Raw genomic sequence first — 57,671 nt, 5'->3', positions numbered from 1 at the left:
GCCGATCGCCGCAAACTGATCACCTCCCCGCCGGACATCCTCATCACCACTCCAGAGTCGTTGTTCCTGATGCTCACGTCGTCGGCCCGGGAGTCGCTGACCTCGGTCGACACCGTCATCGTCGACGAGGTGCACGCCGTCGCGGGAACCAAGCGGGGCACACATCTGGTGCTCTCGCTCGAACGCCTCGACGACCTGCTCGACGCCCCGGCGCAGCGCATCGGCTTGTCCGCGACGGTTCGTCCGCCGCAACTGGTCGCCGACTTCCTGTCCGGGTCGCGGCCCTGCACCGTCGTCAAGCCGCCCGCGACGAAGACTTTCGACCTCCGCGTCGACGTCCCCGTCCCCGACATGGCCAATATTCCCCCGCGCGAAGACGCCACCGATCTCGACGACGCGATGTCTCCCACCGCGGGCTCGCTGTGGCCGTACGTCGAGGAGTCGATCGTCGACGAGATCGAGGCGAATCGTTCGACGATCGTGTTCGCCAATTCCCGACGCCTCGCGGAGCGACTCACCGCCCGGCTCAACGAGATTCACGCCGAGCGGACCGGCGCCGGGAGCGAATCGAGCGGGCCGCATGTCACCGGCGCCGGGAACCAAGCGGGCGGGCCGGATGTCACCGGTATGGGCACCGCACGTCCCGCGAACGACCGCGTCCCGGGGGGTGCACCCGCCTACGTCATGGGCAGCGGATCGTCGGCCGGTGCCGACCCGGTGCTGGCCCGCGCTCACCACGGGTCGGTCAGCAAGGAGCAACGCGCTCTCATCGAAGACGACCTCAAGGCCGGTCGCCTGCGCTGCGTCGTCGCCACCAGTTCGCTCGAACTCGGCATCGACATGGGCGCCGTCGATCTCGTCATCCAGGTCGAGACGCCGCCGTCGGTCGCGAGCGGACTGCAGCGGATCGGACGCGCCGGTCACCAAGTCGGCGAAATCAGCCGCGGCACACTGTATCCCAAGCATCGCACCGACTTGATTCACGCGACCGTCGCCGTCGAACGGATGCGCGCCGGTCTCATCGAAGAACTGACCGTCCCGCAGAATCCGCTCGACGTCCTCGCCCAACAGACGATTGCGGCCGCATCGCTCGACGAGCTCGACGTCGACGACTGGTACGCGACCGTCCGACGCTGCGCGCCCTATCGCAACCTCGGACGGGCGGTCTACGAGGCGACGCTAGATCTGATCTCCGGGCGTTTCCCGTCCGACGAGTTCGCCGAACTACGCCCGCGGGTGACCTGGGACCGGACGTCGAACACGCTGACCGGTCGCCGCGGCGCCCAACGACTCGCCGTCACCTCCGGCGGCACCATTCCCGATCGCGGGCTGTTCGGCGTCTTCCTGGTCTCGGGTGAGAAATCCGCGCGGGTGGGTGAGCTCGACGAGGAGATGGTCTACGAGTCGCGGGTCGGCGACGTCTTCGCGCTCGGGGCGTCGAGTTGGCGGATCGAAGACATCACCCACGACCGCGTCCTCGTCTCGCCCGCCCCCGGTCAGCCTGGGAGGTTGCCGTTCTGGATCGGTGACACGGTGGGGCGCCCGGCCGAACTCGGCGCCGCGATCGGCAAGTTCACCGGCGTCATCGCCGATCCGGCGAAACTCGACGAGCAGGCGATCACGTTGGGACTCACCGAATTCGCCCGGGACAATCTCGCGTCGCTGGTCGGCGAACAGGGGCAGGCCACCGGGCAGGTGCCGACCGATCGCACTCTCATCGTGGAGCGCTTCCGCGACGAGCTCGGCGACTGGCGCGTCATCCTGCACTCCCCCTACGGACTCCGCGTTCACGCTCCGTGGGCCAGCGCCATCTCCCTTCGCCTGCAGCGGGAACTCGGCCTCGACGGCGCCACCACCGCCTCCGACGACGGCATCATCGTGCGCCTGCCCGACACCGACGACGACCCGCCGGGCGCATCGGTGTTCGTGATCGACGCCGACGACATCGAACAGATCGTGACCGACGCGCTCGCCAACTCGTCATTGTTCGCCTCCCGGTTTCGGGAATGCGCGTCGCGCGCGTTGCTGTTGCCCCGCCGCGATCCTTCTCGCCGCGCACCGCTGTGGCAGCAGCGCCAGCGCAGCGCGCAACTGCTGGCGGTGGCGTCGAAGTTCCCCGATTTCCCGATCATCTTGGAGACCGTTCGCGAGTGTCTCCAGGACGTCTACGACCTTCCGGCGCTCACCGACCTGCTGCGGCGCATCGGCAAGCGGCAGGTGCGGCTCGTCGAGGTCGAAACCCCCAGTGCCTCACCGTTTGCCGCTGCCATGCTGTTCGGATACGTCGGTGCGTTCATGTACGCCGATGACGCCCCGCTGGCTGAACGTCGGGCGGCGGCGCTCTCCCTCGACACCGCGTTGCTCGCGCAGTTGCTGGGGCGCTTGGACCTTCGGGAGCTGCTGGACCCGGCGGTCATCGCAGATGTCGAGGCCCGGCTGCAGCGGTTGACCGTCGAACGGCAGGCCCGCGACGCCGAGGACGTCGTCGACCTGCTGCGTTGGCTCGGCCCGCTGACAACCGAGGAGGTGGCGCAACGGTACCGAGGCGAGCTGAGCGACGCAGAGCGACCGGGGAGCGAGTCGATTGCGCAAGCCGCCGAGCGGGTCCTCGCCCAGTTGCACACCGACGGCCAACTCATCGTCGTCAACCATGCGGGTCGCACGGTGTGGGCAGCCGTCGACGACGCCGCGCGACTCCGCGACGGCCTCGGAATACCTACGCCACTCGGCATTCCGGCGGCGTACACCGAGGCGGTCGCCGACCCGCTGGGCGACCTCGTCGGCCGATATGCCCGCACGCACGGCCCGTTCACAGCCGACGCGGCGGCGTCGGCGCTCGGGACGGGCGTCGCCGTCGTGATCGACACCCTCACCAGACTGGCTGGACAGCGCAGAGTCGTCGAGGGCGAGTTCGTCGCGGATCTGCCTGCGCCACAGTGGTGTCACGCCGACGTTCTGGGGCAGATCCGGCGCGGGTCACTCGCCGCGAGCCGGGCGGAGGTGGCGCCGGTAAGTCAGGACACACTCGCCCGATTCGGTCTGGACTGGCAGCACGTCACAACGCCGTTGCGCGGCGTCGACGGAGTAGCCGCGGTGATCGATCAGCTCGCCGGGGTGGCGTTGCCGGCGTCGGCGTGGGAATCGCTGGTTCTTCCCGCTCGGATCGGCAACTACCTGCCGTCGATGCTCGACGAACTGCTAAGCGCCGGCGAGGTGGTGTGGAGCGGGCACGGCGCGATCGGCGGCGCCGACGGAATGGTCGCCTTCCACCCGGCCGACATCGTTCCGGTGACCCTCGCGCCCGCCGACGAGATCGACCTGGGGCCCGCGGTCGCACAAGTCCTCAACACTCTGACTTCGGCCGGTGCGGTACGGTTTCCGGATCTGGCGGCCGACGCCGGAACCGTCGGTGAAGCCGAAGAGGCGGTGTGGTCGCTGGTCTGGTCCGGACAGATCACCAACGACTCGTTCGCGCCGGTCCGCGAGCGGCTGCGGGCGCGGCCGGTCAAGACGCCCGGTAGCGCGGCCACTCCGAGTCACCGTTCCCGCCGTCCACCACGCTTGCGAGCGGCGCGCCTGTCGTCGAGCTATCTCGCGGGCGCATCGAGTGCGATTTCGACGCCGCCGACGATGGGTGGACGGTGGTCACTGTTGCGTCGCGACGACGTCGAGCACACCGTCGCGACGCAACTGCTGTGCGAACAGTTGCTCGAGCGCCACGGCGTGGTCACCAAGGGCGCGGTGACGGGCGCCGACATCAGCGGCGGTTTCGCGCGAATCTACAAGGCACTCAACATTTTCGAGGACAGCGGCAAGGTGCGTCGAGGCTATTTCGTCGACGGCTTGGGCGGTGCGCAGTTCGCCGCTCCGACAACGGTCGACGCTCTGCGCGAGCACGCCGAGGTTCCCCGCGCCAAACGCAACACCGCGGTCGTGCTGGCGTCGACGGACCCGGCGAATCCCTATGGCGCAGCGTTGGATTGGCCGTCCCGATCCGACGACGCCACCGGGCATCGGCCGGGTCGCAAGGCCGGTGCGTTGGTGGTCCTCGTCGACGGGCGGCTCGCACTGTTCGTCGAGCGGGGCGGCAAGACGGTGCTGAGTTTCACCGACGACGAGCACGCGCTGGCGGCTGCGGCCGGGATACTGGTCGGCGTCGTCGGGACCGGGCGGGTCGAGCGACTCAACGTCGAGCACATCGACGGCCGCCCCGCACTGGCGACGCCGCTGTCAACACTGTTCGTCGATGCCGGGTTCGCGACCACTCCCAAAGGACTTCGATTGAGGTACACCGGTGCCCGAAGGTGATTCCGTCTACCGCGTCGCCGGCCGGCTGCGCACCGCCCTGGCCGGAAAGACGCTGCTCCGCACCGACTTTCGCGTGCCCACGGTGGCGACCGCGGATCTGTCCGGCCAACCGGTCAGTGGTGTACGGTCACGCGGCAAGCATCTGCTGATCGATGTCGCGAGTTCCGCGGGCACGGTGTCGATCCATTCGCACCTCGGGATGGACGGTGCGTGGGACATCTACGCGCCCGGCGCGCGGTGGCGCAGACCCGGATTCAAGGCGCGAGTCGTGCTGACGACCGACAACCATCAGTGCGTCGGTTTCGATCTGCCGGTGTTGGAGCTGCTCGCCGACGCCGACGCTCGGCTCGACTACCTCGGCCCCGACCTCTTGGGATCGGATTGGGATGCGGCGCAGGCGGTTTCGCGGATCGCAGCTGAACCGGCAACGGCCATCGGCGTCGCCCTGCTCGATCAACGGCTGATGGCCGGAGTCGGAAACGTGTATCGCAGTGAGGTGTGCTTCCTGCGTGGTGTCCTGCCGATGACGCCGGTCGCCGACGTCGATCTGGCTCCGATGATCGACCTGTGCCACAGCCTGCTCTACGCCAATCGCGATCGATTCGAGCGGGTGACCACCGGAAACATGCGCCGTGGCCAGCAGTTGTGGGTGTACGGCCGCCGGGCCCAACCGTGCCGTCGCTGTGCGACGCCCATCGTCCGCGACAGCATGGGCGGCGAACTCGCCGAACGAGTCGTGTACTTCTGCCCGTCCTGCCAAAGGTAGCTACCCCGCTCCCCGTGTGCCCGTCCTCGCTCCCCGAGTGCCCGTCTCCCGCTCCCCGAGTGCCGAAGCGAGGCACGACCTTCACCCCGCTCCCCGAGTGCCGAAGCGAGGCACGACCTCCCCCCGCTCCCCGAGTGCCGAAGCGAGGCACGAGCTTCGGTGTAACGAGGGGCCTGGCGACACAACGAGCCCAACCCGACCCCCACCGGTCCGCGCTGCCGACGAGGGGCGAAAGCCGTACCCTCCCTACGACTCTCGGCGTTCACGCATGCGGCGACGCCGGCGACTCTACGGTGAAACCAACGGGCCCGGACGATCCGAGGAGGTCATCGACGGTGAGCGAGAAGCGCTCGGACTCGGCGGACGCCGATCTGCTCGACGTCGTGATCATCGGCGCAGGCATCTCCGGCATCGACGCCGCCTACCGTCTGCGCGAGGACGATCCGAACCTGCGCTACCGCGTTCTGGAACGCCGCGCCCGCGTCGGCGGCACGTGGGATCTGTTCCGCTATCCCGGGATTCGCTCGGACAGTGACATCTTCACGCTCAGTTTTCCGTTCGAGCCATGGCGTCGTCCCGAGGCGCTGGCACAGGGCCCCGACATTCGACGCTATGTCGAGGACACCGCGATTCAGGAAGGTATCGCCGACCACATCAGGTTCGACGAACATGTGCAGTCGATCGAGTGGGACTCGTCGTCGGACATCTGGACGGTATCGTCTCTCGTCGACGGGACCCCGCGCCGTCGGCAGAGCCGATTCGTATACCTGGCCACCGGGTACTACAACTACGACGAGCCGTACACGCCGCAGTTCGCCGGCGTCGACGAGTTCGCCGGCGTCATCGTTCATCCGCAGCATTGGCCCGAGGACCTGGATTTCGCGGGCAAACGCATCGTCGTCATCGGAAGCGGCGCCACGGCGGTCAGCATGATTCCGGCCCTGGCACGGCAGGCGGATCATGTGACGATGGTGCAGCGCTCGCCGTCGTACATCGCGTCGATGTCACAGCGGCAGAAGATCAACCCGATCATCCGAAAGCTGTTGCCCGCCAACGTAGCCCACGCCGTCATCCGGGCTCGGTTCGCCGCGCAGACCGCGGCGCTGGTGCACACCGTACACCGGTTCCCGAAGTTTGGACGTCGCGTGTTGACCGCGGGAGTCCGGCGCGAGCTGCCCGACGGCTACCCGGTCGACCCGCACTTCACGCCGACGTACGACCCGTGGGAACAACGAATGTGCATGGTGCCCGACGGCGACCTCTTCGCCGAAATCTCCTCGGGCACAGTCGAAATGGTGACCGACCACATCGAGCGATTCGACGCCGACGGACTCACCCTCGCGTCGGGCCGTCATCTCGACGCCGACATCATCGTCACCGCGACCGGACTCGCGCTGCAGGCGTTCGGCGGGATCCGGGTTTATGTCGACGGCGCGGAGGTCAAGCCGAACGATCGATTCCTGTTCAAGAGCCATCTTCTCGAAGAAGTCCCCAATTTGGCGTGGTCGGTCGGCTACACCAACGCATCGTGGACGCTGCGCGCCGACATGACGGCCCGCGCCGTCGCAAAATTGTTGCGGCACATGCGAACCGAGGGCTACACGCATGCCTATCCGCGGCTCGCGGAAGCATCGATGCCGACGCGTCCACTGTGGGATCTCAAGGCGGGCTACGTATTACGGGCACCCGATGCGCTGCCGAAGGCCGGGACCCGAGGGAATTGGCAGGTCCGCCACAACTACTACCGCGACGCGATAGCCCATCGCCTCGACGACGTCACCGAATCAATGGTCTTCGGCAAGGTGTAGGAGCGGCGCAAGCATGAGCTGACTGGATTCAGCCCCACCACCGCCGCCGAGGGAGCCCGCCCTTCGCCGCCACTCAGCGGACCGATTCCATTCAGCCCCACCACCGCCACCGAGGGAGCCCGCCCCTCGCCGCCACTCAGCGGGCCGATTCCAATCGGCCACCCCGCGTCACCAGGTCCGCGATCATGAGCGCGGCGGCGATCACCGTCGCGATCACGACGGCCGTGATCAGCTGCGCGGGCGCCGAGTAGTAGGACATCGCAAATGCCGTCGCGCTCGCGATGATCAACACTCCCGCCGCCCACGCGACCCATACCGGCGAACGCGACTCGTGACCGCGCCACGGATCGGGCAGCAGCGCACCGATCCCGACGACGAGCAGCGTCGAGATGATCACGTCGCTCGGCCGATGCCATCCGTCGGCGACGAGGCCAAAGTCAGCGATGGCCGCCCACGTTCCACCGACCACTGCGATCGGCAGCCGGAGAATCGGATGCGCGGCCCGTACCAGAACCACGACGAACGCGGCAGCAGCCGCCGCGTGACCGCTGGGCGCGGAGTTCGACGTCTGCGTGATCCACTCGTGCAGCTGGGGCCGCGGGAGGACGTGGTCGCGCAAGAAGCCCGCGCCGTACGCCATGACCGGCATGAAGACGAGCAGCGATCCCGCCGAGATCGCCGCATGTCGCAGCGACCAGGTCCCGACGAACCGGCGGCAGCCGACCAGCGCTACGACGCCGAGCGCCACCGCCGCCCACACCAACGGGCTCGCGAGCACGTTGTAGCTGGCGAACTCGGGGATGTCGCCGATCGGTGCCAGGTCACGGCTGACGTTGTAGAACAGCTGGTCGACGGTCTGCCCCGGCGACGTCCACACTGCGGCGACGAACACACCGGCGGCTACCGTCACAAAGGTGACCGTGACCAGCACGGCACGGGTCAACGTGCGATTTTGCGGCATTGCGTTGGTCACGGTCACTCGGACGAGCGTAGGCACCGAGTCTGGGAGGAAGCTGACCCGACGCTGAGGGTGTCGTTCGCGCACTTTGTGGAGTCGAAAGACCTCACCCGAACTGATCGATCAACAATTTCACACTCATCACCACGACGACGGCGAGCAGCGCGTACCTCACGAATCCGCTGCCGGCCTTGAGTGTCATCTTCGATCCGATCACCGACCCGACGACGTTCGCCACCGCGAGCGTCAGCCCCAAGAGCCACAACACATTCCCCTGCAGCGCGAACACCGTCAACGCACCCAGGTTGGTAGCCGTGTTGACGACCTTGGCCACCGTCGCGCTCGACAAGAAGTCGGTGGCCAGCACACCCGACAACGACAGAATCAAGAACATTCCCGTCCCCGGACCGAAGATGCCGTCGTAAAAGCCGATGACGCAGACCAATCCGAGCGCGATCATCAGCTGCCGACGATCGGGCCGCACCGCCGGAGCGTCGATCGTGCGGCCGAAAGCCGGTTTGGCGCAAATGAATACACCGACCGCGATCATCAGCACGATGACGACGGGACGCATGACGTCGGCGCTGATGGCCGACGCGAGAGAGGCGCCGATCGACGCCCCGAGCGCTCCCATACCGAAACCGGTCGCTGCCAGCCGCGGACTTATTCCGTTGCGGCGCACGAACAATACCGCGGCAGTCGCGGTGCCCCAGATGGCGGCCAACTTGTTCGACGCCAACGCTTTCGCCGGTGCGAGCTCCGGAAAGACGATGAGCAGCAACGGAATCAGGACCAGTCCACCGCCGCCGACCACGGCGTCGATCCACCCGGCACACAGCGCACCGCCGAGCAGTAGCGCCCACATGCCGGGGTCGGCGGTCAGTCCGTTCATTCGGGAACCGGCACCGGCTCCAGGATCTCGCGGCGGGACTCCGGTGCCGCCGCACGCAGGGCGTCGGCCGACGCGTCGTCGGGCTGGCGCTGCGAGGCGATCTCCGCTTCAACGCGCGCAACGTAATTGGCGACTTCGAAGGCGGTCTTCGCTTCATCCCAGCCGAGGATCGGAGCCACCAGCTCGGCGACTTCGGCCGCGCAGTCGACGCCGCGGTGGCTGTACTCGATGGAGATGCGCGTGCGGCGCGAGAGGAGATCCTCCAGATGAAGCGCTGCCTCATTGCGGGCCGCGTACACGATCTCGACCCGAAGGTATTGCGGCGCAGCGGCAATCGGCTTGAGCAGCGACGGATCGTCGTCGCCGTAGTACAGCACGTCGTCGACCATCGAGCCGTACCGGTTGAGTAGACGTCGAATTCGGTAGGGGTGCAACCCGAATCGCTGGCCGAGGTGCTCGCACTGATTGATCAACGCGAAGTAGCCGTCGGCGCCGAGCAGCGGGACCCGCTCGGTGATCGACGGCGCGACGCGCGTCGGAATGTAGTCGTTGCACGCGTCGACGGCGTCAGCCGCCATCACCCGATAGGTGGTGTACTTTCCGCCCGCGATCGAAATGAGCCCGGGCGCGACGGCTGCCACCGCATGTTCACGCGACAGGCTCGACGTCTCGTCGTCCTCGCCGGCCAGCAGCGGGCGCAGTCCGGCGTATACGCCTTCGATGTCGTCGTGCGTCAACGGCGACACCAACACTTCGTTGACGCGGTCGAGGATGTAGTCGATGTCGGCGCGTGTCGCAGCGGGATGTGCGAGGTCGAGATTCCAGTCGGTATCGGTCGTACCGATGATCCAGTGCGTCTCCCACGGGATCACGAACAACACCGACTTGGTGGTGCGCAAGATGATCGCCGTCTCGCTGACGATGCGGTCACGCGGCACGACGATGTGCACACCCTTGGAGGCGCGCACCCGAAAATGACCGCGCTGCTTGGACAGTGCCTGAACTTCATCGGTCCACACCCCGGCAGCGTTGATGACGCAGTGCGCGCGGATCTCGGCGGTCTCGCCGGTCTCGGTGTCGCGGACGGTGGCTCCCAGGACCCGATCGGCTTCTTTCAGAAATCCGACGACCTGCGTCGACGTCCGAACCACCGCCCCGTACTGCGCGGCGGTGCGGGCGACGGTGAGGCTGTGCCGCGCGTCGTCGACGACGGTGTCGTAGTAGCGGATTCCGCCGACGAGCGAATTGCGCTTCAGTGCCGGGGCCACGCGCAGCGCGCCGAGTCGGCTCACATGTCGTTGTCCGGGAACGGATTTCGCGCCGCCCATCCGGTCGTACAGGAAGAGTCCGGCCGACACGTACGGACGCTCCCACAGGCGCTGCGTCAACGGGTAGAGGAAGGGCAGCGGCTTGACCAGGTGTGGCGCCAGCAGACTCAGTGACAGCTCACGCTCGTGCAGGGCTTCGCGCACCAGTCCGAATTCGAGCTGCTCCAGATAGCGCAGACCGCCGTGGAACATCTTCGACGACCGGCTCGACGTTCCCGACGCGATGTCGCGTGCCTCGACCAACGCGACCCGCAAGCCGCGCGTGGCGGCGTCGAGCGCCGCACCCACGCCGACGATGCCGCCCCCGACGACGAGGATGTCGAACTGCTCGCTCGAAAGTCGACGCCACGCCTCGCCACGCTGCGCCGGACCCAAATCCGCAGGTCGGTCAGGATTGAAGTCAGTCTCCATGTGGGTAAATGCTACCGGTAGGTAGGTGCCGTGGCTCGGGTAGTCGGGCGGCGCGTCACCGGGCCGGCGAGCACTTCACCCCGCCCGCCGGTCAGTTCCGGCCAGCAGAATCAAACACGGTACGACGCAGGTGCGCACGACGAATGTGTCGATCAGGATTCCGAGTCCCACGATGATTCCGAGTTGGGTCAGAGTGATGAGTGGGAGAACACCGAGCACCACGAACACCGCAGCGAGGACCACACCCGCACTCGTGATCACTCCTCCGGTTGCCGACACCGCGCGAATCATGCCGTCGCGGGTTCCACGTTTGACTGCCTCCTCTCGTGCGCGCAGCACCAGGAAGTAGGTGTAGTCGACGCCGAGAGCGACGAGGAACAGGAAGGCGAAGAGGATGACATTCGTGTCGAGTGCCCCGAATCCGAATACGTGCTCGGAGAGGAATGTGCCGGCACCGAGCGCGGTGAGGGCGCTGAAAGCTGTGACGACCACCAGCAGCAGCGGAAGCACAATCGCGCGCAGCAACACCATCAGGATGAGCATCAGGACTGCCAGGATCAGCGGGATCACGACAAGTGCGCTGCGCCGGGCGGCTTGCCTCGTGTCGTACTCCTTCGCGTCGCTTCCGCCCACCAGCGCGTCGCCGCCGGGTACCGCCGAGACCGCGGTGCGCAAACTGACGATCGTGTCGAAGGCTCGCGCCGACGCCGGGTCCGCGTCGATCACGACAGCGATACGTGTCCACCCGGTGGGTGCCGTCTCGGTGATTCGTACTGACTGGACACCGTCGACCCGTGATGCCGCCTTCGCTACGGCGTCGGCGCCGCGGGTCCGGGCGACGACAGTGACGGGATCGGCCAGTCCCTTGGAGAAGTGTTGTGCCACAACGTTGTAGCCGTCGACGGAGTCGGCGCTGACCCGAAACTGCTCGGTCTGGGAGAGCCCGACCTTCACGCCGATGAGCCCTGCCGCGCACACCGACATGGCCAGCAACGCAATCGCCGCGATCGTCACCGGCCGGGCAGCCACCGTCGTCGCGACCCGATGCCATACTCCCGATTCGGTCGGGTCCGCGTCGCCGTCGTGCGGCACGACCGGCCAGAACAATCCGCGGCCGCACAGTGCGAGGGCCCCAGGCAGCGCGATCAGCACGAAGATCGCCGCGATGACGATGCCGCAGGCCGCCAGCGCGCCCAGACTCCGGATGCTGGGCAGCGGCGTCACCAGAAGCAACAACAGCGCAACGACCACGGTCGCGTTGCTTGCCAGGATCGCCGGCGCCGCGCGCAACCATGCCGTTCGCAGCGCGTCACGATGATCGGCGTGTACGCGAAGCTCCTCGCGATAGCGTGAGACCAGCAGCAATGCATAATTGGTTCCCGCACCGAACACGAGCACGCTCGTGATACCCGACGTCGATCCATCGAAACTCAATCCAAACCAGCCCGCGACAACCGAGCCGACGACCGTGGCGAGGCGATCGGCGATGGCGACGACGATCAGGGGCACCAGCCACAGGATCGGCGAACGGTAGGTGATGATCAGCAGAACTGCGACCACCAGTGCCGTGACCAGCAACAACGTAGTGTTCGCGCCGGAGAAGGAGTCGGCGATGTCGGCGCCGAACGCGGGTCCGCCGGTGATATTCGACGTCAGGCCCGGCGGGAGGCCGTCCGACGCCACGGTGCGTAGGGCGCCGACCATGTCACGCAGTTCGAAGCCTGTCACGTCCCCCTTGACGAGAACAGTCACGAGTCCGGCCTTCTTGTCGTCGGAGATGACGGGTGGGGCGGCGGGCCCGGCGTCGACACCTCGCTCGACCGCGCGCATGCGCTGAGCTACTCCCGTCAGTGCGACGACGTCGGCGCCGGTCAGCTGCGCTCCGTCGGTGCGGGTTACCACCGCGATGACCGGAGCGACTCCCGCCGAGGGGAAGTCGTCGAGCAACTCGTCCACGTGCGCCGATTGGGCCTCGGGAGGCAACGAATCCGGTGCACTGCCCGCGGATTCGTTCGTCGGCGCCAGTGCCATCACGGCTCCCGATGCGAGAATCACACCGACCAGCACCAGCCACGACAGCTTCGACGTGAGGACGGTGGCCAGTTGCCGGGCGAGCGATGTCGGTTGGTTGCGGGTCACCGGTCCAGAGTGTCAGCATTGCCGGATTGCCGCCGACTCCGGGGCGTCCGCGCGCAATTGTGCCGGGGTCACCGTGGACGCCGACATGGCGTGCGAGGATGGGCGCGTGGCGAATTCCGGCGGCAAGTATGTGGCAGCGATCGACCAGGGCACGACGTCGACGCGTGCGATGATCTTCGACCATCGCGGGCGCGTGGTGAGCTCCGAGCAGGTCGAACATCAGCAGATCTTCCCGGGGCCCGGCTGGGTGGAGCACGACGCCGCCGAGATCTGGGTGAACACACGTAGGGTCGCGGCGTCGGCCCTGGCATCGGCCGATCTCAAGGGGTCCGACCTCGCCGCCTGCGGTATCACGAATCAGCGTGAGACGACGGTGATCTGGGATCGCGCCACCGGCGAGCCGGTCCACAACGCGATCGTCTGGCAGGACACCCGCACCGCCGATCTGTGCGAACGACTCGCCGGGTCGCAGGGGGTCGACCGTTACCGGCAGCGCACCGGACTGCCGCTGTCGACGTACTTTTCCGGGCCCAAGATCGCCTGGCTGCTGGAGAATGTCGCCGGCCTGCGCACGCGTGCCGAAGCCGGCGAATTATGTTTCGGCACAATGGATTCATGGTGCGCGTGGAATATGACCGGGGGCGTCGACGGCGGGCTGCACATCACCGACGTCACCAATGCGTCACGCACCATGCTGATGGATCTCACCACCCTCGACTGGGATCCGGAGATCTGCGCGGACATGGGCATCCCCATGTCGTTGCTGCCGGAAATCCGCAGCAGCTCAGAGGTTTACGGGCCGCTGCGCGACCAGGGGCCGGCCGCCGGTGTGCCGCTGTCCGGCATTCTGGGCGACCAGCAGGCCGCGACTTTCGGTCAGGCGTGCCTGTCGCCCGGCGAAGCCAAGAACACCTATGGCACCGGGAATTTCCTGCTGCTCAACACGGGCACCAGCCCGGTGTTCAGCGACCACGGCCTGCTCACCACTGTCTGCTACAAGATCGGCGACGACGCCGCGCACTACGCGTTGGAAGGCTCCATCGCGGTGACCGGGTCACTCATCCAATGGCTGCGCGACAACCTCGGAATCATCTCCGCCGCAAGCGAAATCGAGGCACTGGCCGCCACCGTCGACGACAACGGCGGCGCCTACTTCGTTCCCGCCTTCTCCGGACTGTTCGCGCCGCGGTGGCGGCCCGACGCGCGCGGCGTCATCGTCGGGCTGACCCGCTACGTCAACAAAGGACATCTCGCGCGAGCTGCTTTGGAGGCCAGTGCATTTCAGACTCGCGAGGTCATCGAAGCGATGCAGGCCGACTCCGGTGTCACCCTGTCGACGTTGAAAGTCGACGGCGGCATGGTGGTCAATGAGTTGCTGATGCAGTTCCAGGCAGACGTCCTCGGCGTGCCGGTGGTCCGCCCCGTGGTCAATGAGACCACCGCGCTCGGCGCGGCCTACGCCGCCGGTTTGGCGGTTGGCTACTGGAAGAGCGAGTCCGACATCCGCAACAATTGGGCACAGGACAAGACCTGGCTGCCGAAGATGTCGGCAGACAGGCGAGATGACTTGTACGCCAAATGGAATCGCGCCGTGGAGCACAGTTTCGATTTGAACTGAGTCCCTTCGTCCGACCTCACCCGGCGGCGTAGTCGCGCAGGATGCCGATCACGCCCGCCGGGCCTCTCATCGCCGACGAGGCTTCATAACTGCTCTCCCGCAACGCTTCTCGCAGCGCCGCCACGGGCAGGCCGACAGCGGTTGCGGCACTTGCGAAATGCAGACAGGTCAACGCTCTCGCTCGACGAAATGCGGCGTCGCGCATGGTGGCCTCGACGCGTGGGTCCAGCGCGATCGATTCAGCCTGACGGCACAGTTCGGTGAGTTCCATCCGCGTCGACACTTCCACCTGGCCCGCGGTACGCCATTGGGAAAGCAACTGGACCACAACGGGTTCCGCGCCGACGCCGCCGACGTCGACGACTGCAACGGCGACCAGCAGCAGACACCGCGCGACGTCGCAAGCGGGCACGGCGTCGACGACGGCGGCCAACCCGGGAACGGTGTCGATTCGACGCCGCGGTCCGGCGTCGACCGTCCTCCGAGAAGCGGTGGGCGCGATCACTTTCCGGTCTTCTTGTCGCGTGGCGGTGCGGCGTCGTCGGGCTCCGGCGGCGGTCCGGCCCAGTCTCCGATGACCGGTGGGCCGACCAGCGGCAGCGATCCGACCACCTCCTCACCGTTGGCGGTCGTGTTCAAGAAGGACGCTACCCGGTGCCGACCGTCCTTGCCCTCACGACTGCGACCGGCGTGCGGGCCGTACGGCGACGACGACGAACGGCTCGGGGACGCCTGCGATCCCGCACCCGTTGCTGGGGTGCCCAGCGGGCTCATCGTCGAAATGCCCAGTCGCCGAAGCGGACTCGACACCGGCTGCATGCCGCCCGGTGCTACGCCCCGACCACCGGGAGAGTGCGGCGACGGGCCAGATCGTGTGTTGGTCCCCCGCCCGAGGTCGAGCGCCTTGTCCGGCGTGACCCGCGACGGAGTGGTGCGGGCCGGGGTCGGAGTCGTCTTGTCCCCCTTGTCCGAGGTCGTGGTGGTGTTCGTCTTCTGCGTCGAATTCTGTTGCGCACCATTCGTCGTCGTTGCGGCGGTCTTCGTCGCTTGCGATTTGTTTGCGACCGTCGTGGGATTGTTCTTAGTCGTATCGCCCTTGGTCGCGGTGTTCTTGACCGCGGTATTCGCGTTATTCGTCGTGTTCGACGGGGTTCCCGAACCCCGGGTCTGAGTCGAATTCGACGTGGCTGTGTCTCCACCGGTATTCGCGCTCGACGTCGAGCCCGGTGAATTGCCCGCCGATCCCGTTGCGGCCGGCACCGCGGTTCCCGTCATCGGATCGCTGTAATGCGAATTCATCAAGTTGGTGACTGCCGATTTGATCGCCGCCGAATCCTCCGGCGCCACGGCCATCTGGGCCTGCAGACCGGCCAATGCGAATTGATTGGCACGAGCCGTCTGCAGGACGCCTCCCGCGGTTGTCAGGGCCGACACCGCCGACGACGCCAGAGTCGCACTCGCCGAGATAGCCGTCGCGGCCGCCTGTGCCGACGTGAGCCCGGCGGTCGCGGCCTTTCCCTTCAGCAGCCACTCGCCCGCGTCGAACACCGAACCGAGCCGCCGAGCGGCAGCCTGCGCCGACGTGACCGCCGCCTGCAGTGCGGCAGCGTCGGCCGCAGCCTGGACCGAGTCCATCGACTGAATCTTCGCGAGAATGTCGGCAATGGAGTGGGAATCCCAGTCCGTTCGCCCTCCCCCTGGCGCCATTCGCCGATCCTACGACGCGCGGCCACGATTTGGCCAGTGTTCGATTTGAGGCAATTCGGATGGAACCGAACGCCCCTCCCGTGCGTCCAACATAGGATCGCTGTATTGCACGTCACAGGCAAGGGAGGGCTCCGTGACACAACCGAACCCGGGCGACTACGTCGCACTGGAACCCAAGACGTCGACCCCGAACGCTTCGACGCCGGGCGCCGCGCGCGGCGACGACAACGGCATCGCCGTCCACGGGACGAGCGTGGTCCAGATGCAGGAACAAGCGTGGCTCCGACGAGCAGAGGCAGCGACCGCCGCCGCGGAGGAGTTGATGGTCTGCAGGCGGAAAGTCACTGCCGTTCTCACTCGGAATTACTTTGGCGATGGATGTCCAGAGGGGACCGCGGTCTACTCGGCTCTCCAAGAGTTCACGGCCAATTGGAATGAGCAACTCAGCTCGCAGGTCAAAACGCTTCAGTCACTCGCATCGCAGTGCCAGATATCCGCAGCGTCGCTATCAGCCACTGACCGCGTCAGCTCAGCGCATTTCTCACTTGGCACGTGACTGCACATGAGACAAATCACTCGAACGTTGATAGAAATACTCGCACTGTGCGTATCGATGATTGCCTTGGCCTCCTGCGAAGTAGACGGGACGGCCAATCCGCAGGGCGCTCAGGATCATCGCCAGCTATCAACCACTACACCGAAGCTGCCATTTTCGAATACTTTCCCCAACAGATGGAACGACGCGAACAACGGCACGTCATACGAGCCGTGTACCGCGGTGGACTCTACGATCGCACGGCTCACTGACGTCGACATCCTGAGCGTGCACGATGCTGCCGCGGTCGACCATCAGACCGCGCGGGGATGCGTATGGACCTATCGTGATGACAAAGCATGGGCAGTGACACAGATTGTCGGCAATAGCGCAAGCCTTGAAGTCTATCGACGAGAACAACAGGCTTTCAAATGGCGTGGCGATATGTTTTTCAACGGTCGCAAGACACTTGTCTCCGAGATCAGCGCGTCGGCGTGCGCCACACACGTCCAATCAGGCTCGGCGGGCATTTCGACGATCGCACAATACGATTCCCTGCCCACTCCCTCAATCGACGAAATCTGTTCCCGTGCAATAGCTTTCACGAAGGCTACGATCGACAAGATGCCGCCTTGAGTCGACGTCTACTCGATCGGGCCCGGTCCCGGCCCGACGTTGCGCGACTCGCGCAGCCGGAGGTCCTGCACGTATTCGGCTGGGGCACCGGCGATTTCGGCTGCGTCGGCCATCACACCGAGGTAGCGGGCCGACGGCAGGCCGCCTTCGTAGTCGTCCATCACGTACAGCCAGGCGAGGACCGGTCCGGTCTCGGTGTGCACGCGTGCCCGGACCTTGCGATGGATGCCGAGTTCGGAGCCCTCCCACCGGTCGAGGTTGTCTTCGTCTTCGACGGTGACGTCGTAGAGCACGACGAAGACTTTCGCGGTGTCGTCGATGCGGTCTTCGGTGACGGTGGCGAGCGATCCCTCCCACCCGATGTCGCCGCCGGCGAAGGTCAGACGCCAACCGTGCAGCCAGCCGGTACCCGCCATCGGCGAGTGCGGGGCACGTTCGGCCATCTGCTCGGGATGCATGTTGGACCCGTAGGCGGCATAAATCGGCACGGCGAAAAGCCTAGATCACTGGCGCCGCACTGTGGAAGTGGTGGGGTGGCTCCGGAGCGATTAGGTTGATATCCGGCAGCGCGCATCCACGCTGGCGATACTTGTGCTGGGCACCTTCTGGGCAGGAAGCGAGAGACGATGACGAAGATCGTGATCATTGGTGGCGGACCGGCGGGCTACGAGGCCGCGCTGGCCGCAGCCGCGTACGGCGCGGACATCACCTTGATCGATGCGGACGGCGTCGGCGGTGCGTGCGTGCTCTACGACTGTGTGCCGTCGAAGACCTTCATCGCCTCGACCGGCATCCGCACCGATGTCCGCAAGGCCGTCGACCTGGGCATCAACCTGCGCCCCGACAATGCGCTGGTCAGCCTGCCGCAGATCCATCAACGCGTCCGCGACCTGGCGTTCGCGCAGTCCGCCGACATCCGATCGCGCCTGGTCAGTGAGGGCATCAAACTCGTTTCCGGCGTCGGCGAGCTCGCCGACGCCCAGATCGGTGTCTCGCATCACACCGTGCTCGCCAAGACCACCGACGGCGACGAGCAACGCTTCGAAGCCGACGTCGTCCTGCTGAGCACCGGCGCGCGCCCACGTATCCTGCCCGATGCCGAGCCCGACGGCGAACGCATTCTCACCTGGCGCCAGCTCTACGACCTCGAGGACCTGCCCGAGCATCTCGTCGTCGTCGGTTCCGGCGTCACCGGCGCTGAGTTCGTCCACGCGTACACCGAACTGGGTGTGAAGGTGACGATGGTGTCGAGCCGTGATCGCGTCCTGCCCGGCGAAGACGAGGACGCCGCACTGGTGCTCGAGGAAGCACTCGCCGAGCGCGGCGTCGAACTGGTGAAGCACGCACGTGCCGATCGAGTCGAGCGCACCGGGGACGGCGCAACCGTGCACCTCGCCGACGGGCGGACGGTGACCGGCTCGCATGTCCTGATGACGGTCGGATCGGTGCCGAACACCGGGTCGCTCGGTTTGGACAAGTCGGGAGTCGACGTCGACAAGGGCGGCTACATCACCGTCGACCGCGTGTCGCGTACGTCCGTGCCGGGTATCTACGCGGCGGGCGACTGCACGGGCCTGTTCCCGCTCGCGTCGGTCGCGGCGATGCAGGGGCGCATCGCGATGTATCACGCCCTCGGCGAAGGCGTCACGCCGATCAAGCTGAAAACCGTTGCGTCAGCGATCTTTACCCGCCCGGAAATCGCCACCGTCGGGGTTTCGCAGAAGGCGATCGACTCCGGCGAATACCCGGCCCGCACGGTGATGCTGCCGCTGTCGACCAATCCCCGCGCCAAGATGAGCGGCCTGCGCCGCGGCTTCGTGAAGATCTTCTGCCGTCCCGCGACAGGTGTGGTGATCGGTGGAGTTGTGGTGGCGCCCACGGCGTCGGAGCTGATCCTGCCGATCGCGCTGGCGGTCCAGAACAAACTGACGGTCAGCGACCTCGCGCAGACTCTGTCGGTCTACCCGTCGCTGTCCGGTTCGGTCATCGAGGCGGCCCGCCAGCTGGTCCGCCACGACGATCTGGACTAGTAGCGTGTCGCGGCTAATGGTATCGATATCTTGCGCGCATCCTGCTGGTTGAGCGAGGCGAAGCCGAGTCGAAACCACGCTGACGCTGCGGGGTTCGTCATTGCCCTGCAGGCGGGGTTTCGACTCGCTCCGCTCGCTCAACCTGGTTTCACCGGTCCGGGCACTCCATCTGCTGGTTGAGCCGCGAGGAGCGCTAGCGACGAGCGTGTCGAAACCCCTGTACCACAATGCATTTGATGGTAGCGCACTGTCGAACTGGGATGGAATCGAACATCGAGGCGTGTGCACCCGAAGGGTGCACACGTGACACTTGCCGGGTGACATCGCCGATTGGCGCGGACCGTCGAAAGTTGTTGTGGCTGAGAGGTTTCGACACGGACTCGGCTAGCGCTACTTCGACTCGGCTAGCGCCTCGCTCAGCACGGCGCTCGTCCGGCTCAACCAGCAGAATGGCGCTTCGGCCGGTGGATCCAGGCTCAACCTAGGCTCAACCGGCAGAGGAACGCAACGGTCACACAACTCTTCAAGTGCGACACTCCACAGGTGAAGCGTCGCCTCTGATTGGATTGGTTGTGCGCCAAGCCCGCCCGCTTGGGCCTGGATTCACCGACGGTGGGCCCATGCGCTGGTCGAGCGTGTCGAAACCACGCCGACGATCCATTAGGTCGACCGAACGCGGGCTACACGTGGAACGGCCGTAGGAAAGGTCACCGGTAGCCCAGAACGACACCCGCGAGAGTGCGTACACCCACCGCCAGAGCCCGCTCGTCGATATCGAAATTCGGCGAATGTAGATCCACCTGCGGACCGATCCCGTCCCACACGCCCAGGCGCCCCATCGCGCCGGGGGCCTGCTCGAGATACCACGAAAAGTCTTCTCCGCCAGGCGATTGCGGGGTGTCGGCGACAGCGGCGGGCCCACACGCACTGACGCTGCGGGTCAGGTCCGCCACGGCATCGGCGTCGTTGATGACCGGCGGGACACCGCGGAAGTAGGACAGGTCGTAGCTGACCTTCAACGGTCCGAGCAACTCGCCGATGATGCTGCGGACCAGCGGCTCCAGTTCGGTCCACACTTCGTGGGTGCCGGTCCGGACGGTGCCCTTGAGCCTGCCCTCCTGCGGGATCGCATTGGCCGCGTTACCGGCATTGGCCGCACCCCACACCATGACGGTCCCCGACCGCGGGTCCACCCGCCGAGTCAAGATGCCCGGCAAGCCGGTGATGACGGTGCCCATCGCGTAGACGAGGTCGCCGGTCAGATGCGGCCGCGACGTATGACCGCCGGGAGAATGCAAGGTCAGGTCGACGTGATCCGCGGCCGACGTCAACGCGCCGACGCGCAACCCGACTGATCCGACGGGCAGGCGCGGATCGCAGTGCAGCGCGAAGATCTGGCTGACGCCTGCCATGACGCCGGCTTCGATCGCGTCGAGCGCTCCACCAGGCATCACTTCCTCCGCGGGCTGGAAGATCAGCCGCACGCCGACGGGCAGGTCGCCGGCCTCGGCGAGCACGTGTGCGACGCCGAGCAGGATCGCGGTGTGCGCGTCATGTCCGCAGGCGTGCGACACGCCGTCGACTCTCGATCGGAACCGCAACCCGGTGTGCTCGGGAATGGGCAGCGCGTCCATGTCGGCGCGCAGCGCGATGCGACCGGGTCCGTCGGGGCCCAAGTCGCACACGGCGCCGGTGCCCAGCGGCAACCGCTGCGGCGACAACCCGAGCGCGGTCAGCGCGGCGATCACCGTGTCGGTGGTCCCCACTTCCTGCCGCGACAGCTCGGGGTGCTCATGGAAGTCCCGCCGCCAGCCGATCAGATCGCTGGAATGCGCCGCCAGCCAGGCGTCGATGATGTCCTGGCCACTGCGAGCCGTCACGTCAGTCATATTTCCTCAGAGCAACGATGCGGGGGTCAGCGTCGCGAGATCGGCCAGCAGCGGCTGCCGCAGCCCCGCCTTGATGACACCCAGGTTGGCGCTTGCCAACGGCAGCCGTTCGCTCGCCACGGCGCGGGCGCGGTCGAGCAGTCCGGCGACATCGACGGTCTCGTCGACGATGCCTGCGGCCAGCGCATCGTCGGCGCCGTACCGACGCGACGTCAGCATGGCCTCGGTTGCCGTCACGTCGGACAGCTTGGTGCGCAGCAGCGACGCCATCCCGCGGGTGAACGGCATGTTCAGTTGGGCCTCGGGCAGCGACCAGAAGCCGCGCTCGGTCCTCATGATCCGGTAATCGGCGCATTCCACGAGCATCGCGCCCGCCCCGAACGCGTGTCCGTTGATCGCAGCCACGGTCGGTACCGGCAGCGTCAACACCTTCGAGTACAGCGCGTGCACGGAGTCCAGGTAGGACGGCAGCTTGTCGGCGTTGCCGAAGATCCAGTCGGTGTCGAGTCCATTGGTGAAGAACTTGCCGGTCGCGGTCACGACCAGTGCCTTCTTGTTCGACGCCGCGGCGACGTCGTCGAGCAGTCCGCTCACCGTGGCGATCCAGTCGGGGTGAAAGCGGTTCTCCGGATTGGTCTCATCGAGCTCGACGCCCTCGGTACCCAGGAAGAGCTCGAAGACGTCATCACGTTCGCGCAGGAATGGCATAGACGAACTGTACTGAACTGCTGACTAGGTTCGACACGGGGCACTAGTCCTGATCTGGCCATACACTCGCCTCATGGATCCCACCGTCGACGCCGATGCGGCTGCCGCCGCCGCAGCGTCCGCCCTCGCCACCGCGACCGACACCCCCGCCCACGACGTCGCCGTGGTCCTCGGTTCCGGCTGGGGTGAAGCCGTGAGCGCCTTCGGCGAGCCGGTCGCGACGATCGCGATGTCGGAGCTGCCCGGCTTCACCGCTCCTGCGGCCGCCGGTCACAGCGGCACCGCGGTGTCGGTTCGGGTGGGACAGCGGCGGGTGCTCCTGCTGGTAGGCCGCACTCATGCCTATGAGGGACACCATCTTTCGCGAGTGGTCCATCCGATCCGCGCCGTCGCCGCCGCGGGCGTGCACACCGTCATCCTGACCAACGCCGCGGGGGGCATCAACCCCGGCTATCGAGTCGGGCAGACCGTCCTCATCAGCGATCACCTCAACCTCACCGGCCGGTCACCGCTGATCGGAGCGCAGTTCGTCGACCTCGTCGACGCGTACGCGCCCCGTCTTCGCGACGTCGCCCGCGGTGTCGATGCGACGCTGGCCGACGGCGTGTACGCGGGTTTGCCTGGGCCGCACTATGAAACGCCCGCCGAGATCAAGATGCTGGCCACACTCGGCGCCGACCTCGTCGGAATGTCGACGGTGCACGAGACCATCGCCGCACGCGCCGCCGGACTCGACGTTCTCGGCGTCTCTCTGGTGACCAACCCCGCGGCCGGAATCACCGGTGAATCACTGAACCATGCGGAAGTCCTTGCGGCGGGACAGGATTCGGCCGCACGGATCGGGGAACTGCTCCATGACGTCATCGCCGCTCTCTGAGGCCGCGCGCGCCTGGATCGACGACGACCCCGACCCGGTGTCCCGCGCGCAACTGGGCGCACTGCTCGACGACCCGAGTCGCTGCGACGACCTCGCCGAACGATTCAGCGACACACTGCATTTCGGCACCGCCGGGCTGCGCGGTGTAGTTCGTGCGGGGCCGAACGGTATGAACGTCGCCACCGTCACCCGGGCCACCGCAGCGGTGGGCGCCTGGCTGACGGCACACGAAAACATCGGTGGCACAGTCGTCGTCGGCCGCGACGCGCGCCACGGATCGGCCGCCTTCTTCACCGCGACGACCGAAGTTCTCGCCGCACTGGGCTTCGACGTCGTCGCGCTCCCCGGCGTGGCACCCACGCCCTTGGTCGCCTTCGCGACCCGTCGGCTCGACGCCGTCGCAGGCATACAGATCACCGCGTCGCACAACCCCGCCGCCGACAACGGGTACAAACTCTACGGCCGCGGCGGCAGACAGATCGTCAGTCCCGACGACGCCGAGATCGAAGCGCTCATGCGCGACGTCGGCCCGACGAAAGATATTGGGCGCGTTACCGTCTCGGTCGACGCACGCGCCGCAGCGGTCCGGGACGACTACCTCGCGCGAATCGCCGAACTGCCGACCGGGAGCCCGGCCACGCCGTTGAGAATCGCACTGACCGCGATGCACGGCGTCGGTGGAACACTCGCGGTGGACGCGCTGTGTCGAGCCGGATTCGACGATGTGCGCGTCGTCGCAACGCAATTCGAGCCCGACCCCGACTTCCCGACCGTCGGCTTCCCCAACCCCGAGGAGCCCGGCGCGACGGATCTCCTGCTCGAAACGGCAATCCGCACCGGCTCCGACGTCGCGATCGCTCTCGACCCCGACGCCGACCGAATGGCCGTCGGCATCCCCACCGCGAGCGGATGGCGGATGCTCACCGGCGACGAGACCGGCGGGCTGCTGTGCGCATACCTCCTTCGACACGCGCCCGCCGGACCGAAAACCGTTGCCAGCAGCATAGTTTCGGGAATGCTGGCCGCCGCGACAGCCGAGTCGGCGGGGGCGACGTCGGTGCGGACGCTGACCGGCTTCAAGTGGCTGTCGCGTGCCGACGACGACTGCCCGGACGCGCCGCTGCGCTACGCCTACGAGGAAGCGATCGGCCACTGCGTCGATCCGGCGGCAGTCCGCGACAAGGACGGGATCAGTGCCGCGGTGGTCATGAGTTCGATTGCCCGACAGTGCAAGTCCGACGGCGAGACCATCGTCGGACTGCTCGACGACCTGTACCGCGCACACGGCGTACACCACACCGCGGCCACCTCGCGGCGGCTGACGACTCCCGCGGAGTTCGACGCGGTGATGACGAGTCTGCGCCGCGATCCGCCGTCGTCGATCGCGGGAATCGACGTTGACATCGAGGACTTCGCTTCGCGCGGCGACGGGCTGCGCACCGATGCGATCGCGCTCACCGGCACGTCCGACGACGGCGCCCGACTACGCGTCATGGTCCGGCCCTCGGGAACCGAACCGAAGATCAAGTACTACGTCGAGACGATTGTCGGCCTCGGGCGATACGGTCATACTCAAACGCTTGAGGAGCACAAGCAACGCGCGGCCCGACTCGCCGACGCCGCATTGGCCGACTTGATCCGCTGACGAGGTATTTCGCACACTGAAGGAGGGCAGGCGTGACCTACCCAACCGATCCGTACCAGCAGTCGGGTGGCTACCCGCCGGAGCCGCCGCGCTCGCCGTGGTCGTCGCCGATCGTGCTGGCGGCGGCCGCCGCGGGTGTGTTGCTGGTCGTCGCCGGAGTACTCGCCGCGGTCCTGTTGATCCCCCGGTCGACGTCGTCGAATCAAGCGACGTCGGTGCCGCCGACACCGTCGACGACGGTGATCACCACCAGCAACACGACGATCACCATCACGCAGCAACCCACCGCGACTCCCCAACTGCCCGTGTCGGCGCCTACCCCCACGACGCCCGTCACCACCACGACCACCGCCCACGACTCCCCGACGGTCTCGGGCACCGACTGGCAGGGATTCACCGACGGCCCGCGCTGCAATGCGTCGAACGACCCGGCGGTGGCGATCGGGATCACCGACCGCTCACGGATCGTCATCTGCCAGGTCGGCGATGCCGGCGGGCTCTACTACAAGGGCATGGCCCCCGAAGGCACCATCGAGATCCAGAACCCCGTTCGCACCGGCAGCACCTTCACCGTGACCAACAAGGGCTACACCTACATCGTCAGCCCGTCGACGCTCACCATCGAGTACGGCGGGAGCGTGGTGAAGGTCGAGGACATGCAGTCCTTCTGGTCTGACTAGGGCCGGGCCCCTTCTGCTGGCGGAGCCGCCGCACCCGGACATTCCACTCCCCCGATCGCCTCGACGATGCTTGCGCAGATGGCCCGCAACTGACCGTTCTGCTCACCGGTGAGCGGATCGATCACAAGGCGTCGCACCTCGGCGACGTGGTCGGGAGCCGTCGCCACGACCTTGCCCCAGCCCTCGTCGGTCAGTTCGGCGAGGGTATAGCGCCCGTTGTCGGGGTCGGGACGACGCCGTACCCAGCCGCTGCGCTCCAACCGGTTGAACGTGTGCGACAACCGGGACAGTGACGCGTCGACCAATCCGCCGAGGTCGGACAGGCGCATCGTCCGACCCTCGGACATCGACAGCGCCGACATCACCACGTAGTCGAAGTGCCCGATTCCGGCGTCGCGGCGCAGCTGAGCGTCGAGCGCCGCGGGCAGTCGCATCATGACGCTCGTGAGCGCCAGCCAGGTCTGCTCCTCGGTCTTCGACAGCCAGTTCGGCTCACCCTCGGTATCCATCACCACAGCATTCCACCGCTGACTTGACTGTTCAAGTGAGCGATGAGATGCTCAGGTCAGTTGATCATTCAAGTCAGGAGTTGCAGCAATGAACGTCGCATTGTGGATCATCGCCATCGTCCTCGCCGTCGCAATGGGACTCGCCGGCCTGATGAAGGTGTCGCAATCGAAGGAGAAGCTCGCGGCGGCGGGCCTGCGCTGGGTGGAGGACTTCAGCCCCAACGCCGTCAAAACCATCGGCGCACTTGAGGTTTTGGGTGCGATCGGCCTATTCCTGCCCGCCGTGACGAACATCGCACCGATTCTCGTACCCGTCGCCGCCGTTTGCGTGGCCCTGGTGATGGTCGGCGCGATCGTCGTCCACGCGCGCCGCAGCGAATTCACCAACATCCCGGTCAACGTCGTGCTGCTGATCCTCGCGGTCGTGGTGGCCTGGGGCCGCTTCGGTTCCTACGCATTCTGAGCAGTCATCCGATCGCACCCACACCGCCGGCCGATCTCCGATTCCGGCGCGCGTGATCAGACCGCGTCAGCCGCAATCGCGGCTTCCATCCAGTTCGAGAATTCACACGCCAGATGCCATTCGTGTCCACGCACGATCGACCCGAACATCGGCAGCGGGAACTCGACGGCGAGGCGAGCGTGGACCCCGTCGGGCGTGTCCCGAAACTGATGGCGCACTCCGCCGATCGCGGTACCGTTCGACGATCGCGCGACGCCGTCGAGCCGGAAGGCGAATGTCGGATCGACCTCGGTGGTAATACTCGCGATGTCGTCGTAGTCGATGTCGAACAGCGCGGTCAGCGGACTTCCGCCGTTCGTCTCCAGCACCTGCTGCTTTCCGTCGACGATGCGCAGGACGAAGTGATCCGGGCAGGCGCGCTCCATCTCCCGCTGGTTCGAGGAGAACGTGATCTCGTTGAACCACTCGGTGAACCGCTTGGCGGAACCGCCGGGCACGAACAATTCGGTCACGCTCGTGCGTCGACGACCACTGACCTTCGCCTGCAGCGCACCCATGACGTCGGCGATCTTGGCGTCGCGCGCCAACCGCCGCAGCATCTCGTCGTCGCCGAGCGCGCGCTTGACGTCGAGCCAGTTCTCCCGGCGCTCGACGATCGGCGCGGCGGGCGGCGGAGCTACGCCGAGCTTCTTGGCCGCGGCGTCGATTCGCTTGTCCTCCCACGCCAGAATCTCAGTCCGCCCGTGGCTCCGGCCGCCGAACTTCGCAGTGATCGCAAGCTGTTCCGTCACCATTCTCTAGTCCTTAACGCTAGGTGGTCTATCGTTAAAGAACGATAGGCGAGCTATCCGCCCGCCGTCAATACCCTCGGTGTTCACGCCAAGACCGCCGATCAGACAGGATGAGACAGTGCCCGACGCCACCACTCCCGCCCGCCGAACAGGCGGGCGCTCCGCGCGAGTCCAGGACGCCGTCGAGGCGGCCGCCCTGGAACTACTGCTCGACGTCGGCTATTCCGGGTTGACCATGCGCGCTGTCGCGCAAGCGGCGGGCGTAGCCGAGACGACGATCTATCGCCGATGGCCGACGGTCGATCATCTGACCGCGGCCGCCCTTCTCCGGCTCGCCGCGGTCGACAACCCCATCCCCGACACCGGATCGATCGAAGGAGACCTGCACGCCCTGTTGACGCAGATCGTCGCACTGCTCAACCGACCTCGGGTGTTACGCGTCGTACGCAGTGCGGCCGCGCTCGACGACGATTCCACTGGTTCGATCAGGGCCGCGCGCTCCGCATTCTTCGACCATCGGTTCGCGACGGCCACCAGCATCGTCGAACGTGCGATCGGCCGGCACGAACTGCCTGCCGACACCGACGCCTACCAGCTCATCGAAGCCATTTCCGCGCCCGCGTACATGCGCGCACTATTGGGCAATCGACCGATCGACGACGACTTCATCGCCGCGACGGTCGCCTACGCTCTGGCGGGCGCACGCGCCGGTACGCGTGACGACACCCTGGGAAACAGTTGGGACGGCAGCCGATAGCCTCGTTGGGTGGCCCTTCTCCTCAATGCCGTCGACGTCGACGTCGTGCGATCCAAACGTTTCCTGCTGCGCGGCGTCAGCATGTCGGTACAGGCTGGAGAGCATTGGGCACTGCTCGGCCCCAACGGTGCGGGCAAGTCGACGTTGATGGCGATCCTCGGCGCACGGTCGCATCCGACGCACGGATACGTCGAGGTGCTGGGCAATCGACTCGGCCGCGTCGACATGCGAGAGTTGCGCACGCACATCGGCCACGTCGATCCGCGGTGGCGCATCGACGTCCCGATCTCGGCGCACGACGTCGTGCTGACCGGTCTGACCAACACGCCCGAGCTGGATCGCCGGCACGAATACTCCCCCGCCGAACATGCCCGCGCCGATGAATTGCTCGACCTGCTGGGAATGTCGGCACGACGAGAAGCGTTGTGGCCGTTCATGAGTCAGGGTGAACGCGGACGGACTCTCATCGCCCGAGCCCTATTGCCGCAACCCAAACTGCTGCTGCTCGACGAACCGGCCACCGGCCTCGACCTCGCCGCCCGCGAACGACTGCTGGCGAGCATCGACCTGCTGCGACGCCAACAAGACGAACTCGCGACCGTCCTGGTCACCCATCACCTCGAGGATCTGCCCGCGTCGACGACCCACGCCCTGTTGCTCGCCGACGGCGAGACCGTCGCGTCGGGTCCCGTCGACGACGCGCTGACCACCGACACGATCAGCAAATGCTTCGACCACGACGTCGTCGTGCGGCGCATCGACCGGCGATGGTCGGCGACGTCGGGGTGAGTGACCGACGGTTCCTCACGTCAGCGGCAGCCGATCGATGTCGCCTTCGCCGGCGTCGCCGGTGACCAGCGGCTTCTCGGAATCGTCCTGCAGCCTGTTGAGGTGTATGCGCTGTGCCACCACGCGGGGATCGGCGGCGAACTCGTCGTCCCGGGCGGCATCGAGGTGAACGACGCCGGGCCAGCTCGGCGAATGACGGTAGGCGACCAGCGCGTCCACCGCATTGGTCGCAGGGCAGGACGGATACTCGTCGTCGACCAGGTCCGAGGCACCCAACGCCAAGGCCAGAGCCTGGCTGGGTATGTCACCCAGTTCGCGCGCAAGCGCGAATACCGGATAGGGACGCCCTTCCCAAACCCCCTTCAATCGATGCGTTCCCAGGAAATACGCGTCGCGCGGAATATCCGACGCGACCGAATGCGCGAACACCAGATGTGCGACGTCGACTGTCATCACGAAGTATCGATGGGCCGCGAACTTGAGAATCCGGAATCCGGTGTCGATACTGGGCCCGACATAGTCCAGCAGATAGTCAGCCGGATCGACGTCGCGGGCGAGGATGCTCTCATTGAGTTTCTCGGCGTCGAGCTCCGATCCGGTCTCGACGTCCCGACGCGGGATCGCCACCTGTCGGTCCGGGAACGGCACCGTCGCGAGGAATGCGCCGCCCTTCAATGTCATCGGCGTCTTTTGCAGCACATTCGATTCGAACCTGTCCATGGCCGCCACCCACGCATCGATCGCGTCGCAGCACTGGGACTCGGCGATGAGCCGGCAGGTGAAGATCAACTCGTCGCCGACGGCTTTCCACAACGTGAGCTGCCCGGTCAGATAGGGAAATCGATCGGCGATTATCTCGCCGAGTGCTGCGGGAAACTCGTTATAGAATGCCAGAAACGTCGGAACCCACTCCTGATGTGCGGCAGCTGCCGAGGACTGCTTGAACTGCGTCGAATTCTGCAGATCACAAGAGAGGAATAGAACCGATCCGTCCCGGTTCGTCTCGATCACGCCGCCGCTACTCGCTGCTCAAACCGAGATAGTCGGCCCGAACTCTGGCGGCGGGTACGGATACGTCGAAGATCCGCGCGACATCGCGGATCGAACCCGTCTGCGACAATGCGTCGGTGAATGCTCGCGCCGGCATCAGCAGATTCGACGCGAACACATTCGCCTGCGTCTCCCCCACATTGCGTCCCATTCGTGTCGCCCGCAGCAATCGATCGCCGGCGAGGTATTCGTCGGGAGCGCGGAAGTGGAGAAAATAGTGGCCGAGTTCATGGGCGATGGTGAACCGGTCACGGCGTCGGGTGGTATGTGCCGGAATGTGAACGATGAAGTCGCCTATCCCGTTGATGGTCAGCGACTCCTCGCCGTTGTCGATCTCGATCTGCCCGCCGAGCTTGGTGAGCAGTGAATGCACGTCTACGTACCCGGTATCGGGATCGCACACATCGTGTTCGTCGGCGATCCGCTGCGCGTATTCGCCGATCGCGGTATACGACAATCGGGATCGCGGCGACTCGATCGCCTCACCCACGAGACCGTCCCCAACGGCGGCGACGTCCACGGCATTGCATGTCCACATCATAGGCCCCACCGCTTCGCCGTCCATGCCAACTCGCCTCATCGCGGCCGATAGAAGCCCTGGAAACCTTGATCCAGATTCGTGGTGCGGACCGGTGATACTTGCACCGGGTCTCCTGCCTCCACCATCTGATTGTTCCCGATATACATCGCCACATGCCCGTCCCACACGGCGAGATCGCCCGGCATCAATTGCGCCTGCGACACCTGCACGCCCGCCGTGTCCTGGTCTTGTGCCAGGCGCGGAAGGTCGAGTCCCGCCTGTTTGTACGCCCACTGGGTGAACCCGCTGCAATCGAATCCGGCGGGCGTCGTGCCGCCCCAGACGTACGGCACACCGCGCTGACTCAACGCCGCGCGAACCGCTTTGGCGGCCCGCTCATTCGGCGCATAGGCGGTGGAACCATCGGGGAGGGTGACCGCCACCCCCTTGCCGTCGACGTTCGCCTTGTCGAGCGTCGCGGTGACCGACGCCGTCTTGTCGAGCGTCGTCGACGCCGGGGCGTCGTGGCGCACCGACTTGAGCAGGGTCGCGGTGTCGGTGCGCAACGCGCCCTGGGCACGAGTGACCACGGCCAGACCCCGACTTATGTGGTCGGCGGCGACCGGCATCAGCGTCGCCAATCCGGCCACGGTGAACAGCGACGGTCCCAGCGCCGCGGCGGATCGCCCGAACGAATCGATCAACGCGTTGACGTCATCGGCGGCCGACTTCACCTTGCCCGACGCCGACTCGACGGTGGCGGCAATCGTAGTGGCGTCGCCGGTTAGAACACTCGATTTGCGATGCGCCGCCGTCGCCGATGCTTGAACCGCCTCGCCTCCGCGCCCTTTCCATTGGGTCGCAACAGTTTTGGCGGCACTCGCCGATTGCGCGCGGGCATCGTCGACGACGGCGGCGCTCGCGGTGAGCCGGGTAACCGGACTATCCGCGGGCAGCACCCCGGTACCCAGCGCCGTGGCGAGGATCTTCAGCGGCATGATCAGAACATCTGCGGTGAGCATCAGACCTGTACCTCCAACGAGCGCTTGGCGGTGTCATCGGTCGACGTGTAGCGCCGGTCGGCGTCGGACGTGGTGGTCGACAACGATTGGTGGCGGGACGCGGCGGCGTCGAAACGCTGCGCCTGATTGTCGACGACGTAGGCGAGCGCGGCGAGGAAGTCCGCGCCGATCAGGCCGAAAGTCGATGCCAGCGAGGCGACGTCGGAGCGGGCGGAACCGGCGGCGCCGGAGACTCGGGCCGCGGCGAGTTGCTGTCCGCGAGCGAACTGGGTGAGTGCGGTGGAATCGGTGTGAAGTGCCATGGGAATTGGACGCACCGGCGCCACATTCGGTTCCATCGAGTTTTCGCGGGTCGCAAATCGCGGGACTCGGCGCGTCGTCCGCGCGGGACAGCGACATACTTGACGCATGCAGATCACGACCGTCGACCATCCGCTGGCCCTCGCGAGGTTGACGACCATGCGCGACAAACGCACCGACAATGCCGCCTTCCGCGGTGCGCTCGACGATCTGACCCAAATGCTCATCTATGAGGCGTTGCGCGGATGGCCCACCGACGACCACGCCATCGAGACGCCGTTGGCCGCGCACACCGGCGTTCGCCTGCATCGGCCACCGCTGTTGGTTCCGGTGCTGCGCGCGGGGCTCGGGATGGTGGATCAGGCGCACGCGATGGTTCCCGAGGCGCAGGTCGGGTTCGTGGGCATCGCCCGCGACGAAGCCACCGCCCAGCCGGTTCCGTACCTGGCCTCGCTGCCCGCGGATCTATCGGATCAACCGGTATTCGTCCTCGACCCAATGCTCGCGACCGGCGGATCCATGTTGTACACGCTCAACCTTCTCGCCGACCGCGGCGCCACCGACATCACCGCGGTATGCGTCGTCGGCGCGCCGCCCGGCGTCGCCGCGTTGGAGAACTCGGGCCTTCCGGTGCGGTTGGTGATCACCACGATCGATGAACGCCTCGACGACGCGAACTACATCGTGCCCGGCCTCGGCGATGCCGGCGATCGACAGTTCGGTCCGCGGTAGAGGCACGTTGCGCAAGATACTGGCATCGTGGTGGCGGTCGGACTCCCATCTGCATCGTCTCGACTACGTCCTCGGCGAACACGCGAGCAAGCGGCTCTACACCGTCGTGTTCGGCATCTTGCTGTCGATCTATTCGGCGATGTGGGCTGCGGCGCTGTTCACACGTGACGGGCCGGCCTCCGACGCCGGGCGGGGCATCATCACGGTCACCAGCTGCATTCTCGCGGCGTCGGCGATCGCCTCGTTCTGCGGGTGGCTGCCGACCGAGCGCGTGTCGCTGGCCGGACTCGCCGTCCTCGACACCGCGCTTCTGGTCGCTGCCCTGCAGATGAGCAACGGCCTCATCGGGCTGTTGGTTCTGTTCATGTACGGCCCCATCGGGTTCCTGATCGGGTTTCGCCACGGACCCCGAGCTCTGACCCTGCATTGTGCAGGCGCGGTGGCGGCGATCGTCGTCATGTCCGCGGACCTCCTCAGGGACATGCCGGTTCCCCCGACGACGGTGGTCGACGTCGCGGTCGGGCTCATGCTTCTGGTGGCCGGGCTGCCGCTGGCGTCGCACATCGTCTTCGACATCTACCGCATCCGCGCGATCGACGCCGAACTCGATCCGCTCACCGATCTGCTGAACCGGCGAGGACTCGCGCCGCGCTGGCAACACCTGTTCGACGGCGCCGCGTCGACCGACTGGCTGATGGTCATCTGCGCCGACCTCGACGGCTTCAAACCCATCAACGACACCTACGGCCACCGCATCGGCGACGTCGTGCTGCGGCGCACCGCCGACCAGATCATCGACGTCGTCGGACCGACCGCACACGTGGCACGCACCGGAGGTGACGAATTCAACGCGCTGCTCCGTCTCCCACACACTGCTGCGCCGGGGCGCTGGCATACCGCCGACCGCATCCGCGTCGCCGTGCGCGACGATCAATCGCCGGTATCCATCACGGTGAGCGTCGGCATCGCGGCGGTGCCCTTCATCGAGGTCGCAGCCGAAGACCCGCTCGACGTCCTGCGCCGGCTGAGCACCGACGCCGACACCGCGATGTACACCGCCAAACGGCGCGGCGGAGATCGGACGGTCGACGCGTCGACGACGCCGCACCGACGCGGCGTCGGCCCCGAAGGCGACGGCGGCACGACCGCCGCCGCCGAGCGTCCGATCAGGTGAGGATCGCCCACGTCACCCGAAGGTGAAGGTGTACACCGAAATACCTTTGCTCACGTCGATGTCGAGGACCCGTTGCGCCGACGACCCGTCGACCAGCGGGTATAGCCGCGGCGTACCGGACACCTGAATCGTCTTGTCCGGCATGCCGGGCGTATGCACCTGCAGCACCCCGGTGCCCGAGAGCACCGAGTACACCTTCGCCCCGCGCGTATTCACCCGGATCCGGGCCCCGTCGCCGGCGGTCACCGATTCGTCGGCGACGTCGAATCGTCCACCGAGACTGAAACTGTCCTGCGGCTGCGCAGCGTCGAGGGTGAACGCCTTCCCGGTACCGACCGCCAGTTCGTCGCCGCCCTGATACGACGTCGCGCCGCGGGCCGCGCCGAGATACATCTCCGGTGACGTCGGACCCGACGTCACCTCGTCGACTCCCCCGGTCACCGCCGTGGGCAGCGACACCGTCGGGTCGGCGGCGCGCAGCAGGGAGCGCAGGTTCGCCTCGGTATTCGCGTAGTCACCCTCGCCGAACGCGGTCGCCCGCACCATGCCGCGCGCGTCGATCAGGTACTTCGCCGGCCAGTACAGGTTGTGGTAGGCATTCCACACCGCGAAGTCGTTGTCCTGCACCACCGGATACCGGATCCCCTCGTCCCGGACCGCGCTGGCGACATTGCCCGCGTCGTGCTCGAACGCGAACTCGGGTGTGTGCACCCCGATCACCACCAACCCGGCCGCATGGTAGGCGTCGTACCACTTCTTCACGTACGGCGCGTCGCGCTGGCAGTTGATGCATGAGTAGGTCCAGAAGTCGATCAGTACCACCTTGCCGCGCAGCCCGTTCATCGTCAGCGGCGCACCGCCTGCGGTGTTGAACCACTGACCGGTGCCCGAAAACTCCGGTGCCGCACCGCAATCGGCCACCGTTCCCGGATGGGCGACACACTTGTCGAGGCTGCCGCCCGCACCACCCGCGCGCAACGCACCGGTCACCGCGTCCTGCCGGGCGATGGCCTGCTCGACGCCGTTGGTGTAGCTCGGCACCAGTCGCTGCACCACAGCAGGCAGATTCGCGGCGATCGCCACCGCCATCACGATCAGCACCACTCCACCAGCGACCCGAAATGCTCTCTGCCGCTTGCGATATGCGGTGAGTCGAGCCGTCATCGACGCCCCCGCGAGCGCGAAGAAGACCAGCGGGATGGCTGCGCCGGTGGCGAACGAGATGGTCAATACCACTGTCTGCCAACCGATGTCGGCGGTCGCCCCGGCGACGGAGATCGCCGCCAGCACCGGTCCCGCGCACGGCACGTAGAGCGTCCCGAGCCCCAGGCCGAGCAGTAGCGGCCCGAACGTCGAATCGCTGCGGCCCGGAGTCCACGACGGCAATCGGGAGAACGGCTTCTCCAGCACATGCGCCACCTGGGGCACGATCAGACTCACCCCGATCAAGGCCAGCAGTACGATTCCCGTCCACCGCAGCAGGCCCGTCGGCAGACCGAGCAGCGACAGGGTCAGCGTGCCGAGCAACGCGATGCCGCCGAAACTGATGACGATCCCGACGATGATCAATACGGGACGCAACCAGGTCGCGCGCTGCGACGTCGGCGCGGCGTCGCCCGTCCCACCCGCGACGAAGACGATCGGAATCATCGGCAGCACGCATGGAGACACACCGGTGATGAGTCCGCTGAGCAGCCCCAACAAGGCCAAAGTGACCATCTGCAACGCCTTTCGATGTCTCGCGCCGACCAATCGGTTCGGCGCCCTCACCAGACATTCGCTACCGCGCGCGGCATGGATTGGTCGGCTGTCTCAGCGCACGGGGAACTCCACGAGCATCGGCGACGTCGGTGCCGACGACCCCGCCGCGGGCTCCATCGACACTCCGATCGCGCTCGGTCGGCCCATGCCGGTCATCACCACCATCGTCTTGTCCGGTCGGCCGCCCGGCACCATGCCCGCGCTCTTCGTCTCGCCGCCCACCGTGATCCAGACCTGATACATCATGTTGGCGGGAACCGCGGGCAGCCCGAGGGTCGCCACCACGGTCGCCCGCTGCGACGGCGCGTACATCGCCGCGACCGTCGCGCCGTCGCGGGTGCCCGTTGACTTCGTCATGTCCGGCGCGGCCATCACCGACGCCACGACCTGCGACGCGGCGACGGGCGCAGGCGGCGGCGACGGTGCCACCGCACGCCAGATCAGCACCGCCGCACCGATTCCCAGAACGACCGCACACGCCGCGGCCAACCAGGCCGGTGGACGTCGACGTCGATCCGGCAGCTCCACAACGTTCGACGCCGGGAGGTTCGACGCCGCGGCGTCGGCGGCGGGCGCCTGCGCGGTACCCGCGATTTCGGCGTCGACCGATGCGAACACCTTGTCCCGCAACCCAGCTGGCAACGTCGAATTCGGAACAGACAGCGCCGCAACGGTTTCCCGCAGTCGGCTCACGTCGGCGGAGCACGATTCACAGGTCGACAGGTGCCGTTCGAATGCCCGCACCTCGGCATCGGGTAGCCCACCGACCACGTAAAGCTCCGGTACGCCGTCGAACGCGTCATGGCGCTCGCTCATTCTCATTCACCTCCCAGACACGCGCCCAGGCGTCGCAGTCCGTCGCGGATTCGGGTCTTCACCGTTGCCGGATTGACGCTCAGTGACCGAGCCACCTCCGCATAAGTCAGCCCGCCGTAGTAGGCGAGGTCGATCGCCTCCCGTTGCACATGTGAGAGTCCCTCGAGGCAACCTCGCACGCGCCGCGATTCGTCGGCGTCGACCACCGCCTCGCTGACCCGGTCGAAATCGGGCGCCCGCGCCGCGTGATAGTTGACGTCCCGCGCGGCGGCCGCCTGATCATGCCGGACCGCGTCGATCGCCCGGCGTCGGGTCATGGTCAGGATCCACGACGCCGCACTGCCGCGGGCGGGGTCGAAGCGATCCGCTGTCCGCCAAACCTGCAGCCAGGTCTCCTGCACCACTTCCTCCGCGCGGGCCGCGGACGCCACGACGCGAGCGGCCAGCCCGTAGGTCTGCGGCCCGAGGTCGTCGAACAGTCTCTCGAACGCGGCCCGATCGCCGTCGGCGACGGCGCCCAGGAGCGCACCCGCGTCCTCGATCGTCACTGTGGCTCCGTCACTGGCACAAGTCCTCACCTTAGGTACTTCGGAGGTGAGGATCATTCGGATGGGTCGAGAACATCCCCGCGCGGGCTCACGTGCGCAGCGCGAATCAACGGCCGCCGCCCCGGACCGGCAACGCTACGCAGGGGTCATGCGGCGGCACTCAGCAATGCTGACTAGGCTTTGTGCCCATGGCAGGTGACATCGTCCCGATCGAACTCGGACTGACCGACGGCAACTCGTTCACCCTGTGGGCACCACGCTGGCGGGAGGGCGACGACGAGTGGGAGGCGTTCCTCGGCCTCGACGAAGACCTCTATGTCTTCCCAGGCGTCGCGGAGCTAGTCGCGTTCATTCGCTCCAACGACGACAACGACCTCGTCGAACATCCGGCGTGGCCGACCGTCGTCGAATTGCAGGCCGACGAGTTGGTTCCCGACGACCGTCACACCTACGACCTCATCGGCGTCCCCGAGCTCGCCGCCGAGGATCCCGAGCCGTCGGTCATCGCCGAGCTCGAGGACGCGCTGGAGATCGTGCGCATCCTGGGCGAAGTGTGCGAGCTGACCGTAATCACGAAGTTCTTCAACGGCAATCCCATCCTGGGCGCCGTGACCACCGGCACCCGCAACTTCGACGGCCGCGAAGGCCTCGACCTCTGGGTCCGCATCGGCCGCCTCATCGCCAAGCACTGGGATGACGTGATCGACGCACTCGACGAGGTCACCTCGACGCCCGCCGTCCCAGCCGACATCGTGGCCGTCGCCGAGGCAGAGCTCGAAGCCGCGGTGCCCGCCGAAGACGACGAACCCTCCGACGACGACATCGACGGCGAGTCCGATGAGGACGACACCGACGACACCGACGAGGAGGACGAAGAGGACGACGAAGACGAGATCGACGAGGACGATTTCTGGGCCAACGTCGGCATCGATCCGATTCGCATCGTGACCGGCGACGGCGAATACCTCTCGCTGCGCTGCTATCTCGGCGACGAGCCGGTCTTCCTCGGGAGCAAGGGCGTCATCTACGTGTTCGCCGCCGAGCGTGGGCTGTCGCGGTTCCTCGCCAACGCCGATTCGCACGACCTCGCGCGGGTCTCGACCTTCGACGACGTCAAGGTCGCCGCGACCGACGGCTCGCTGGAGTTCGACGTCACCGACGACAACATCTACGTGCTGCCCGGCCTGGCCGAGGACATCCTCGACGGACCGCGCCGCATCGACGGCAATCAGTTGGAGCTGGCTGTCGAGTTGCTCACCGACGCAGCCGATTACGCCGGCGATGACGCCGTGGGTGAGGCCTTTGCGTCGACCAGCCCGCTCGGCTGGTTCATCGACTACGCGATCAATCCCGATCCCAAGCGACTAGCGCCGTCGGGTCCGTTCGACAACGAGGCCGAACAGTTCCGTGCCCTCGTGCACGACTTCGAGGACCGGCTGTCGACGAAGGGCTGAGGGGCGCTGCCCAGGGGCAGCTACCCCAGCAACACGGCGTAGCCGGGCTTGATCACGTCGTCGATGATGGTCAGCCGCTCGTCGAAGGGCAGGAACGCCGACTTCATCGCGTTCACCGTGAACCGCTGCAAATCGGTCCAGCCGTACCCGAATTGCGTTGCGAGGCGCTGCATCTCGGTGCTCATCGTGGTGTCGGACATCAGTCGGTTGTCGGTGTTGACGGTGACGCGGAAGCGCAGTCGGGCCAGGATGTTGAACGGATGCGACGCCAGGTCGGCGACGGCGCCGGTCTGCACGTTGGAACTCGGGCACAGTTCGAGCGGAATCCGCTTGTCCCGCACGTAGTTTGCGACGTCACCGAGCACGGCACCGTCGAACGAGAGATCGTCGGGTCGGGCGCCGGGTGGCAGGGTGATGTCGTCGATGACGCGCACGCCGTGGCCTAACCGGTCGGCGCCGCAGAAGCTGATCGCCTCGTGGATCGACGGCAGCCCGAAGGCCTCACCGGCATGAATTGTGAAGCGCGCGTTGTTCGCTCGCATGTAGTCGAAGGCGTCGAGGTGCCGTGACGGCGGGTATCCCGCTTCGGCACCGGCGATGTCGAACCCGACGACGCCCTGCCGCCGGTAGCGCACCGCGAGTTCGGCTATCTCCCGTGATCGGGCGGCATGCCGCATCGCCGTCACCAGAGCGCGCACGACGATGGGCCGTCCACGGTGCGCGGCATCGGCCTCGCCGTCGGCGAATCCGGCGAGGACCGCTTCCACCACTTCGTCGAGCGTCAACCCGCGTTCCAGATGCAATTCGGGCGCGTAGCGGATCTCCGCATACACCACTCCGTCGGCGGCGAGGTCCTCGACGCACTCGCGCGCGACGCGACGCAGCGCCGATACCGTCTGCATCACCGCGACGGTATGCGCGAAGGTCTCCAGGTATGTCTCCAGTGATCCGCTGTTGGCCGCCTCGGCGAACCATCGTCCGAGTTCGTCGACGTCGGTCGAGGGCAGATTCGCATAGCCGACGTCGGCGGCCAGGTCGATGACGGTCTGCGGTCGCAGGCCGCCGTCGAGGTGGTCGTGCAGAACGACTTTCGGTGCCAGGAGAAGACTCGACGATTCCAGCGGCGACTGCACAGTCATGTTCTCTACGGTCATGGTCTCTACGGTGGCAGACCGGACGATCGCGCGCACCCACTCACGTGACGCGAAGGTGAACTATTTCACGCCCCGGGCGTCGGGCTAGGTCGAGTCGACGCGCGCGAGCACCGTGCCCGCGGCCGTCACCTGCCGCGGCTCGCCGACCTCCACCGCATCTGCCAAAGCCACTCGCGCAGAGTCGAATCGGTCCGGTGTCTGGGTATGCAGCGTGAACAGCGGCCGACCCGCGCGCACACTCTCGCCCAGACCCGCGTGCCAGATCACCCCGGCTTCAGCTTGCACGGGCGCGCCCGGCGTCGTGCGCCCGGCGCCGAGCAACCACGCGGCCCGACCGACCGCCATGGCGTCGAGCCCGGTCAGAATTCCGGTCGACTCGGCGACCACCACGTCGGTGTGCCGCGCTGTGGGGAGCGGCGCAGCGGGGTCGCCGCCCTGCGCGGCGACCATCGACCGCCAGGAGTCCATCGCCCGACCGTTACGCAGATTCGACGCCGGGTCGACGTCGGGCAGGCCTGCGAGGCACAGCATTTCGTGCGCCAGCGTCAGCGTGAGGTCGACGACGTCGGCGGGTCCGCCGCCGTCGAGCACCTCGAGTGTCTCGGCGACCTCGAGGGCATTGCCCGCCGTTCGCCCCAACGGGGTGTTCATGTCGGTGATCAGCGCCGTCGTGGCGACCCCGGCGTCGGTGCCGAGCTCGACCATGGTGCGCGCCAACTCGGCCGATTCGTCGAAGGTCTTGAGGAACGCTCCCGACCCGGTCTTGACGTCGAGGACGAGCGCGGCGGTGCCCTCGGCGATCTTCTTACTCATGATGGAACTGGCAAGCAGAGGAATCGATTCGACTGTCCCGGTGACATCGCGCAGCGCGTAGATCTTGCGGTCGGCGGGGGCCAGGTCGGCGCCCGCGGCGCACACCACCGCCCCGACGTCGGCGAGCTGGCGCGTCATCTGCGCCACCGTCAGATCCGCCCGCCACCCGCTGATCGCTTCGAGTTTGTCCAGGGTTCCGCCGGTGTGGCCGAGACCGCGGCCGGACAACTGCGGCACCGCGACCCCGTACGACGCGACGAGCGGTCCGAGCGGCAGCGTGATCTTGTCACCGACGCCGCCCGTCGAGTGTTTGTCGACGGTGCGCAGCGCAGCGTCACCGCGGCGCAGTCCGGTGAAGTCCAGGCGAGTGCCGGTCGCGATCATCGCGTCGGTCCAGCGGACGATCTCGCGGCGGGACATCCCGCGCCAGACGATGGCCATCAACAACGCCGACATCTGTTCCTCGGCGACGGCTCCCGACGTGTATCCGGCGACGATGTGGTCGATCTGCGCATCGGACAGTTCGGCGCCGTCGCGTTTGGCGACGATGATCGAGACGGCGTCGAGCGCGCTCATCGGCGACCACGTTCCAGATCGTCGGGCCCGAAGGCGTCGGGTAGCAAGTCGCCGAGTCGTACCGGACCGTTCGCCGTCGCAACGAGAAGCTCGACGCCGCCGTGCTCGAGCAGTATTTGTCTGCACCGTCCGCAGGGGGTGAGCGGTTCGCCGCGAGAGTCGCAAACCGACACCGCGACGAGCCGTCCGCCGCCGGTGACCGCGAGATTTCCGGCGAGTGTCACTTCAGCGCAGACACCGAGTCCGTATGAGACATTTTCCACATTGCATCCGCGGACGAAACGTCCATCGTCGACTACGGCCGCCGCCCCGACCGGGAAGTCCGAATAGGGCGCATAAGCGTTGCGCATTGCCTCAACTGCCTTGTCGTGCAACAGTTTCCATTCCGTCGCCGATATCACGACACCCCTTTCCGACGATCACATCGAACACCGCGCGTCGCCGCTTATAGCAACAAACCATTGGTAAGGCAATCCTTAGTTTGTCGCTTTTGCTCCGCAGCTGTCTCAAGCCAGTTAACAATGGCACTCAGCTTAGGTTTAAAGTCTGTTGCTATGGGTCGGAGTGATCGAGCGCGCACAAGCCCACTCGGTCGCTTGACCACAAGTTGAGCGGTCCAGCCCGAGAAACGCGGAGGCCATTTTTCGCCATGAGCACACCCACCGAAGTAGCACCAGCGCCGGTGCGAAAGATTTCGCTATACCGAGGCGATCCAGGCATGTGGTCCTGGGTCCTCCACCGCATCACCGGTGTGACGATCTTCTTCTTCCTCTTTGTGCACGTGCTCGACACCGCCGTCATCCGGGTCGATCCCAACAAGTACTCCGAGATCATCGAGACCTACAAGACCCCGATCATCGGTCTGATGGAGATCGCGCTGGTCTTCTGCGTGCTCTACCACGCATTCAACGGACTGCGGATCATCCTCGTCGACTTCTGGTCGAAGGGCCCGCGCTACCAACGGCAGATGCTGTGGGGCGTGCTGGGCGTGTTCATCGTCGTCTTCGGTGCGGCTGCCGTCCGGCTGCTGCAGATCCTGATCAACTCGCTGTAGGAGGGCAAGCCAATGACTGCATCGCAAGCCACACCGGGCTCCTCCGAGGCCCCGATCGTGATCAAGGAATACGACCGTCCGGCCAGCCTGGACAATCCGCGCTCGCCCCGCAAGCCCAAGCGCGGCAACTTCGAGAAGAACGCGTGGCTGTTCATGCGCTTCTCCGGCCTGGCGCTGATCATCCTCACCATCGGCCACATGTTCATCATGCTGGCCTGGGACAACGGTGTTCACCGCATCGACGCCTCCTTCGTCGCGGCCCGCTGGAAAGAACCCTTCTGGCAGATCTGGGACCTCACCATGCTGTGGCTCGCGCAGCTGCACGGCGGCAACGGCGTACGCACCGTGATCGCCGACTACTCGCGCAAGGATTCGACCCGCTTCTGGCTCAACGTCCTGCTCGCCGTGTCGATGATCCTCGTGCTGGTGCTGGGCACCTACGCGCTCCTCACCTTCGACACCAGCAGCGTCAACAACTAGAACTCAAGCCACGGCCGGCTTAGGAGACACAGGGAAACCATGCAGGAACATCGTTACGACGTCGTCATCGTCGGTGCCGGCGGCGCCGGAATGCGCGCAGCCATCGAGTCGGCCCCGCGCGCCCGCACCGCGGTGCTGACCAAGCTCTACCCGACCCGCAGCCACACCGGCGCGGCGCAGGGCGGCATGTGCGCCGCCCTAGCCAACGTCGAAGAGGACAACTGGGAATGGCACACCTTCGACACCGTCAAGGGCGGCGACTACCTCGCCGACCAGGACGCCGTCGAGATCATGGCCAAGGAAGCCATCGACGCGGTGCTCGACCTGGAGAAGATGGGTCTGCCGTTCAACCGCACGCCCGAGGGCAAGATCGACCAGCGCCGCTTCGGCGGTCACACCCGTGACCACGGCAAGGCACCGGTCCGACGCGCGTGCTACGCCGCCGACCGCACCGGCCACATGATCCTGCAGACCCTGTATCAGAACTGCGTCAAGCACGACGTCGAGTTCTACAACGAGTTCTACGCCCTCGACATCGCGCTCACCGAGAACGCCGACGGCGAGAAGGTCGCCACCGGCGTCATCGCCTACGAGCTCGCCACCGGCGAGATCCACGTCTTCCACGCCAAGTCGATCGTGTTCGCCACGGGCGGTTCGGGCCGCATGTACAAGACGACGTCGAACGCCCACACCCTCACCGGTGACGGCATGGGCATCATCTTCCGCAAGGGACTTCCCTTGGAGGACATGGAGTTTCACCAGTTCCATCCGACCGGCCTGGCCGGTCTGGGCATCCTCATCTCCGAGGCGGTCCGCGGCGAGGGCGGCATCCTGCGCAATGTCGACGGCGAGCGCTTCATGGAGCGCTACGCCCCCACCATCAAGGACCTCGCACCCCGCGACATCGTCGCCCGCTCGATGGTCCTCGAAGTTCTCGAAGGCCGCGGCGCCGGACCGAACAAGGACTACGTCTACATCGACGTGACCCACCTCGGTGAGGACGTCCTCAACGAGAAGCTCCCCGACATCACCGAGTTCGCCCGCACCTACCTCGGCGTCGACCCGGTCACCGAGTACGTACCGGTCTACCCCACTTGCCACTACGTCATGGGCGGTATCCCGACCACCATCGAAGGCCAGGTGCTCGCCGACAACGACACCATCGTGCACGGCCTCTACGCCGCAGGTGAGTGCGCCTGCGTGTCGGTGCACGGCGCCAACCGCCTCGGCACCAACTCGCTGCTCGACATCAACGTCTTCGGACGCCGCGCCGGCATCGCCGCCGCCGCGTACGCCAACAGCGTCGGCTTCACCCCGATGCCGGAGAACCCGACCACGATGGTCGACGAATGGCTCGAATCGGTGCTCTCGGAGCACGGCAACGAGCGCGTCGCCGACATCCGCACCACGCTGCAACGCGTCATGGACGACAACGCGTCGGTGTTCCGTACCGAAGACACGCTGACCACCGCGCTCAACGAGGTCCGGGCGCTCAAGGAGCGCTACGCGCACATCCGCGTCCACGACAAGGGCAAGCGCTTCAACTCCGACCTCCTCGAAGCGATCGAGCTGGGCTTCCTGCTGGAGATGGCCGAGGTGACCGTCGTCGGCGCCCTCAACCGCAAGGAGTCCCGCGGCGGCCACGCCCGCGAGGACTACCCCAAGCGCGACGACGAGAACTACATGCAGCACACCATGGCCTACAAGCGCGGCGATGGTCTGCTGGCCGAGATCGAGCTGGACTACAAGCCCGTGGTCCAGACCCGCTACGAGCCGATGGAGCGTAAGTACTGATGACCGTCACCGTCGAGAAGAACGCGGCCTCCGCGGAACCGCCGTTGCCTCCGGTCCCCGACGAGGCGACCATGGTGACGCTGAAGATCTACCGCTTCAACCCGGAAGCGCCCGACGCCGCGGGCTTCGAGAGCTTCCGCGTGCCGGCGCTGCCCACCGACCGGCTGCTCAACCTGCTGCTGTACGTGAAGGGTTACCTGGACGGCACCCTGACCTTCCGCCGCAGCTGTGCGCACGGCGTCTGCGGTTCGGATGCGATGCGCATCAACGGCGTCAACCGGCTGGCCTGCAAGCTGCTGATGAAGGATCTGCTGCCCAAGGACAAGAGCAAAGACGTCACCATCACCATCGAACCCATCCGCGGCCTGCCCGTGGAGAAGGACCTCGTGGTGGACATGGAACCGTTCTTCGACGCGTATCGCGCGATCAAGCCGTTCTTGATCACCACCGGAAACGAGCCGACCAAGGAACGCATCCAGTCGCAGAAGGACCGCGCCCGCTTCGACGACACCACCAAGTGCATCCTGTGTGCCTGCTGCACCACGAGTTGCCCGGTGTTCTGGAACGAGGGCAGCTACTTCGGCCCCGCCGCCATCGTCAATGCGCACCGCTTCATCTTCGACAGCCGCGACGAGGGTGCTGTGGAGCGCCTGGACATCCTCAACGACTCCGACGGCGTGTGGCGCTGCCGCACCACCTTCAACTGCACCGACGCCTGCCCACGCGGCATCCAGGTGACACAGGCGATCCAAGAGGTCAAGCGCGCACTGATGTTCTCGCGCTAGGGAATTCGCATGTTCGACGCCCCGTCCGGCAACGCCGGGCGGGACGTCGCGCATTTTCGATGGAACCAAACGCGGCTGCGCTGCGTCCAAGAACGCATGAAAACGTTTCTCGCCACCATGATCACCAGCCTCGCGCTCCTCACGGCCGGGCTCGTCCCGTCGGCGCACGCCGCCCCGACACCGCCCGCCAGCGGTGACCGCATTGCGATCACCCTCGTCTCCGACGCCGAGCACAACCTTGCGGCCGGCTGGACCGACTCCGCGAATCACCCCCGCACACAACGTAATCCGCGACTCGTGACGTTCGACGCGGCGTCGGGCGAATGGTCGCAGACACTGACCTACACGGCTCGCGCCGCGCTGGTCGATCTCGCGGTGTATCTGCAGTCCGCGGGCGGACTGGCGGGCTGCCGGATCACGGTGAACGGACGAGTCGTCGCGCGCGAACGGGTCAGCCATGCGCACGCGATCGCCCGCTGTGTCGAGGCCGCTGACGCCGCCGCACCGCACCGGTGACGGCAACCAAAATCGGTCATTGCCGCGCCGATCGACGTTCGGTTCCATAGGATCAACGCACCTGTGACGATCCAAGGAGCGTGGGAATGACCGAATCCTCATCCACGGCGACGCCGCCGACCAATCCGGGGGACAAGGGACTCGCCGTCGGGTCGATCGGACTCCTGGGCAACGTGATCATCGGATTGGGTGCCGTCGCGCCTGCCTATAGTCTCGCGGCCACCCTCGGTTTCGTCGTCGCCGCGGTCCACGAACGCTCGCCCGCGATCTTCGTCCTGGCCTTCATCCCGATGCTGCTCGTCGCCTTCGCCTACAAGGAACTCGCCGAGGACACCCCGGACTGCGGCACGACATTCACATGGGGCACAAAGGCTTTCGGTCCGTGGATCGGCTGGATCGGTGGATGGGGGCTGGCCGTCTCGGCGATCATCGTGCTGGCCAACGTCGCCGAGATCGCCGCGGTGTACCTGCTCAAGTTCCTCGGACTCGATTCCGTCGCCGAGAATCTGTGGGCCAAGGTCGGCCTGGGCTGCCTGTTCATCATCGCGATGACGTGGACCGCGATCCGCGGGATCGTGCTGAGCGAACGGCTGCAGTCGGTGCTGATGTTCATCCAGTTCACCGTCCTGATCGCCGCGTCGATCTTCGCACTGGTGAAGGTCGGCGCGGGAACCGCGGGCGCACAAGCGGTCTCGCCCCAGCTGTCGTGGTTGTGGCCCAGCGGCCTGAGCCAGTCGCAGATCGCGGCCGGAGTGATTCTGTGCATCTTCATCTACTGGGGTTGGGACGCGTGTCTGGCCATCAGTGAGGAGACGAAGGATCCCACCAAGACACCCGGGCAGGCGGCCGTCCTGACCTGCCTCATCCTGGTCGCGACCTACGTCCTGGTGGCCTACGCGGTACAGTCGTTCGCCGGGTTCGGCACCACCGGCATCGGACTGAACAACCCCGATAACGTCGATGACGTGCTGACCATCCTCGGCGAGCCCGTGGCCGGCGGATTCATGGCGGGCGCACTTCTGCTCACCGTGAGCGTGTCGGCGATCTCCTCGACGCAGTCGACGATCCTGCCGACCGCGCGCGGCACCCTGTCGATGGCTGTGTACAAGGCCATCCCGGACCGGTTCGCCGCCGTCCACCCCCGCTACATGACACCCGCTTTCGGCACCGCCGTGATGGGTGCGTCGGCGCTCGTCTTCTACCTGGTGCTGTCGGTCGCGAGCCAGAACACCCTCGCCGACTCGATCGCGTCGCTCGGCCTCGCGGTCGCGTTCTACTACGGAGTCACCGCGTATTCGTGCGTCTGGTACTTCCGCCGATCGTTGTTCACCTCGGCGCGCAACTTCTTCTTCCGCGGCCTGTTTCCACTGCTCGGCGGTATCGCGATGACCTGGGCGTTCGTCAAGAGCGCCGTCGACATGATCAAACCCGACTACGGCTCGACGTCGTTTCACGGCGTCGGCGGCGTCTTCATCCTCGGCGTCGGCATGTTGGTGTTGGGCATTCCGCTGATGCTCGCCTGCTGCGCGCACAACAGTTCGTTCTTCAAGGGCCAGACACTCGACGCATCCACCGAGGTGAAGGTTCCCGACGTGTACTGATTAGACTATCCGGCGATGAGCCACGTCACAGCGCAACCCCGCCACCGGTCGACGACGACGCTGCGAATGAGGATCGCGATCGTGGTCGCCGTCGCCGCACTCTGCGGGGTGGTGGGATGGGCGCCGGTGCCCGCTCACGCCGAGCCCTACCCGACCGACCACTGCCCGCACAAAGTCAACACGCCGCCCGCCGTCGACACGTCCGAGGTGCCCCAACCGGGTGACACCGTGCCGGCAGCTCTGCCGGTCCACTCCCCTACCGTCGGCGGCGAAGAACTGGCACGCTGCGGGATCGTCACGGCGTCGGCGGCACCCGCGCTGGCGACGATGGCTCCGGCCGGCTGGCTGATCGCCGACCTCGACACGGGCAAGGTACTCGCCGCGAAAGACCCGCACGGACGGTACCGCCCGGCGTCGACGATCAAGGTGTTGCTGGCGCTGGTGTCGCTGCGTGAACTCGATCTCGACAAGACCGTCTCGGTGACCGCCGAGGACTACAGCACCGAAGGCGACTCCTGCGGCACCGGTCCCGGCGGCCGCTACACGATTCGCGAACTGCTTACCGGACTGCTGATGGTGTCGGGCAACGACTGTGCCAGCGCGCTCGCGCGCGAGCTGGGCGGCACCACCGAGGCCCTGACGAAGATGAACGACGCGGCGAAGTCGTTGCAGGCGTTCGATACCCGTGCAGCGTCGCCGTCGGGCCTGGACGCTCCGGGAATGTCGACGTCGCCCTACGACGAAGCGCTGATCTTCCGTGCCGCGATGCAGATCGACACCTTCCGTCAGATCATCTCGACGAAGACGTTCCAGTTCCCCGGCTATCCGCGCAACCCGGCGATCCCCGACGACAAAGACCATCCGGGCTACCTCATGCAGTCGCAGGATGCGTTGTTGCTCGACGACTACCCCGGCATGCTGGGCGGCAAGACCGGGTTCACCGACGACGCCCGTAAGACGTTCGTCGGCGCCGCCGACCGCAACGGGCGCAGGGTGCTCATCGTGATGATGTACGGGCTCAACACCCGCACTTCCAGCGACTACTGGGATCAGGCGAAGCTGATGTTCGAGTACGGTCAGTCGGCGCCCGCCGAGCACGCCGTCGGGCAGTTGGTGGAGGCGAGCGGCAGCACAACCACGACGAGCGCGACGACCACGGTGCCCACGACGAGTGCGACGACCGCGGCGCCACACGTCGACACCGTCCAGCGTGCTGCCTCACCGAGCGAGGAGACCAGCTGGGCCAAGCGACTGCTGATCGGCTTACTGGTGGCCCTGGTCGCGCTGCTGCTCGCCGCGGCCGGGTTGCGAATCAACCGCCGTTAGGGTGAACCCTGGGTTCTGATTACACCGGCTCGTCCGAGGGAATGACGCCCTCGGAAAGCCCTGCGCATACAGAAATCGTCGCGCCCGCACACACCGGAAATCGATGGAACCATAAGCCCTCGTCGGCGCGTCCAAGTTCGTATGGATTGGCACGTCTATCGAACCAAACAGCTCAAAGCTCGCGGATCTACCGACTGGGATATCCGCAAGGCGACGCAGCGCGGCGACCTGAACCCACTGCGCCCCGGGTGGTACGCCGCGGCAGGCGCCGACCCGACCGTCGTCGCCGCGGTGCGCGCGGGTGGCGTACTCAGCTGCGTATCTGCTCTACGCATGTACGGCATCTGGGTCGCCAAGAACTGCTGCCCGGGGCTGCACGTGCGGCTGAGTCGCCACGGCGAAACCGCGGGCGTCAGACGCTGTCACCCGTTCGGTCCCGTCCCGCCGACAGATCAGCCGGTCGATGCCCTGCCCGCCGCGTTCGCCTGTGCGTACCACTGCATGTCCACCGAGGAGTGGATCGCTGCGGTCGACAGCGCCCTGAATCGACGCCTCGTCACCGTCGACGAACTGCTCGCCGCCTGGCCCCACGTGCCGTCCGAGGTGCGACGCGCGCTCGATCGAACCAATGGCCGCGCCGAGTCGGGTACCGAGACCTTCGCACGACTTCGGTTGCAGTCGTTGGGCTTTCGAGTGCACTGCCAGGTTTACATTCCGAAGGTCGGGCGGGTCGATCTGGTGATCGGCCGTCTCATCATCGAATGTGACTCCGAGGGCTATCACAGTTCGCCTCGCCAGCGGCGCAACGACTATCGGCGCGACCGCTGGTCACAGATCGGCGGGTGGCTTGTCATCCGCATCGACTTCGTCGACGTGCTCAACCACTGGCCTGAAGTTCTTGCCGAGATCCGCGCCATCACCCGCGTCGATCGCCATCGACGACGGACACGGATCGCGCCTCGATGACCCCGTGTTCTGACAACACAGGTCGGTCCGGGGGGATGGTGCCCTCAGACGGTCGGGTAAGCGCAGAAGTCAGGGACCGAGCCGCTCATCCCGACGTCGCGCCCGCCACAGGTACCCGACGATCGCACCCACTCCCACGCCAGCCAGCACGGTCTTCGGATCCGGCATCGGGTGCACGTCGTAGACCGGTGACAATCGCACCGGCGGCGGCGTCGCATCGGCCTGGTCGGGGATCTGCAACTCCTCGTTCGCGGCGGCCGTCGCGCACCACGCGCTCGCGTACAACAGGATTCGCGCGGCCAGGTAGGAGATCACCATGAGGCCGAGGATCGGGCCGAACGCGACGCCCGCCGGGCTGCTGGTGACCGATGAGAAGTAGATGCCCGCGCCAGCCTTGACCACCTCGAAAACCACGGCGACCACCAGTCCGGGGATCAGTGCCCGTCGAAAAGGCAAGTCCACCAGCGGAATCTTCGACAAGACGACGGTGAACAACACGGTGCTCGCACTGATCGACACCACATACGCGATGATCTTGACGACGTAGGGCACCCAGCCCTCGCCGGACAATCCCACCCACGACAGGATGGGCCGCAGCAGTCGGCCGTCGCCGAGCGCCGAGATGGCGACGGTCACCAGAAACGCCAGCCCGAGCAGCAGGAACATGCCGAGGTCGAAGACCTTCGACAGCACCGCGTTGCGTTCGGGCTGCCCACCCCACATCTGGGTCAGCGCGCCGCGTAGCGCCGTCATCCAGCCGATGCCGGTGAACGCCGCCGCGAGCAGGCCGATCACACCGACTGTCGCGCGCGACTCGATGGCCGACGTCATGATCTTGTTGAGCTGCGTGCCGAGGTCACCCGGCACCGAGTTGACGATCGACTGCTGCATCGACGCGATCACGTCGGGCCGCGAGGCCAGCACATAACCGCCGATGGCGAAGGCGACCATGATCACCGGCACCAACGCCAGCACGGTGCGGTAGGTGAGGCTGGCGGCGAACACATTGCCCTGCTCGACGGTATAGCGCTCCTGCGTTTTCATCCCGTGGTCGATCAGCCCGAACCGGGCGCGCACCCGCGCCAAGAGAGCTTTGCACACCTCGACGAGATGCATGACCCACTGCTTGACGCGGTCTGGCATGACTAGCCTTTCGGTGCGAGGAAACCGACCTTCTCATAGACTCCGGCAAGTGTTTTCGCCGACACTTCACGCGCACGCTGCGCACCGTCGGCGAGAATCCGGTCGATGTAGTCCGGGTCGGCGAGCACCTCGTCGAACTTCCCCTTCAACGGTGCGACGAACTCGGCGAGCACGTTGGCGGTGTCGACCTTGAGGTCTCCGTAGCCCTTGCCCTCGTAGCCGGCGACGAGGTCGTCGATCGACGTTCCGTTCAGCGCCGACTGAATCGTCAGCAGATTGGACACGCCGGGCTTGTTCTCGCGGTCGAAGGCGATGACGCGGTCGTTGTCGGTGACCGCGGAGCGGATCTTCTTCGCCGAACGCTTGGGGTCGTCGAGCAGGCTGATCAGTCCCGAGTCGGAGTCGGCGGATTTGCTCATCTTCGCAGTCGGGTTCTGCAAGTCGTAGATCTTGGCGACGTCGGCGGGGATGTAGGCCTCGGGCACCCGCAGTGTCTTGCCGAAGCGAGAGTTGAAGCGCTGAGCCAAGTTTCGCGTCAACTCGAGGTGCTGACGCTGATCCTCACCGACCGGCACCGCGTCGACCTGGAAGGCGAGGATGTCGGCGGCCATCAGGATCGGGTAGGTGAACAGTCCGACGCCGGCCGCGTCGGTGCCCTGCTTGGCGGACTTGTCCTTGAACTGCGTCATCCGGCTGGCCTCGCCGAAACCGGTGATGCATGACAGCACCCAGGTCAGCTGGGCGATCTCCGGCACGTGGGACTGCACGTAGATCGTGGACCGTTCGGGGTCGATGCCCACCGCGAGCAACTGCGCGACACTGCGGCGCGTTCGCTCGCGCAGCAACTTCGGTTCGTGCGGCATCGTGATGGCGTGCATGTCGGGGATGAAGTAGAACGCCTCGTCGAACTCGTCTTGCAACGCGACCCACTGACGCACCGCACCCAGGTAATTACCGAGGTGAAAGGAGTCGCTGGTGGGCTGAATGCCCGAGAGCACGCGTGTCATGAGCCCAGTCTTTCAGATGCCGAAGCCGGCGATTCGAGCGGATCGGCCTCCTCCGGGCACCCATTCAGCCGAAGACGGTGGTCACCGGCGCGTGGTCGGACCAGCGCAGGTCGTAGGCGTCGGGCCGGTGGACATACGACTTGACGGCACGCCGCGCCAGCGAATCGGTAGCGAGGTGGAAGTCGATGCGCCACCCGGAGTCGTTGTCGAAGGCCTTGCCGCGCCACGACCACCACGAGTACGGGCCGGGCTCGTCGCCGACGAGCTCGCGCAGCACATCGTGCCAGCCGTTGGCGAACAGTCCGGCCAGCCAGTCCCGCTCATGCGGCAGAAAGCCGGGACTCTTCTTGTTGGTCTTCCACGCTTTGATGTCGTTCTCGGCGGCCGCGATATTCCAGTCGCCGCCGACCACGACGTCGTGTCCCGACGCCGCGTGACGCCCGAGGAAATCGGCGAACTCGGCGAGGAACCGCTTCTTCTCCTCGAATTTCTCCGCGTCCTTCTCGGTCGCCTTCGGCGTCAGCGCGGGATCGACCGCCCCCTTCGGCAGGTACAGGCTGCCCGCGGTGATCGGCTCCGACGAGCCCGGCAGCAGGTAGTCCGCCTCGATGTAGCGGCCGGCGGCGTCGAATTCCGCGCTACCGATGCCCTCCCGAACGACGCTCGGTTCGACGCGGCTGAGCAGTGCGACGCCGGCGTGTCCCTTCACCGACGAGGAGTCCATCACCAGGTGCCAGCCGTCGTCGAGGGCCGGCGCCAACGCGTCGCGCGCCTCGGCTTCGGTGGCCCGAACCTCTTGCAGCGCAACGACATCGGAGTCAGATGCGGCCAACCAAGGGAGCAGACCGTGATTGCGATCGTTACGATGCTTGACCGCCGCGCGGATTCCGTTGACGTTGACCGTGGTGATGATTGGCACGCCACCACGCTACCCAAGGGGTGTGACAACTCACGCCGCGACGGGTCGTCCGCTCCGCCGACTCGTGACAACGGCGATGCCGAGCACGACGAGACCCGCGAGAGCGAGCAGCACCCCCGCCTGCGACGGCGCGCGGTAGCTCAGTCCGGCGGCGATCACCGCCCCGCCGAGCCAGGCGCCGAGCGCGTTGGCGATGTTGAGGGCGGAGTGGTTGAGCGCGGCAGCGAGCGTCTGCGCGTCCTGTGCGACGTCCATCAGCCGAGTCTGCAGGCCGGGCACCAGCGACGACCCCGCAGCGCCGACGAGGAAGGTCACCACCAGTGCCAGCCACGCGATCTGCACGACGACGGAGAACAGTGCCAGCGCGACCGCTACCGACGCCAGCGCTGCGAACACACTCCAGCCGACGCTGCGGTCCGCGGCGATGCCGCCGACGATGTTGCCGGCGACCATGCCCAGCCCGAACAGCGCCAGCGCCAACGGAACCCAGCCGGCCGACAGTCCGGCGAGCGTGGTCAGTGTCGTGTTGAGGTAGGTGTAGAAGGCGAACATCCCGCCGAAGCCGACCGTGCCGATCAGCAGCGTCAGCCATACCTGACCACGACGCAGGGCGCCGAGTTCGGTCATCGGGTTGGTCACGGTCATGTCGCGCAACGACGGCAGGCTGCGGATCAGCGCGGCGACGGTGGCGATGCCGATCACGACGACCAGCACCAATGCGATCCGCCAACCGAATCGTGCACCGAGCCATGCCGCGACGGGCACCCCGGCCACGTTCGCGATCGACAGTCCGAGCATCACCTGCCCGACGGCTTTCGCCCGGTTGCCGGGCTTGGCGATGTGCGCGGCGACCAGGGCCGCGACGCCGAAGTAGGCACCGTGCGGCAGTCCGGCGGCGAACCGCGCCAGCATCAGCGTGACGTAGCTCGGCGCGATGACCGACGCCGCGTTGCCTACGACGAACGCGACCATCAGTCCCACCAAGAGGGTGCGGCGCGACATGCGGGCGGTCAGTGCCGCGATCAGCGGCGCACCGACGACGACGCCGAGTGCGTAAGCGGAGATGACGTGACCGGCCGTCGGTTCGGTGATGTGCAGCGATTCGGCGATGTCGGGCAGTAGCCCCATCGCCACGAATTCGGTGGTTCCGATCGCGAAACCGCCCATGGCCATCGCGATCATGGCGGATCGTCGAGCTTGATCGGTGATCGTCGTGGCTGCTGCGCTGTTGACTGGGCTGATCGATGTGGGGTCGGTGGAAGCGTCAATGGATATGGATGCGGGCACCCATTACCCAACCGGCCGCACGGCGGCGTTCTTCCCGGTTCGGTGGGTGAGGTCGTTCACAGCGCCGAAGTCCGAAACGTACAAAAGGTAAGGCAACCCTTGTCAGGACACCCTTCGCTATGTAATCCTTACCTAATCTGCTCGGAGGAAGTTGCCAACATGTTCGTATGCATTTGCCGCGGTGTGACCGAGGAAGAAGTCAACAGTTACCTCGACGATGGCGCCGACAGCGTCGACGCCATCGGGGATCGTTGCGGCGCGGGCGAAGGATGCGGCACCTGCCTGGACAGACTCGATGAAATGGTCTGCGCTCGCGCAGGAATCTGTGGCCTCAGGAGGGCGGTAAAGGCAGCCTGACCTCACTGTATGTCGCACCGCACGTCGGATTGATTCGCCCGACGCGCGGGGTTTTTGCGTGTTACGTTCAATATCGTGCACCTCGCTCACCGCGAGGAGAAACCACCATGGCACTGATACCGAACGGAGAGATCATGCGCGGCGACGACGAGGTCATTGCTCTACTGAACGAGCAGCTCACCAGCGAGCTGACGGCTATCAACCAATACTTTCTTCACGCCAAGATGCAGGCCAACTGGGGCCTGACCGAGATCGCGGGCAAGACACGCGAGGAATCCATCGAGGAGATGACCCACGCGGAGATCCTCACCGACCGCATCCTGTTTCTCGAAGGCCTTCCCAACTACCAGAAGCTGCTGCCGCTGCGTATCGGACAGACGTTGCGCGAACAGTTCGAGTCCGACCTGAAGATCGAGGTCGAGGTCGTCGAGCGGCTGCGGCCCGGCGTGAAGATGTGCCGCGACAAGGGCGACATCACCTCCGCGAAACTCCTCGAGAAGATTCTCGAAGACGAAGAGCACCACATCGACTATCTCGAAACACAGCTCGAGCTGATGGACCGGATCGGCGAGCAGCTGTACCTGTCCAAGACGGTCGCGACGCCGCCGACGATCTAGTTCCCGAGCCGGATTCACCGATGGCCCGCCCCGCCGGTTGAGCGAGGCGAAGCCGAGTCGCAACACGGCATCATTTCTCCCTCCGTCAATCCGATAGCCGCACTTGGCATTTGCGCCGGGTGCGGCTATCGTCGTCTATGCAGCGCTTCGTTAGGCGAGGCTCCTGCACGAATACAGGCCACTGATCTCACGACGTCGAGAGACGCCCAAGGTTAGGACAGGTCCTCCCGGATTAAGGGTTGACCCAAAGTGGCTGCCGCACCGCGGTGCGGATTACGTCGTGCAGTGCCAAAGCTCAACGTGGAGGCGACTCCGGTCAGATCGACTCGAATCACCTGTGCCGCAACGTTTTTGGCGTGCCCATCGAATGGGCCTGTCGCGAGGAGGTGAGGCATGGACGATCCCGCTAGTCGATTAGCCGCGGCGGCCCGTGCCGCCTCGCGCGACTTCGCGTCGCGCTGAGAAGTCTCTCCGACGAACCCCGCCCACGCGGGTCAATTCGTCGTGCCCGCAGTACCTTCCCACCAGTCAGGTGACACACTCATGCGTACTTTTCGTTCTGCCCCAACCACTCTCCCGCAACAGCCCCGGCAGTCGGCGGACGCCGCCACCGGCGAGCGCCGTCTCCCACTGCACGACGCGGTGACCCGCAGCGCCGACGACGTGGTCGCCGCGCTGCACTCCGACGCCACGCGCGGACTGTCCAGCCAACAGGTCATCGAACTTCGAAACCTCCACGGCCCCAACGTCGTTCACCATCAACGCCCCGAGCCCGCACTGTCGCACCTCGCCCGCACCTGCGCCAATCCCTTCATCCTAATCCTGTGCGGCCTCGCCGTGGTGATGACCTTCACCGACGTGATCATGCCCGCCGATCCCGACTACACCGGCGTCGCGACCATCGCCGTCATGGTGGCGATCAGCGTGGGACTTCGCTTCTGGCAGGAGCGGCGGACGTCCCGGGTGGCCGAACGGCTCGCCACGATGGTCGCCACCACGACGACGGTGACCCGCACGCAGCTCAACGGTTACCGCCGACCGGTTCGGATCAGCGGCGAGGTACCGATCGCCGACGTCGTGCCGGGCGACCTGGTCACGCTGGCCGCCGGCGACATGATCCCCGCCGATATCCGGTTCCTGTCGGTGAACAGCGTGCAGGTCAACCAGTCGATGCTGACCGGCGAGTCCGAGCCGGCCGAGAAGACCACAGACGCCCTCGACGAGCCTGCCGGTACCGACCTGCTCGCAGCCACCAACGTCGGCTTTCTGGGCACGTCGGTGGTGTCCGGTTCAGCCACCGCCGTCGTCGTCGGCACCGGCGACGACAGCTACTTCGGCACGCTGTCGTCGTCGCTGCAGACCGACTCGGGCGCGACGGCGTTCGATGCCGGGATCAGGCGGGTCAGCTACACCCTGGTCACCTTCATGGCGCTGATGGTGCCACTCGTGTTCGTCATCAACGGCCTCACCAAAGACTGGACCAGCGCATTTCTGTTCGCGGTCACCACCGCGGTCGGTCTGACACCCGAGATGTTGCCGCTCATCGTGACGGCGACGATGACCAAGGGCGCGCGTGCGATGGCGCAGCGGAAGGTGGTGGTGAAGAAGATCGCCTCGATCGCCAACCTGGGCGCGATGAGCGTACTGGCAACCGATAAGACCGGCACCCTGACCGAAGATCACATGACCCTCGACGCCGCCGTCGGCCTGAGCGGAAACGACAGCACGCTCACCATGCGTCGTGCCACGCTCAACGCCGCATTCCAGACCGGGCTGCGCAACCTCCTCGACGCCGCGATCCTGGACGCCGCGGGACCCGACACGATCGCCGAGATCATCGCCACCAATCGACTGGTCGACGAGATCCCGTTCGACTTCGACCGGCGGCGGCTGTCGGTCGTCGTCGACGACGGTGAGCCCGATCGGCTCATCGTCACCAAGGGCGCGTGGGACGAGATGCTCGCGGTCTGCCGCTACGCCGAGTTCCGCGGCGTGGCGCACCTGATCGACGATGCGCTGCGACGCCGGCTGCAGTACATCGTCGATGAGCACAACCGCCGGGGACTGCGCGTGCTGGCCGTCGCCAGCGCACGCGTCGAGCATCGGGACAGGTACTCCCCCGCCGACGAGACCGGACTGACCCTGCACGGCCTGCTGACTTTTCTCGATCCACCCAAAGCCACTGCGGCACAGGCGATCTACGAGCTCGCAGATGCCGGTGTCGAGGTCAAGGTCATCACCGGAGACACCCCGCTGGTCGCCTCGTCGGTCTGTCGGGCCGTGGGACTCGACCCGGGCAATCCGGTGCTGGGTGCCGCCACCGACGAGTTGACACTGCCGCAACTGCACGAATTGGCCGTCGCGACAACACTTTTCGCGAAGGTATCGCCGACCCAGAAGGCCCGGATCGTCGAGGCCATGCGATCCGGCGGCACCACCGTCGGATTTCTCGGGGACGGCATCAACGACGCGGCGGCACTGCGGACCGCCGACGTCGGGATCTCCGTGGACACCGCGGTCGACATCGCCAAGGAAGCGGCGGACATCATCCTTCTCGAAAAGGACCTGACGGTGCTGCGGCACGGGGTCGTCGAAGGACGCCGCACCCTGGTCAACGCGATGAAGTACATCAAGATGACCGCGTCGTCGAACTTCGGCAACGTGTTCTCCGTGCTCGCCGCGAGTGCACTGCTGCCCTTCCTGCCGATGATTCCGCTGGTGGTGCTCGTGCAGAACTTGGCCTACGACCTGTCCATGCTGACCCTGCCCTGGGATTCGGTGGACGCCGACGACGTCCGAGGACCGCGGCGCTGGGACTCGAAGTCGTTGGCGCCGTTCATGATTCGGATCGGCCCCGTGTCGTCGATCTTCGATCTGTCGACCTTCGCGCTGATGTGGTTCGTATTCGGCGCCGACACACCCGGGCATGCCGCGCTGTTTCAGTCCGGCTGGTTCGTCGAGTCGATCATCTCCCAGACACTCATCGTTCATCTGCTGCGTAGCGCGACGTCGTCGCCACGGCTGTCCCGGGCGAGTCGACCGGTGCTGATCGCGACGGCACTGGTGTGCCTGTTCGGCCTGGTCCTGCCGTTTTCGGGGTGGGGGCAGGGGCTCGGCCTGGTGCCGCTGCCGTGGTCGTATTTCCCGTGGCTGGCGGCGACCCTCGCCGTCTACTGTGCCGTGGTCGTATACGCCAAGCGTCGGTTCATCCGCCGCTACCGGACGTGGATCTGAAGGAGATACCGATGACACCGTGGGAGGTCGCGATACGGATCGGTGCCGGGTTGTTGTTCGGCGCGGCGATCGGATTCGAACGGCAATGGCGGTCGCGTTCCGCGGGGCTGCGCACCAACGCACTGGTCAGCCTCGGCTCAGCGCTGTTCGTGGTGCTGGGCGCCTACTCGTTCGCCGGCCACGGCGACCCGACAAGGGTTGCGGCCCAGATTGTTTCGGGCATCGGTTTCCTGGGCGCCGGGGTGATCATGAAGCAGGGCTCCACCGTGTCGGGCCTCAACACCGCGGCGACCCTGTGGGCGTCGGCCGCGGTGGGTGCGCTCGCCGGCGGCGGAATGCTGTGGGTGTCGCTGGCGGGCGCGGGGACGATCATCGCCGCCAACATGATCCTGCGCCCGATGGGTCGGCTACTAGATCGTCA

At 66.3% G+C, this 57,671-nt stretch carries 53 protein-coding genes and 1 riboswitch (2 of these 54 cut by a window edge); of the genes, 27 read left to right on the top strand and 26 right to left on the bottom strand.

Annotated features, from left to right (window positions below):
• The 3 genes from HH308_RS07595 to HH308_RS07585 all read left to right on the top strand — a co-directional run.
• Positions 1 to 4,308: the 3' portion of an ATP-dependent helicase gene (locus tag HH308_RS07595; RefSeq protein WP_170193582.1), read on the top strand. 387 nt of this gene lie to the left of the window's left edge; 4,308 of the gene's 4,695 nt are visible here — the last part of the coding sequence; its start codon lies off the left edge, out of view; the stop codon is at positions 4,306 to 4,308.
• Positions 4,295 to 5,074: a DNA-formamidopyrimidine glycosylase family protein gene (locus HH308_RS07590; RefSeq protein WP_170193581.1), complete on the top strand. Its 780-nt coding sequence runs from the start codon at positions 4,295 to 4,297 to the stop codon at positions 5,072 to 5,074. Before HH308_RS07595 ends, HH308_RS07590 begins: the two co-directional genes overlap by 14 nt.
• 335 nt (positions 5,075 to 5,409) lie before the next feature.
• Positions 5,410 to 6,882, top strand: coding sequence for a flavin-containing monooxygenase (locus tag HH308_RS07585; protein WP_170193580.1), 1,473 nt, complete (start codon positions 5,410 to 5,412; stop codon positions 6,880 to 6,882).
• Positions 6,883 to 7,018: 136 nt separating this feature from the next.
• Here HH308_RS07585 and HH308_RS30385 read toward each other — a convergent pair whose 3' ends face one another.
• The 4 genes from HH308_RS30385 to HH308_RS07565 form a co-directional block, all read right to left on the bottom strand.
• Complete coding sequence (locus HH308_RS30385) at positions 7,019 to 7,861, bottom strand: phosphatase PAP2 family protein (protein WP_170193579.1); 843 nt, start codon at positions 7,859 to 7,861, stop codon at positions 7,019 to 7,021.
• Positions 7,862 to 7,946: 85 nt separating this feature from the next.
• Positions 7,947 to 8,732, bottom strand: a complete 786-nt coding sequence (locus HH308_RS07575; protein WP_211188267.1) for a TSUP family transporter — start codon at positions 8,730 to 8,732, stop codon at positions 7,947 to 7,949.
• On the bottom strand, positions 8,729 to 10,471 hold the full coding sequence (gene glpD / locus HH308_RS07570; RefSeq protein WP_170193578.1) for a glycerol-3-phosphate dehydrogenase: 1,743 nt from the start codon (positions 10,469 to 10,471) through the stop codon (positions 8,729 to 8,731). The genes HH308_RS07575 and glpD overlap by 4 nt, the downstream gene beginning before the upstream one ends.
• Before the next feature lie 75 nt (positions 10,472 to 10,546).
• Positions 10,547 to 12,610 carry an MMPL family transporter gene (locus HH308_RS07565; RefSeq protein WP_312870453.1) on the bottom strand — a complete coding sequence of 688 codons (2,064 nt, stop codon included), beginning with the start codon at positions 12,608 to 12,610 and terminating at the stop codon, positions 10,547 to 10,549.
• Between the two features lie 130 nt (positions 12,611 to 12,740).
• On the opposite strand from HH308_RS07565, the gene glpK reads away from it, so the two are divergent.
• A complete protein-coding gene (glpK, locus tag HH308_RS07560; protein WP_170193692.1) occupies positions 12,741 to 14,228 on the top strand; it encodes a glycerol kinase GlpK in 1,488 nt (495 codons plus the stop codon).
• A 16-nt stretch (positions 14,229 to 14,244) separates the two neighbouring features.
• On the opposite strand, the gene HH308_RS07555 is transcribed toward glpK, so the two are convergent.
• The 3 genes from HH308_RS07555 to HH308_RS07545 form a co-directional block, all read right to left on the bottom strand.
• Positions 14,245 to 14,733 carry a hypothetical protein gene (locus tag HH308_RS07555; RefSeq protein ID WP_170193577.1) on the bottom strand — a complete coding sequence of 163 codons (489 nt, stop codon included), beginning with the start codon at positions 14,731 to 14,733 and terminating at the stop codon, positions 14,245 to 14,247.
• Positions 14,730 to 15,935 (bottom strand): hypothetical protein, encoded by a 1,206-nt coding sequence (locus HH308_RS07550; protein ID WP_170193576.1) that lies wholly within the window; start codon positions 15,933 to 15,935, stop codon positions 14,730 to 14,732. Before HH308_RS07550 ends, HH308_RS07555 begins: the two co-directional genes overlap by 4 nt.
• A gap of 156 nt (positions 15,936 to 16,091) precedes the next feature.
• Positions 16,092 to 16,292 (bottom strand): hypothetical protein, encoded by a 201-nt coding sequence (locus tag HH308_RS07545; protein WP_170193575.1) that lies wholly within the window; start codon positions 16,290 to 16,292, stop codon positions 16,092 to 16,094.
• Positions 16,293 to 16,548: 256 nt separating this feature from the next.
• Here HH308_RS07545 and HH308_RS07540 point away from each other — a divergent pair, with 256 nt between their 5' ends.
• A complete protein-coding gene (locus HH308_RS07540) occupies positions 16,549 to 17,106 on the top strand; it encodes a DUF3558 family protein (protein WP_170193574.1) in 558 nt (185 codons plus the stop codon).
• An 8-nt stretch (positions 17,107 to 17,114) separates the two neighbouring features.
• Here HH308_RS07540 and HH308_RS07535 read toward each other — a convergent pair whose 3' ends face one another.
• Positions 17,115 to 17,594, bottom strand: a complete 480-nt coding sequence (locus HH308_RS07535; protein WP_170193573.1) for a gamma-glutamylcyclotransferase family protein — start codon at positions 17,592 to 17,594, stop codon at positions 17,115 to 17,117.
• 138 nt (positions 17,595 to 17,732) lie between these two features.
• Between HH308_RS07535 and HH308_RS07530 the strand changes: the two genes are divergently transcribed.
• On the top strand, positions 17,733 to 19,136 hold the full coding sequence (locus HH308_RS07530; protein WP_170193572.1) for an NAD(P)H-quinone dehydrogenase: 1,404 nt from the start codon (positions 17,733 to 17,735) through the stop codon (positions 19,134 to 19,136).
• Positions 19,137 to 19,843: 707 nt separating this feature from the next.
• Here the strand turns inward: HH308_RS07530 and HH308_RS07525 are convergent.
• Both HH308_RS07525 and HH308_RS07520 read right to left on the bottom strand, forming a co-directional pair.
• Positions 19,844 to 21,025, bottom strand: coding sequence for an amidohydrolase (locus tag HH308_RS07525; protein WP_170193571.1), 1,182 nt, complete (start codon positions 21,023 to 21,025; stop codon positions 19,844 to 19,846).
• Between the two features lie 6 nt (positions 21,026 to 21,031).
• Positions 21,032 to 21,733 (bottom strand): enoyl-CoA hydratase/isomerase family protein, encoded by a 702-nt coding sequence (locus tag HH308_RS07520; RefSeq protein WP_170193570.1) that lies wholly within the window; start codon positions 21,731 to 21,733, stop codon positions 21,032 to 21,034.
• Positions 21,734 to 21,806: 73 nt separating this feature from the next.
• Between HH308_RS07520 and HH308_RS07515 the strand changes: the two genes are divergently transcribed.
• Genes HH308_RS07515 through HH308_RS07505 form a run of 3 tightly spaced genes read left to right on the top strand, consistent with a single transcriptional unit; the run spans position 21,807 to position 24,935 of the window.
• A complete protein-coding gene (locus HH308_RS07515) occupies positions 21,807 to 22,610 on the top strand; it encodes a purine-nucleoside phosphorylase (protein ID WP_170193569.1) in 804 nt (267 codons plus the stop codon).
• Positions 22,588 to 24,255 carry a phospho-sugar mutase gene (locus HH308_RS07510; RefSeq protein WP_170193568.1) on the top strand — a complete coding sequence of 556 codons (1,668 nt, stop codon included), beginning with the start codon at positions 22,588 to 22,590 and terminating at the stop codon, positions 24,253 to 24,255. Before HH308_RS07515 ends, HH308_RS07510 begins: the two co-directional genes overlap by 23 nt.
• Positions 24,256 to 24,287: 32 nt before the next feature.
• Positions 24,288 to 24,935 carry a hypothetical protein gene (locus HH308_RS07505; protein ID WP_170193567.1) on the top strand — a complete coding sequence of 216 codons (648 nt, stop codon included), beginning with the start codon at positions 24,288 to 24,290 and terminating at the stop codon, positions 24,933 to 24,935.
• On the opposite strand, the gene HH308_RS07500 is transcribed toward HH308_RS07505, so the two are convergent.
• Positions 24,932 to 25,444 carry a MarR family winged helix-turn-helix transcriptional regulator gene (locus HH308_RS07500; protein ID WP_170193566.1) on the bottom strand — a complete coding sequence of 171 codons (513 nt, stop codon included), beginning with the start codon at positions 25,442 to 25,444 and terminating at the stop codon, positions 24,932 to 24,934. The two genes, HH308_RS07505 and HH308_RS07500, sit on opposite strands and share 4 nt — an antisense overlap.
• 88 nt (positions 25,445 to 25,532) lie before the next feature.
• Between HH308_RS07500 and HH308_RS07495 the strand changes: the two genes are divergently transcribed.
• Positions 25,533 to 25,907 carry a DoxX family protein gene (locus HH308_RS07495; RefSeq protein ID WP_170193565.1) on the top strand — a complete coding sequence of 125 codons (375 nt, stop codon included), beginning with the start codon at positions 25,533 to 25,535 and terminating at the stop codon, positions 25,905 to 25,907.
• 56 nt (positions 25,908 to 25,963) lie between these two features.
• Here the strand turns inward: HH308_RS07495 and HH308_RS07490 are convergent, their stop codons facing one another.
• Positions 25,964 to 26,701 (bottom strand): hypothetical protein, encoded by a 738-nt coding sequence (locus tag HH308_RS07490; RefSeq protein WP_170193564.1) that lies wholly within the window; start codon positions 26,699 to 26,701, stop codon positions 25,964 to 25,966.
• A gap of 115 nt (positions 26,702 to 26,816) precedes the next feature.
• Between HH308_RS07490 and HH308_RS07485 the strand changes: the two genes are divergently transcribed.
• Both HH308_RS07485 and HH308_RS07480 read left to right on the top strand, forming a co-directional pair.
• Positions 26,817 to 27,455 (top strand): TetR/AcrR family transcriptional regulator, encoded by a 639-nt coding sequence (locus HH308_RS07485; protein ID WP_312870452.1) that lies wholly within the window; start codon positions 26,817 to 26,819, stop codon positions 27,453 to 27,455.
• Positions 27,456 to 27,464: 9 nt separating this feature from the next.
• Positions 27,465 to 28,244, top strand: coding sequence for an ABC transporter ATP-binding protein (locus HH308_RS07480; protein WP_170193563.1), 780 nt, complete (start codon positions 27,465 to 27,467; stop codon positions 28,242 to 28,244).
• A 15-nt stretch (positions 28,245 to 28,259) separates the two neighbouring features.
• Here the strand turns inward: HH308_RS07480 and HH308_RS07475 are convergent, their stop codons facing one another.
• Genes HH308_RS07475 through HH308_RS07460 form a run of 4 tightly spaced genes read right to left on the bottom strand, consistent with a single transcriptional unit; the run spans position 28,260 to position 31,138 of the window.
• On the bottom strand, positions 28,260 to 29,255 hold the full coding sequence (locus HH308_RS07475; RefSeq protein WP_170193562.1) for a hypothetical protein: 996 nt from the start codon (positions 29,253 to 29,255) through the stop codon (positions 28,260 to 28,262).
• A gap of 7 nt (positions 29,256 to 29,262) precedes the next feature.
• Positions 29,263 to 29,835, bottom strand: a complete 573-nt coding sequence (locus HH308_RS07470; RefSeq protein ID WP_246284354.1) for an ImmA/IrrE family metallo-endopeptidase — start codon at positions 29,833 to 29,835, stop codon at positions 29,263 to 29,265.
• A 35-nt stretch (positions 29,836 to 29,870) separates the two neighbouring features.
• On the bottom strand, positions 29,871 to 30,836 hold the full coding sequence (locus HH308_RS07465) for a C40 family peptidase (RefSeq protein ID WP_170193561.1): 966 nt from the start codon (positions 30,834 to 30,836) through the stop codon (positions 29,871 to 29,873).
• A complete protein-coding gene (locus HH308_RS07460) occupies positions 30,836 to 31,138 on the bottom strand; it encodes a type VII secretion target (RefSeq protein WP_170193560.1) in 303 nt (100 codons plus the stop codon). The genes HH308_RS07465 and HH308_RS07460 overlap by 1 nt, the downstream gene beginning before the upstream one ends.
• 106 nt (positions 31,139 to 31,244) lie before the next feature.
• Between HH308_RS07460 and upp the strand changes: the two genes are divergently transcribed.
• A complete protein-coding gene (gene upp, locus HH308_RS07455) occupies positions 31,245 to 31,868 on the top strand; it encodes a uracil phosphoribosyltransferase (protein ID WP_170193559.1) in 624 nt (207 codons plus the stop codon).
• 7 nt (positions 31,869 to 31,875) lie between these two features.
• Positions 31,876 to 33,042, top strand: a complete 1,167-nt coding sequence (locus tag HH308_RS07450; RefSeq protein ID WP_170193558.1) for a GGDEF domain-containing protein — start codon at positions 31,876 to 31,878, stop codon at positions 33,040 to 33,042.
• A gap of 12 nt (positions 33,043 to 33,054) precedes the next feature.
• Here the strand turns inward: HH308_RS07450 and HH308_RS07445 are convergent, their stop codons facing one another.
• The 3 genes from HH308_RS07445 to sigK all read right to left on the bottom strand — a co-directional run bounded on the left by HH308_RS07445 (position 33,055) and on the right by sigK (position 36,167).
• The gene (locus HH308_RS07445; RefSeq protein WP_170193557.1) at positions 33,055 to 34,761 is read right to left on the bottom strand and encodes a cytochrome c biogenesis protein DipZ; all 1,707 of its coding nucleotides are present in this window, start codon (positions 34,759 to 34,761) and stop codon (positions 33,055 to 33,057) included.
• A gap of 93 nt (positions 34,762 to 34,854) precedes the next feature.
• Positions 34,855 to 35,619 (bottom strand): anti-sigma factor, encoded by a 765-nt coding sequence (locus HH308_RS07440; protein WP_170193556.1) that lies wholly within the window; start codon positions 35,617 to 35,619, stop codon positions 34,855 to 34,857.
• Between the two features lie 2 nt (positions 35,620 to 35,621).
• Positions 35,622 to 36,167 (bottom strand): ECF RNA polymerase sigma factor SigK, encoded by a 546-nt coding sequence (gene sigK / locus HH308_RS07435; RefSeq protein ID WP_312870451.1) that lies wholly within the window; start codon positions 36,165 to 36,167, stop codon positions 35,622 to 35,624.
• Between the two features lie 188 nt (positions 36,168 to 36,355).
• On the opposite strand from sigK, the gene HH308_RS07430 reads away from it, so the two are divergent.
• Positions 36,356 to 37,621: a SatS C-terminal domain-containing protein gene (locus HH308_RS07430; RefSeq protein WP_170193554.1), complete on the top strand. Its 1,266-nt coding sequence runs from the start codon at positions 36,356 to 36,358 to the stop codon at positions 37,619 to 37,621.
• 20 nt (positions 37,622 to 37,641) lie between these two features.
• On the opposite strand, the gene HH308_RS07425 is transcribed toward HH308_RS07430, so the two are convergent.
• From HH308_RS07425 to HH308_RS07415, 3 genes are all read right to left on the bottom strand, one after another.
• Entirely contained in the window at positions 37,642 to 38,775 is a 1,134-nt protein-coding gene (locus HH308_RS07425) for an adenosine deaminase (protein WP_170193553.1), read from the bottom strand.
• Between the two features lie 84 nt (positions 38,776 to 38,859).
• Entirely contained in the window at positions 38,860 to 40,164 is a 1,305-nt protein-coding gene (locus HH308_RS07420) for a thymidine phosphorylase (RefSeq protein WP_170193552.1), read from the bottom strand.
• Positions 40,161 to 40,562: a cytidine deaminase gene (locus HH308_RS07415; RefSeq protein ID WP_312870467.1), complete on the bottom strand. Its 402-nt coding sequence runs from the start codon at positions 40,560 to 40,562 to the stop codon at positions 40,161 to 40,163. Before HH308_RS07415 ends, HH308_RS07420 begins: the two co-directional genes overlap by 4 nt.
• Before the next feature lie 251 nt (positions 40,563 to 40,813).
• Here HH308_RS07415 and sdhC point away from each other — a divergent pair, with 251 nt between their 5' ends.
• The 8 genes from sdhC to HH308_RS07375 all read left to right on the top strand — a co-directional run bounded on the left by sdhC (position 40,814) and on the right by HH308_RS07375 (position 48,686).
• Positions 40,814 to 41,218: a succinate dehydrogenase, cytochrome b556 subunit gene (sdhC, locus tag HH308_RS07410; RefSeq protein ID WP_170193550.1), complete on the top strand. Its 405-nt coding sequence runs from the start codon at positions 40,814 to 40,816 to the stop codon at positions 41,216 to 41,218.
• A gap of 12 nt (positions 41,219 to 41,230) precedes the next feature.
• Positions 41,231 to 41,698, top strand: a complete 468-nt coding sequence (locus HH308_RS07405; RefSeq protein WP_170193549.1) for a succinate dehydrogenase hydrophobic membrane anchor subunit — start codon at positions 41,231 to 41,233, stop codon at positions 41,696 to 41,698.
• A gap of 39 nt (positions 41,699 to 41,737) precedes the next feature.
• The gene (gene sdhA / locus HH308_RS07400; RefSeq protein ID WP_170193548.1) at positions 41,738 to 43,492 is read left to right on the top strand and encodes a succinate dehydrogenase flavoprotein subunit; all 1,755 of its coding nucleotides are present in this window, start codon (positions 41,738 to 41,740) and stop codon (positions 43,490 to 43,492) included.
• Positions 43,492 to 44,277, top strand: coding sequence for a succinate dehydrogenase iron-sulfur subunit (locus tag HH308_RS07395; RefSeq protein WP_170193547.1), 786 nt, complete (start codon positions 43,492 to 43,494; stop codon positions 44,275 to 44,277). The genes sdhA and HH308_RS07395 overlap by 1 nt, the downstream gene beginning before the upstream one ends.
• A 9-nt stretch (positions 44,278 to 44,286) precedes the next feature.
• Positions 44,287 to 44,793 (top strand): MmpS family transport accessory protein, encoded by a 507-nt coding sequence (locus tag HH308_RS07390; protein ID WP_170193546.1) that lies wholly within the window; start codon positions 44,287 to 44,289, stop codon positions 44,791 to 44,793.
• Positions 44,794 to 44,879: 86 nt separating this feature from the next.
• Entirely contained in the window at positions 44,880 to 46,394 is a 1,515-nt protein-coding gene (locus HH308_RS07385) for an APC family permease (RefSeq protein ID WP_170193545.1), read from the top strand.
• A 15-nt stretch (positions 46,395 to 46,409) separates the two neighbouring features.
• Positions 46,410 to 47,720: a D-alanyl-D-alanine carboxypeptidase gene (locus HH308_RS07380; RefSeq protein ID WP_170193544.1), complete on the top strand. Its 1,311-nt coding sequence runs from the start codon at positions 46,410 to 46,412 to the stop codon at positions 47,718 to 47,720.
• Positions 47,721 to 47,861: 141 nt separating this feature from the next.
• Positions 47,862 to 48,686, top strand: a complete 825-nt coding sequence (locus tag HH308_RS07375; protein ID WP_170193543.1) for an endonuclease domain-containing protein — start codon at positions 47,862 to 47,864, stop codon at positions 48,684 to 48,686.
• Between the two features lie 69 nt (positions 48,687 to 48,755).
• On the opposite strand, the gene HH308_RS07370 is transcribed toward HH308_RS07375, so the two are convergent.
• The 4 genes from HH308_RS07370 to HH308_RS07355 form a co-directional block, all read right to left on the bottom strand.
• Entirely contained in the window at positions 48,756 to 49,829 is a 1,074-nt protein-coding gene (locus HH308_RS07370) for a YhjD/YihY/BrkB family envelope integrity protein (protein ID WP_170193542.1), read from the bottom strand.
• Positions 49,830 to 49,831: 2 nt separating this feature from the next.
• Positions 49,832 to 50,836, bottom strand: a complete 1,005-nt coding sequence (gene trpS / locus HH308_RS07365; protein ID WP_170193541.1) for a tryptophan--tRNA ligase — start codon at positions 50,834 to 50,836, stop codon at positions 49,832 to 49,834.
• A 64-nt stretch (positions 50,837 to 50,900) separates the two neighbouring features.
• Positions 50,901 to 51,755 carry an exodeoxyribonuclease III gene (locus HH308_RS07360; RefSeq protein ID WP_170193540.1) on the bottom strand — a complete coding sequence of 285 codons (855 nt, stop codon included), beginning with the start codon at positions 51,753 to 51,755 and terminating at the stop codon, positions 50,901 to 50,903.
• A gap of 30 nt (positions 51,756 to 51,785) precedes the next feature.
• A complete protein-coding gene (locus HH308_RS07355; protein ID WP_170193539.1) occupies positions 51,786 to 52,937 on the bottom strand; it encodes an MFS transporter in 1,152 nt (383 codons plus the stop codon).
• A gap of 264 nt (positions 52,938 to 53,201) precedes the next feature.
• Here HH308_RS07355 and HH308_RS07350 point away from each other — a divergent pair, with 264 nt between their 5' ends.
• The 4 genes from HH308_RS07350 to HH308_RS07335 form a co-directional block, all read left to right on the top strand.
• Entirely contained in the window at positions 53,202 to 53,399 is a 198-nt protein-coding gene (locus tag HH308_RS07350) for a (2Fe-2S)-binding protein (protein WP_170193538.1), read from the top strand.
• A gap of 134 nt (positions 53,400 to 53,533) precedes the next feature.
• A complete protein-coding gene (bfr, locus tag HH308_RS07345; RefSeq protein WP_170193689.1) occupies positions 53,534 to 54,016 on the top strand; it encodes a bacterioferritin in 483 nt (160 codons plus the stop codon).
• Positions 54,017 to 54,155: 139 nt separating this feature from the next.
• A riboswitch (M-box (ykoK) riboswitch) is annotated at positions 54,156 to 54,329 on the top strand.
• Between the two features lie 230 nt (positions 54,330 to 54,559).
• On the top strand, positions 54,560 to 57,250 hold the full coding sequence (gene mgtA / locus HH308_RS07340; protein ID WP_170193537.1) for a magnesium-translocating P-type ATPase: 2,691 nt from the start codon (positions 54,560 to 54,562) through the stop codon (positions 57,248 to 57,250).
• 11 nt (positions 57,251 to 57,261) lie between these two features.
• Positions 57,262 to 57,671, top strand: the 5' portion of a protein-coding gene (locus HH308_RS07335; protein ID WP_170193536.1) for an MgtC/SapB family protein. It continues 298 nt past the right edge of the window; 410 of the gene's 708 nt are visible here — the first part of the coding sequence; it begins with the start codon at positions 57,262 to 57,264; the stop codon falls past the right edge of the window.

This window comes from Gordonia asplenii, assembly GCF_012933505.1.
Taxonomy (GTDB): domain Bacteria; phylum Actinomycetota; class Actinomycetes; order Mycobacteriales; family Mycobacteriaceae; genus Gordonia; species Gordonia asplenii.
Note: the sequence above shows the minus strand (reverse complement) of the source record. Positions and strands in the feature narration are given on the sequence as shown.

Coding starts and splice junctions, on each gene's coding strand:
- HH308_RS07575 (WP_211188267.1), bottom strand. CDS start 8,732: ATGAACGGACTGACCGCCGACCCCGGCATGTGGGCGCTACTGCTCGGC.
- glpD (WP_170193578.1), bottom strand. CDS start 10,471: ATGGAGACTGACTTCAATCCTGACCGACCTGCGGATTTGGGTCCGGCG.
- HH308_RS07550 (WP_170193576.1), bottom strand. CDS start 15,935: ATGGCGCCAGGGGGAGGGCGAACGGACTGGGATTCCCACTCCATTGCC.
- HH308_RS07540 (WP_170193574.1), top strand. CDS start 16,549: ATGATTGCCTTGGCCTCCTGCGAAGTAGACGGGACGGCCAATCCGCAG.
- HH308_RS07530 (WP_170193572.1), top strand. CDS start 17,733: ATGACGAAGATCGTGATCATTGGTGGCGGACCGGCGGGCTACGAGGCC.
- HH308_RS07525 (WP_170193571.1), bottom strand. CDS start 21,025: ATGACTGACGTGACGGCTCGCAGTGGCCAGGACATCATCGACGCCTGG.
- HH308_RS07520 (WP_170193570.1), bottom strand. CDS start 21,733: ATGCCATTCCTGCGCGAACGTGATGACGTCTTCGAGCTCTTCCTGGGT.
- HH308_RS07515 (WP_170193569.1), top strand. CDS start 21,807: ATGGATCCCACCGTCGACGCCGATGCGGCTGCCGCCGCCGCAGCGTCC.
- HH308_RS07510 (WP_170193568.1), top strand. CDS start 22,588: ATGACGTCATCGCCGCTCTCTGAGGCCGCGCGCGCCTGGATCGACGAC.
- HH308_RS07500 (WP_170193566.1), bottom strand. CDS start 25,444: ATGGATACCGAGGGTGAGCCGAACTGGCTGTCGAAGACCGAGGAGCAG.
- HH308_RS07495 (WP_170193565.1), top strand. CDS start 25,533: ATGAACGTCGCATTGTGGATCATCGCCATCGTCCTCGCCGTCGCAATG.
- HH308_RS07490 (WP_170193564.1), bottom strand. CDS start 26,701: ATGGTGACGGAACAGCTTGCGATCACTGCGAAGTTCGGCGGCCGGAGC.
- HH308_RS07470 (WP_246284354.1), bottom strand. CDS start 29,835: ATGATGTGGACATGCAATGCCGTGGACGTCGCCGCCGTTGGGGACGGT.
- HH308_RS07465 (WP_170193561.1), bottom strand. CDS start 30,836: ATGCTCACCGCAGATGTTCTGATCATGCCGCTGAAGATCCTCGCCACG.
- HH308_RS07460 (WP_170193560.1), bottom strand. CDS start 31,138: ATGGCACTTCACACCGATTCCACCGCACTCACCCAGTTCGCTCGCGGA.
- upp (WP_170193559.1), top strand. CDS start 31,245: ATGCAGATCACGACCGTCGACCATCCGCTGGCCCTCGCGAGGTTGACG.
- HH308_RS07445 (WP_170193557.1), bottom strand. CDS start 34,761: ATGGTCACTTTGGCCTTGTTGGGGCTGCTCAGCGGACTCATCACCGGT.
- HH308_RS07440 (WP_170193556.1), bottom strand. CDS start 35,619: ATGAGCGAGCGCCATGACGCGTTCGACGGCGTACCGGAGCTTTACGTG.
- HH308_RS07430 (WP_170193554.1), top strand. CDS start 36,356: ATGGCAGGTGACATCGTCCCGATCGAACTCGGACTGACCGACGGCAAC.
- HH308_RS07425 (WP_170193553.1), bottom strand. CDS start 38,775: ATGACCGTAGAGAACATGACTGTGCAGTCGCCGCTGGAATCGTCGAGT.
- HH308_RS07420 (WP_170193552.1), bottom strand. CDS start 40,164: ATGAGCGCGCTCGACGCCGTCTCGATCATCGTCGCCAAACGCGACGGC.
- sdhC (WP_170193550.1), top strand. CDS start 40,814: ATGAGCACACCCACCGAAGTAGCACCAGCGCCGGTGCGAAAGATTTCG.
- HH308_RS07405 (WP_170193549.1), top strand. CDS start 41,231: ATGACTGCATCGCAAGCCACACCGGGCTCCTCCGAGGCCCCGATCGTG.
- sdhA (WP_170193548.1), top strand. CDS start 41,738: ATGCAGGAACATCGTTACGACGTCGTCATCGTCGGTGCCGGCGGCGCC.
- HH308_RS07395 (WP_170193547.1), top strand. CDS start 43,492: ATGACCGTCACCGTCGAGAAGAACGCGGCCTCCGCGGAACCGCCGTTG.
- HH308_RS07390 (WP_170193546.1), top strand. CDS start 44,287: ATGTTCGACGCCCCGTCCGGCAACGCCGGGCGGGACGTCGCGCATTTT.
- HH308_RS07385 (WP_170193545.1), top strand. CDS start 44,880: ATGACCGAATCCTCATCCACGGCGACGCCGCCGACCAATCCGGGGGAC.
- HH308_RS07380 (WP_170193544.1), top strand. CDS start 46,410: ATGAGCCACGTCACAGCGCAACCCCGCCACCGGTCGACGACGACGCTG.
- HH308_RS07375 (WP_170193543.1), top strand. CDS start 47,862: ATGGATTGGCACGTCTATCGAACCAAACAGCTCAAAGCTCGCGGATCT.
- HH308_RS07370 (WP_170193542.1), bottom strand. CDS start 49,829: ATGCCAGACCGCGTCAAGCAGTGGGTCATGCATCTCGTCGAGGTGTGC.
- trpS (WP_170193541.1), bottom strand. CDS start 50,836: ATGACACGCGTGCTCTCGGGCATTCAGCCCACCAGCGACTCCTTTCAC.
- HH308_RS07355 (WP_170193539.1), bottom strand. CDS start 52,937: ATGATCGCGATGGCCATGGGCGGTTTCGCGATCGGAACCACCGAATTC.
- HH308_RS07350 (WP_170193538.1), top strand. CDS start 53,202: ATGTTCGTATGCATTTGCCGCGGTGTGACCGAGGAAGAAGTCAACAGT.
- bfr (WP_170193689.1), top strand. CDS start 53,534: ATGCGCGGCGACGACGAGGTCATTGCTCTACTGAACGAGCAGCTCACC.
- mgtA (WP_170193537.1), top strand. CDS start 54,560: ATGCGTACTTTTCGTTCTGCCCCAACCACTCTCCCGCAACAGCCCCGG.